We start from the raw sequence: 42,138 nt of genomic DNA, 5'->3' as shown, positions 1-42,138 counted from the left end.
TAGACTTGATTATGTCTTGTGTTTTATTTTTTTTCCTGCTATAATATTCTTTGCAGTTTGCCCGGGGGTTCTGGTATAGGGAATTTTATTGATTATATAAAATAGAGTATTATCCTCATTTGAAGAGAGGTGAGAAAGATGAAGGCAGGCATTCATCCTGAATACTATCGTACAGTTATCAGATGTGCATGTGGTAATGAAGTTGAAGTAGGTTCAACTAAAAAAGATATCCGGGTAGAACTTTGTTCCAAGTGTCATCCTTTCTATACCGGCAATAAGGCCAGAGTAGTTGATACTACAGGAAGGGTAGACAAATTCCGCAAAAAGTATGGGTTATAAATTATAGCAGAGAAGTTTCTCTGCTATTTTTCTTAAATAGGCTTTTATAAAGGAGCTTAGATAAGGCTTCTTAATTTTTTATTATAATTGGCAACTGGTGATAATTTATGAAAAAAGATGTAAAATACGGCGGTATGGCGGTAATTGAAGGGGTTATGATGCGCAGTGAGCATGAGGTAGCCATAGCTGTGCGCCGTCCAGATGGATTAATAGAACTGGAAAAAGAAAAGCTTAAGGAACTGCCGCGGGGTCTTTTCTGGCTTAAGTGGCCTTTTATAAGAGGGACCTATATGCTGGTAGATGCTATGGTTTTAGGTGTAAAAATGCTTAATAAATCAGCAAATATGAGCATGGAAGAAGAGGAAGAAGCTTTAAGCAGTCTGGAGATCTTCTGGACTACTTTTACCGCTTTTATTTTAGCTATCCTTTTGTTTATAGTCTTGCCGGCCGGGCTGGTACATTTTTTGAGCCCTTTTATAGGAGGAGTTTGGAAGCAAAATATAGTTGAAGGAGTAATAAGAATTATTTTCTTTTTGCTTTATGTGTATTTTATTTCTAAAATAGATGATATTAAGCGGGTTTTTATGTATCATGGAGCTGAACATAAATCGATTGCGGCCTGGGAAGCAGGAGAAGAACTTACCGTAGAGAATGCGCGCAAATACAGCACTCTACATCCTCGCTGTGGCACGAGCTTTCTTTTGCTGGTGATGGTGGTTTCGATATTAGTTTTTGCCCTGCTGGGAGAAGGAAATTTATTTTACCGGGTAGGGACCAGACTGGCTGTGTTGCCGGTAGTAGCCGGATTGAGCTATGAATTTATGCGTTTTTCGGCCCGGTATTATGAAAAAAGATGGGCCCGTTTTTTAATAGTTCCTGGTTTGTGGCTGCAGAAGCTTACTACCCGGGAACCGGATGATGAACAACTGGAAGTGGCCTTAACTGCTCTGAAGGCCGTGATCCCGGAATATAATAATAAGGTCTTAGCTGCAGAATAAAACAAGGCTTTATTTCAGTATTACCATGAGGGAGGAAGTTTATAATGTTTGATAAGCTGGCCAAGCTGGAAGATAAATACGAAGAGCTGACACATCTTTTAAGCCAGCCGGAAGTTATAGCTGATCAGAGCAAATTTCAAAAGTATGCCAAGGCGCATGCGGAATTGGAAGAGATAGTGACTAAATTCCGGGAGTATAAAGAGGTTTTAAAAGGCTTAGAAGATACCAGAGCAATGCTGGAAGAAGAAAAAGACCCGGAATTCAGGGAAATGCTGCTGGAGGAAAGAAGTGTTCTTAGCGAACGTCAGAAGAAGCTGGAACATGAACTTAAGGTGCTCCTACTGCCTAAAGATCCTAATGATGAAAAGAATGTTATCATGGAAATCAGGGCAGGAACGGGAGGAGAAGAGGCAGCCCTTTTTGCCCATGACCTTTTCCGTATGTACAGCCGTTATGCTGAAGATCAGGGCTGGAAAATTGAGATAATGGATGCTCACTATACAGATATAGGTGGTATAAAGGAAATAATATTTGTCGTGGAAGGGGAAGGAGCTTACAGTAAGCTGAAATACGAATCCGGAGTACATCGGGTGCAGAGGGTGCCGACTACGGAATCAGGAGGAAGGATACACACTTCAGCAGCGACGGTAGCTGTTTTGCCCGAGGCGGAAGAAGTAGAGGTAGAAATTGATCCTAATGATTTACGCATTGATGTATACTGTTCCAGCGGTCCGGGAGGACAGTCGGTTAACACTACCCAGTCAGCGGTGAGAATTACCCATATTCCCACCGGTTTGGTAGTAACCTGTCAAGATGAAAAATCCCAGCATAAAAACAAGGCTAAAGCTATGCGCGTTCTCCGGGCCCGGCTTAAAGAGATATTGGAAGAGCAGAAAAATGCGGAACTGGCAGGGGAAAGGAGAAGTCAGGTGGGAACAGGGGATAGAAGTGAGCGTATTCGTACCTACAACTTCCCCCAGGGAAGAGTAACCGACCACCGTATAAATCTTACCTTGCACAAGCTGGATACTATTCTGGAAGGACAGCTGGATGAGATAATTGAGGCTTTAATTACCCATGACCAGACAGAAAGATTGAAACAGGTGGAATAAGTGCAGAATACATGGAGAATAAAAGATTTGCTTAGCTGGACAACCCGGTTTTTTACGGAAAAGGGGCTTGAAGAGCCGCGACTGGAAGCAGAGGTTCTTTTAGCTTCTGCATTAGGTAAAGACCGGGTATATTTGTATACTAATTATGATTTACCGGTTAACCAAAAAGAGCGTGAGCTGTACCGCGAGTGGATTAAAAGAAGAGTAAAAGGGGAGCCGACGGCTTATATAACAGGGAGTAAAGAATTCATGTCTCTTGAGTTCAAGGTTACCCCCCATGTTTTAATACCCCGTCCCGATACGGAAATACTGGTAGAGGAAGCTTTGCATCTTGCTAACAGGTGGCAGGAAAAAGTGAGGATTTGCGATGTGGGGACCGGGTCAGGAGCTATTGCCGTAAGCCTGGCTTATTATCTTAAAAGAGCCCATGTCTATGCTACCGATATATCAGAAGAAGCCTTAAAGGTTGCAGAATACAATGCGCAAAAACATGGCGTAAAAGTGGTATTTAAGGCCGGAGATCTTATGCAGCCCCTGGCGGGAGAAGAGAAATTCCATATCATTACGGCCAACCTGCCTTATATAAGCGAGGAAGAATATATAAAACTTTCCCCTTCGGTACGGGATTATGAGCCGAAATCTGCCCTGCTGGCTCCTGGAGATGGGCTTGATTTATACCGCAGCCTTCTTCCCCAGGCCTGGGAATTGCTCTATGCGGGAGGCTATCTGCTTATGGAAATCGGGTTTAACCAGGGAGAAAAGGCTTTAGCTATGGCCGAAAAATGGGGGAAGGCAGAGATTATAAAAGATCTAGCGGGAAGAGACCGGGTAGTTAAGCTGTTAAAGGAGGAGTAAAATATTGGAAACTATATATTATAAAATAGATGCCTGCCATCCCGAACCGGAAATTATTTTTCGGGCAGCGGAAGCTTTAAAAAAGGGCGAAATTGTAGTTTTTCCTACAGAGACGGTTTATGGAGTAGGTGCGGTATATGATAATCCGGAAGCGGTGAAAAAAGTTTTTGCTGCGAAAAAGAGGCCTGCGGATAGTCCTCTTCTGGTGCATGTAAGCTCTAGGGAGCAGGCTTTTTTAGTTGCTGACCAGGTACCTCCCCTGGCTTTAAAGCTTATGGAAGCTTTTTGGCCGGGACCTTTATCCTTGATACTGCCGGTCAAAAAAGGGGTTCCTTTAGAGGTTACCGGGGGCAAAGACAGTGTGGGCTTAAGGATGCCTGATCATCCGGTAGCCAGAGCATTAATTGATGCCGCAGGGCCTCTGGCTGCCACCAGTGCCAACCTCTCAGGTCGGCCAAGTCCGGTGCGGGCTGAACATGTAAGGCAGGATCTGGATGGCAGGGTTGCGCTAGTGCTGGATGCAGGAGAAACAGGGGTAGGAATCGAATCTACCATTATTGACATGACCGGAGGAAAGATAAAAGTCTTGAGGCTGGGAGGGGTGGCTTTAGAAGATATTGCCAGAGTGGCTGGTTATGAAATAGAAGGATTTTTGGGGGATAAAAAACAGCATTATGCGCTCAAAACTAAAGTTTTATTAGCTCAGGATGAAGATGATTTTAAATCTCTCATTAACAGGGAAGACATAAAGCTGGCACCTAAGGGAATTGTTTTTTATGATGAAGAAGAGCATGAAATCGAAGGGATATACGAAAAATATAGATTAGATTTAAAAAAGAGCAGCACGGCCTTTTTTGCGCTTTTGCGGGAAGCAGAGAGTAAAGGGATAGAATTTTTAATATTTTATCCTCTGCCTTCTGCTGCGGAAGGGCTAAACCTTTCGCTTATTGATCGCATTTATAAAGCGGCAGGAAATAAATAAAAGATATTGGAGAGATAAAAATGGGAGCACAGCTTGCAACCGTTGTTTTAATTGCGGTAGTTTTAGGGATGGATGCTTTCTCCCTGGCTATGGGCATGGGATTAAATGGGGTAAGCAAAAGATATGAGATTAAATTTGCCTTTGCGGTAGGGGTAATGCATATAGTTATGCCTCTTATAGGTTTAAGCTTAGGTTTAGCAGTAGGCAAAATACTAGGCGTTTGGGCAGGCTGGTTAGGAGCCCTTATCTTAACCTATATAGGAGTAAATTTCTTACGTCATGGCTGGCGGGATATAAAAGGAGAAACCTTATCCTGGGCGGAAGCCAGAAAAAGAAGGGAAAAAAGAGAACAGCTGCTGAAAGATAATTTTAAGACGATTCTGGTACTGGCTTTTTCTGTTAGTGTAGATGCCTTAACGGTGGGCTTTAGTCTCGGAACTCTTAATATGCCTTTGCTAGCGACGGTTATTATCATGGGAGTTGTAGCCGGGACCATGACTTTTATGGGTTTTGTGGGAGGCAGGTTTTTCAGCAAACTGGTAGGAAGTTATGCCCAGATGGCAGGAGGAGCTGTTCTTTTGGCTTTAGCAGTAAAACTGGTAGTTTAAGGGGGGAATAGTCGGATGGTGAGAAATATATTGTTTGTCTGTACCGGCAATACTTGCCGCAGTCCAATGGCAGCAGCTCTTTTTTTAAAGCTTTTAGAAGAAAGAGAAAAAGGATTAAGCCAAAAATTTCAGGTCTTGTCAGCCGGCATTTTCGCACAGGATGGATTAAAAGCGAGTTTAGAAGCTATAGAAGCTATGAAAGGGGAAAGTATTGATTTGAGTAGCCATGTTTCCCAGATGGTTTATCCTGACCTGGTAAGGGATGCTGATTTAATACTTACTATGACCGGAAAGCAAAAAGAGATTTTAGTGGACAGATTTCCGGAAGCCGAGGCGAAAACGTTTACCCTTATGGAATATGCAGGAATGGAAGGCGAAGTTGGTGATCCCTTTGGTTTAGGGCAGGAAGAATACCTTAAGACTGTTGCTCAGCTAAAGCGAGTTTTGCCGGCGGTTATAGATTGTTTATTAGCCAGCGAAGAAAAGGAAAGGGAAGGAGATCAGGATGAAGGTAGCCATAGGCAATGATCATGCCGGAGTAATGCTCAAAGAGGAAATAACCCATTTTCTTAAGGGACAGGGGTATGAAGTTATCAATTGTGGTACCGACACCCTGGAATCGGTAGATTATCCGGATATTGCGGAAAAAGTAGCCCGGGAGGTTCTGACAAAGGGAATACCCGGCATATTAATATGTGGTACCGGTATAGGCATTTCTATTGCTGCCAATAAAATACCAGGTATAAGGGCGGCTCTCTGCAATGATCTTTTTACCGCCCGTATGACCAGAAAACATAATGATGCCAATATTTTAGCCCTGGGAGCCAGGGTAATAGGGCCCGGGCTGGCCATAGAAATTGTGCGCGAATTTTTGAATACGGAGTTTGAAGGAGGAAGACATAAGGCGCGTGTCGAAAAAATAACTCTTATTGAGAAAAAATACCGGGAGCAGGTTTAGTATATGAGACCGGGATGGGATGAGTATTTTTTGCAGCTGGCCCGTCTGGTAGCCAGCCGTTCTACCTGCCTGAGGAGACAGGTAGGAGCGGTGCTGGTAAAAAAGGAGCGCATAATTGCCACCGGCTATAATGGGGCCCCTCGCGGAATCAGACACTGTTTGGAAGTGGGATGTTTGCGGGACAGTATGGGCATACCTTCCGGACACCGGTATGAATTATGCCGGGGGGTCCATGCCGAACAGAATGCGATTATAAATGCTGCTTATTATGGGGTGGCAACAGAAGGGGCTGTTTTATACTGTACCAACCAGCCCTGTATTATATGTGCGCGTATGATTGTAAATGCAGGAATTGTAAAGGTAGTGTATGGCGAGGAATTCGAGGATGAACTGGCCCGAGAATTTTTGCGCGAAGCAGGGATAGAGCTGGTGCTGTACAAAGCGGGAGGGGAAAAAATTTAAAGGGAAAGCTGCCTAACAGGTATTAAAAAGCTGAAAAAGAGAATTTAAACCTCATAAACTTATTTTATGAACCATAAAAAAATTAGCAATAACCCGTTTGGGGATGTAACATTATAAATGGAGAGGTTTTATGAATACGAAGACACTTTCTTTGCCCAAACTTAATAAGCTTGATCCTACTTTAGAATCAACGGCTTTGAAACTTATGGAGGAGGCTGGGGAGTTAGCCCAGGCGATTGGCAAGTTCAGAGGGTTAAGCGGTGAAAAGGTCTGCATGTCGGAAGAAGAAGCATTAAGGAGGATTGCCCGGGAGTTACTTGATGTGGCTCAGACGGCAGTAACTATGATGTTTGTTATGGAAGACCATTATGGGATTAATATTGAGGAATTATTAAAAGAACATGTGGATAAGTTAAAAAGAAAAGGGTATCTGGTATAGAATAGATTAACTGATTTAACAAAATTTTGCGAAAATTTAGATTAAATTGTCGGGAAAAATAAAAAATTTTTGTAGAAGACAGCAGGGATTTTTAAAATTTTATTGAATAAATAAAAAGGATTAATATCCTTAAAGATGAGGAGAATATGAATGGGGGAAAACAAAAAAAATTGGCCTAAAGCCTTAGCCAATGCGATAAATTTAGCTACTTCTGTTGCCGCGGTAATTGCTTTAGGCATCCTGGGCGGGGGATGGCTCGATAAAAGGTTTGACACCGGCATAGTGTTTACAGCAATTGGTACTTTGTTGGGGGTAGCTACGGCTGGTAAAATAATGTGGGAAAGATTCAACGAAATATCAAAAACAGGTAAAAAAGACAAAAAATAAGCAATCCATTAAATCGGAGTCTGCCTACTTTTAAGGTAGGTAAAAATACGTAATAAGCAAAGTATTTGAGGAAGGGGGGAAAAGGGAGATGTTTACCTTTGGTATGCTAGATGGAGTTCTCTTTCATTTAGGTCCGATACCAGTTGACCATATTGTGGTCACTCAGTGGGCAATAATAGCTTTGATAGGTATAGTTGCTTTTATGGCTACCCGCAACATGCAGATGGTTCCACGGGGATTGCAAAATGCCTTTGAGGCTTTGATTGTGTGGACCTATGACTTCTTTACCCAGCTTATGGACAAGGAACATATTGCTAAGAAGTATGCTCCTTTATTGTCCACGTTTTTCCTTTTCATAATTGTATCGAACTATAGCGGATTGATACCAGGAGCTGGGCAGATACCAGGCTATCAGCCGCCTACTGCCAACTGGAACACTACTTTGGCTCTGGCTCTTATTACTGCTTTTACCGTGCAGGTTGCAGGATTTGCAGAACATGGTCTGCACTATCTTGGGCATTTTGTAAGCCCAAGCCCACTTATGTTGCCACTCAATTTACTGGAAGAGATTGCCCATCCGTTATCACTCTTTTTACGTCTATTTGGAAACATATTTGGTGAAGAGATGATTTTAGCTTTTATGTTATTCCTGGCGCCGTTCTTTGTTCCTAGTTTGCTTATGGGATTAAGCGTCCTTTTAGCTGCGATCCAGGCTGTAGTTTTCACAATATTATCAGCTAACTATATTGCCACAGCTACAGGAGAAGGCCACTAATCCTTCACCTGGATTAAGTTAAGCCTTTTTGAAAGGGGGGAAAAAAATGGGCATTGCTATAGGAGCAGGTATAGCTGTATCTATTGCAGGTCTTGGCGGTGGCGTTGGTATGGGTATTGCTGGTGGTAAAGCTTTTGAAGCTATTGCAAGACAGCCAGAAATAGGTGGCGATGTAAGAACTCTTCTCTTTATTACCTTTGCATTTATTGAAACCTTAACTATTTATGGTTTGCTGATTGCATTTATGCTGGTTGGCAAAATATAACCCTAAAACCATATACCACCAAAATGTTTGCACCGTCAATTCATCCAGGCAGGGCGATAGAGCAATATTTGCTAGAGTAAGCTTTATATTAGCTCTATCGCCTGCATACTATTTGCTCTTAAGATTGGAGGTAGCGCATCCGTGACAAAGAATAGAAGATATTTTATGATCCTCCTTTTAACTTTGCTTATGACTTTAGGAATGGCTAGTTTAGCTTATGCAGCAGGAGGAGTCGTACCTGCGCCTGAAGGACATACCCCTCATTTTCCTAACTGGTATGCCATAGGTTGGACAGCAGTAAACTTTTTCATCCTGCTGGCACTTTTGTATAAGTTTGCCTTTAACCCTATTAACAAGATGTTAGAAGAACGTACCAATACTATTGAAAGCTCTCTTAAGCATGCTGAACAGGTTAAAGTAGAAGTCGAAGAGATGAGAAAAGAGGCTCAGGCCAATTTGGCGGAGTCGCGTAAACAAGCCCAGGAAATAGTAGCCCGGGCAACCAAAGCTGCTGAAGATGCCAAGAATGAAATAATAACCAAAGCCCAGGAAGAAGCAGAAAATATAAGACAGAAAGCTTATGCCGAAATTCAGGCAGCTACGGAAAAAGCCAAAATTGAACTTAAAGATGCTGCTGCTATGCTGGCATTGATGGCAGCGGAAAAAGTTTTGGAACGGGCTATTACGGATGAAGACCATAAGAATATGGTAACCAAATTTATTAATGAGGCAGGCGATTTGATGTGCTAAACAAGAGCGTCGCTAGACGCTATGCCGAAGCCTTTTTCAGCATTGCTCAAGAGAAGGGGAATATTGACCAGTATCAGCAAGAATTGGAATATGTAATTGAAGCCATAAACGGAGTGGAATACTTGAAAGAGTATTTGTGGCATCTTTTAATACCGACTAAAGATAAAAAAGAAACTATACGTAAAATTTTAGACGGTAAAGTATCGGAAACTACTCTCAATTTCGTATGCTTGATTATTGACAAAAGACGGGAAAGATATCTGGAACTCATTGTGGAAGAGTATAAGAATATGGCCGATGATTTCCGCAACATAATTAAGGCAGAACTTGTTTCGGCTAAAGAAATACCGGAAGAACAGGTACAAGCTTTAGCCGAAAGATTATCCCAGACTACGGGAAAAATAGTTAAGTTTACGCAAAAGGTTGATCCCTCACTTTTAGGGGGGGTAAAGATCAGAGTTGGAGACCAGGTCATTGATGGTACGGTAGCGAAGAAGTTAGAAACACTTCGTGAAGCTTTGAAACAGGCAAAGATAAGTTAATTGATAGGGGTGAGCACATAAATGAGTATAAGACCTGAAGAGATTAGCGCTATATTAAAACAGCAGATTGAGCGCTACCAGTCAGAGGTCGAAGTTAGCAATGTGGGCTCTGTAATATATGTTGGAGACGGTATTGCTCGTATATATGGATTACAGGGTGCCATGGCTTCTGAACTTCTTGAGTTCCCAGGTGGAACTTATGGTATGGTTCTGAACCTGGAAGAGGACAATGTAGGTGCGGTTCTCTTGGGAGATTATTCCCACATCAAAGAAGGAGATATTGTTAAGGCTACCGGAAGAATAATGGAAGTTCCGGTGGGAAAAGAAATGCTGGGACGTGTAGTTAATGCCCTGGGTCAGCCTATTGACGGGAAAGGACCTATAAATGCTACCAGTTATAGGCCTATTGAACGCATAGCTCCAGGGGTTGTTACCCGTTCGCCAGTTAATACGCCTATGCAAACAGGGCTTAAAGCTATTGACTCCATGGTTCCTATTGGAAGAGGACAGCGTGAGCTTATAATCGGTGACCGCCAGACAGGTAAAACGGCTATCGCTATAGATGCTATCATCAATCAACGGGAAAAGAGAGACATGATATGCATCTATGTTGCCATCGGGCAGAAGCAGTCAACGGTAGCCGGAATTGCTGCTAAACTGGAAGAAATGGGGGCTATGGATTATACGATCATAGTTGCTGCTACTGCTTCGGAACCGGCTCCACTGCTCTATATTGCACCATATGCCGGAGTTGCTATGGCCGAAGAATTTATGGAAAAGGATAAAGCTGATGTACTTATTATCTATGATGACCTTTCCAAACATGCGGTAGCTTATCGCGAAATGTCACTACTATTAAGGCGCCCGCCTGGACGCGAAGCTTATCCGGGAGATGTTTTCTATCTGCATTCTCGTTTATTAGAAAGAGCATGTAAACTCAATGAAGCTCATGGCGGTGGGTCAATTACGGCACTGCCGATAATCGAAACCCAGGCTGGTGACGTTGCGGCTTATATACCGACCAATGTTATATCTATAACTGACGGTCAGATATACCTGGAAACCGACCTTTTCTATGCTGGTCAGCGTCCAGCTATAAACGTAGGTCTTTCCGTAAGCCGCGTAGGTGGTGCTGCTCAGACCAAAGCTATGAAGGCGGTTGCCGGACAGCTCAGACTTGACCTGGCTCAATACCGTGAGTTGGCTGCCTTTGCTCAATTCGGATCTGACCTGGATAAGGCTACATTAGCCCGCCTTACCCGTGGGGAAAAAGTAAGTGAGATACTTAAGCAAAAACAGTATTGTCCGATGCCTATGGAAGAACAGGTTGTAGTAATATATGCTGGTGTAAATGGATTTTTGGATGACATCCCCACCGAAAAAATTGCTGAATTTGAACAGGATTATCTGAAGTTCTTGCACAGCGCTCATCCTGATATATTAGCCACCATAAGAGATACTGGAAAGCTGGAGGATGACACCAAGGAAAAACTGAACAAGGCCATTGTAGAATTTAAGTCCACTTTTGCAGTTTAGGTGGTGAATAAATAAATGGCAAAAGCAGGTGTAAGAGAATATAAGCGCAGGATACGAAGCGTAAAAAATACCCAGCAGATTACTAAAGCCATGAAAATGGTGGCAGCTGCTAAATTGCGCCGTGCTCAGGAAAAAGCTGAAGCATCGAGGCCTTATACCGAGACTTTGCGCGACACTTTGGCCCGGTTGGTAGCAGTGACAGCAGATATTAATCATCCTCTTTTAACCAAGAGAGAAGAGGTTAAAAAGGTAGGCTATGTTGTAGTAGCAGCTGATCGCGGGCTTTGTGGGGCATATAATACCAATATAATAAAAGCGGCTAATGCGGCGATGGCTGAAGATGAAAGGGATGTAGAAGCTAAAATAATAGCTGTAGGCCGTAAGGTACGCGATTTCTACCGCAAACGCGGAGGATTGATAGCTGAGTATGTTAACCTGGGTGACAATATAAATTATGCTGATGCCAGGGAAATAGCGCAGTATGTCATGAAAGCATATGAAGATGGGGAATTAGATGAGGTTTATGTGGTATATGGACATTTCGTAAATGCCCTACGCCAAGTACCGACTGTGGAAAAAATATTGCCAATTGAACCACCAGCTGCGGAAGGGGAAACGGAAGAAGCATTTGTTGACTATATTTATGAGCCTGATGCGGTAAGTATTATATATAATATTTTGCCTCGTTATGTTGGGACCCAGATATATCATGCCATGCTGGAGAGCAAGGCAAGTGAACATGGTGCTCGCATGACGGCGATGAGCAATGCGACTGACAATGCCGCAGAAATTATAGAGAATTTGACCCTGGAAATGAATAAGGCTCGCCAGGCAGCAATTACGAAGGAAATTCTCGATATAGTTGGTGGGGCTGAAGCTCTCAAAAAAGGAGGAAAGTAGAGGATGGGTAATGTAACTTATGGTGAGGTAACCCAGGTTATAGGTGCAGTTGTCGACATAAAATTCAAACCTGGTGAATTGCCAGATCTGATGAATGCAATTGTTATAAAAGCTGAAGACCAGGGACCGGAGTATAGAGGACCCAAGGATATAAATATTACTCTGGAAGCTATGCAGCTTTTGGGAAATGATACGGTCAGATGTGTTGCTCTTCAGTCTACCGACGGACTTATGCGGGGCATGAAAGCTGTTAATACCGGTGCACCTATTAAGGTTCCGGTAGGAGAAGGGTGCCTGGGAAGAATACTCAATGTTCTGGGTGAGCCCGTAGATGAAAAGGGACCGGTAGAAGCTACAGAATACTGGACTATTCACCGTAAACCTCCAGCTCTGGTAGACCAGACCCCGGCTACCCAGATACTGGAAACAGGTATCAAAGTTACTGACCTTATCTGTCCTTATGCTAAGGGTGGTAAGATAGGATTATTCGGCGGTGCGGGAGTTGGTAAGACAGTTATTATAATGGAGCTTATAAGAAACATAGCTTATGAGCATGGTGGCTACTCTGTTTTTACCGGTGTTGGTGAACGCACCCGTGAAGGAAATGACCTGTGGCTGGAAATGACCGAATCGGGCGTTATCGAAAAATGTGCTCTGGTTTATGGCCAGATGAATGAACCGCCCGGAGCCCGTTTAAGAGTAGGATTAACTGGTCTTACTATTGCTGAGTATTTCCGCGATGTAAAAGGCCAAGACGTTTTGATATTCATTGACAACATATTCCGTTTTGCCCAGGCTGGTAACGAGGTTTCAGCTCTCTTAGGGCGTATGCCATCTGCGGTTGGTTATCAGCCGACTCTGGCTACTGATATGGGTACTTTGCAGGAGCGTATCACCAGTACTAAATATGGATCTATAACCTCCGCCCAGGCCGTTTATGTTCCGGCTGACGACTTGACCGACCCGGCACCGGCGACTACCTTTGCTCACTTAGATGCAACAACCGTTTTGGCCCGGTCGATAGCAGAAAAAGGAATATATCCGGCTGTTGACCCCCTGGATTCGACTTCGCGAATCCTAGACCCCTTGATTTTAGGGGAAAAACATTATTATACTGCTCGCGGTGTGCAGAAGATATTGCAGAGATATAAGGAATTGCAGGATATTATAGCTATCCTGGGTATGGATGAATTAACTGATGAAGACAAGCTGGTAGTAGCAAGGGCTAGAAAGATTGAAAGGTTCTTGTCGCAGCCCTTCCATGTTGCCGAACAGTTTACCGGTAACCCTGGTATATATGTGCCAGTTGCAGAAACGGTTGAATCGTTTGCGCAAGTTTTGGAAGGCAAACACGACAACTTACCTGAGGCAGCATTCTACATGGTAGGAAATATTGATACGGTACTGGCTAAAGCTAAGAGTCTGGAGGCGTAGCCTATGGCAGAAAACACCTTTATCCTGGAAGTAATAACCCCGGAAGAGATACTCCTCAGGGAGGAAGTGCAGTTTGTAGTAGTTCCCGAAACCCAGGGGGAACTTGGGGTTTTGAAAAACCACGCCCCTATGATAGCTGCCTTGAATATAGGAGTATTGCGATATACTGATGCCGCTGGAGAAGTAAAGAAAGTGGCCATCAGCGGTGGGTTTATGGAAGTAATATATAATGAAGCAAGGGTTTTGGCGGAAACGGCAGAAAAAGGATCAGAAATTGATGTTCTGAGGGCGCAGGAAGCCTTAAAGAGGGCTAAAAGAAGACTTGAGCAAAGAGATGAAAGTATTGATTTTGCTCGCGCTCAAAAAGCTTTGCAGCGTGCTATTGCCAGGCTTAAGGCTGCTGATGCCTATAATGAATAGTAGATTTTGGGGGCCGGAAGCTTTAGCTTCCGGCTTTGTACTAAAAACAATTTTGTAAAGAGGGTAGAATGTGGACAAACAAAGTATAGTAAAGGTTTTTGTAATTGCTATCCTCATCGTTTATCTTATTAAAGTATCATTAGCTATCCTGCTCAGAGAGATTTTAATACGCATGGAGGAAAAGGGAAGAAAAAGAGAGGAAAAAAGAAGGCAGTATTTTGCCGAAAAGCGCCGCCAAAGAGAAGAGAGATGGTATAAAAAACCACCTAACAGCCATGATGTGTAACCATAAAATATGAGTTTGGGGTAGATAGCATGCAGCAAAAATTTATGTATCTTATCATATTTGTTTTTGTTTTTACTATATTTTTTGGATTTTTGATATGGTGGCAGCTGGGAAGAATTGCTAAAAAGGCTTTGGCTGCTAAACAAAAAAAAGAAGCTTATATGGCTGAATTTATGAAAAATAAAGAGGCAGAAGCGGAAAAATTAGCCTGTATTGAGGATAAAGAAGCAAAAGAGACAGGAGAAAGTAAGGAAGACTAAAACCTAAAACCTGATAAACAATAAGTAGCCTGCAATAAGCGGGTTTTTTGTTTTTTCTCCCCTAGAATGGCGCATAGATTTTTTTATTCCTGGCAACAATTGTTAACAGGAATATGTGGGGGAGGTTTTTTTATGCCAAAAATTTTATTATATATAACTATTTTTACTTTATTATGCTTTTGTGGAAATTACAGTATAGATTGTGCGATTAGTAAACAGCTTGCAAACCGTTCACCATATTCCCTAGCTTTTGCATCAATCGGTGCAAATTCTCTCACATCAAATTTAGATGCCTGGGTAAAAATAAAGACAGAATCTTCAAAAGCAGAATTAGAAGCTTATCTGACGGAAATTGTAACCAGCTTAGATTTTCCCCTGATAACGGAAAAAATAGTCTATAGCGAAGAAGATAGGGTAAAAGCAGTTTTTTATCAGTTAAAGCAGAACAATTGCCAGCTTAATGTGGTGTTAGAATCAGATGAGGCCAAAAGAGAAACTTATGTGGTGGTAAACATTACGGTAAAGGGAAATAAGACCGAGGTTTTAAAAAAATATGCCTGTCAGCTACCGCCCATAGCTAACCTGGAATGGACTTGTTATTTTACTTATCGTGCCTATATCGCCAATATAATAGCCGGTGATGCCCAAGGGGAAATTATAAAGGTAATGCTTAAAAATTTGCAAGCCCGGGAAATAAGCTGGTACCGGAATGGCAAGATAACCAGTTGTGCTGCTTATTCTCCTTCCTTAAAACCATTTACTTCTGCTGTCCAGGTAGCAGGAGAAAAATATAATCTACAGATAGCGGTCCAGCCAGATGAAAAAAGGAATAGAACTTATATAATAATCGGGTCACCACTTATATTGGGGGAATATTAATTCTTTTACATAAGCCCGACACTTAATAATCTGGTGTCGGGTATATTTTACCCCTAAAGGAGGTGATTTTATGAGCATAATGGTAAGAGGAGAGACCCGTTTAAAAGGAGAAGTAGAAATAAGTTCTTCTAAGAATGCTATACTCCCTATCTTAGCTGCTTCCCTTCTTACCGAGGGTAAGGTTATCCTGAAAAAAGTTCCGCTTATAGAAGATGTAAAAGTTATAAATTGCCTGCTAAAAGAATTGGGGGTTAATATCAAGGAAAATGGAAATATAATAACTATTGATGGAAACATAATTAATATACACCCTCCCTATGAGCTGGTAAAAAAGATTAGAGCTTCCTTTCTGCTCATGGCACCCATCCTGGCTACCCGCGGAGAAGTAAGAGTTTCCCTTCCTGGAGGTTGTGCTATTGGCAATAGGCCGATTGATCTTCATCTTAAAGGATTTAAGGCCTTAGGAGCAGAACTTACCTTAGCAGGAGGGGATATTATAGCTAAAGCCAAAAAACTTCGGGGGAATCATATTTATTTGGACTTTCCCAGTGTAGGTGCCACCGAAAATATAATGATGGCAGCCAGCCTAGCTAGTGGTACGACCTATATAGAAAATGCCGCCTTAGAACCAGAGATTGTTGATTTAGCTAATTTTATAAACGCCATGGGAGGAAAGATAAACGGAGCGGGAACGAATATAATACGCATTGAAGGGGTAAAAAAACTTAAGGGAACTGAATATACAAGCATTCCTGACCGCATAGAAGCTGGAACTTTTATGCTGGCAGCAGCTGCTACCAGGGGAGATGTGATAATAAATAATGTTATTCCCGAGCATGTCAAAGCGGTGACCGCCAAGCTTATGGAAAGCGGCGCACAGGTAGAAGAAGGGGAGAATAAAATTCGGGTGCAGGGAAAGGAGAAAATAAATCCGGTCTATATAAAAACTCTACCTTATCCAGGTTTTCCTACCGATATGCAAGCTCAATTCATGGCTTATCTCAGTTTGGCGCAAGGGAGCAGTATTGTGACGGAATCAGTTTTTGAAAATCGTTTTATGCATGTACCAGAACTGGTGCGCATGGGGGCGTCAATAAGGATAGAAGGACGTACCGCGGTAATAAAAGGGGTACAGGAATTAAATGGAACTGAAGTTACGGCTACTGATCTTAGAGCAGGAGCAGCTTTGCTGATAGCTGGTATGATGGCGAGAGGCATTACGAAAGTAAGCAACAGCTATCATATTGACCGGGGATATGAAAATATTGTGGATAAATTTGCCAGGCTGGGAGCGGATATAAAAAGGGAGTAAACTGACATAGAAGAGGAATTATTTTAATATAATTTTCATATGAGGAAAAGGATTTTTTTTATTTTTTGCTTATTGATGATTATTTTAGCTTTATACTATTTAACAAGGCCAAAATGGGAAATAGAAGAAGAACCTTATGTAAAACTTTATTTAAGTCAGAAAAATAAAGTAATAAGCCTGTCTCTAGAAGAATATGTTAAAGGAGCGGTAGCGGCGGAAATGCCAGCTTCTTTTGAATTAGAAGCCTTAAAAGCGCAGGCGGTATGTGCCAGAACCTATGCGGTAAGAAAGATTTTAAAAGGACAAAAATATAGGGAAGGGGCAGATCTTTCTGATAATGTAAATGAATGTCAGGCCTATATAAGTGAAGAAGAATTTAAAGACAGGCATCCTTATGATTATAAAAAACTTTATAAAAAAATTGACCAGGCAGTGCGTGATACCCGGGGAATTATAATAATCTATGATGATGAACCTATCGATGCCTTATATCACTCTACCTGTGGGGGGAGAACGGCCAGCGGGGAGGAGATATGGGGAAACAAGATACCTTACCTGGTTTCCTGCTCCTGCGAATATTGTAAATCATCGCCTTATTATAAAACTATAAAAGAAATTTGTGACCGAGAAATAAAAAAGGAGTTAGGCTTGACCCAAAATGTGAAAACCGTTGAAATAATCCAGAAAACCAAAAGTGGTCGCGTAAGGAAATTAAAAATAAATGACCAAATAATCGAAGCCAATTATTTTCGGCAAAAATTAGGACTGCCTTCCACCTGGTGGGAATTTACCCTGAAAAAAGATGTACTCCTAATAAAAAGCCGGGGATATGGGCACGGCGTAGGAATGTGCCAGTATGGAGCCCAGGGAATGGCACAAAAAGGATACCATTATGAGGATATATTAAAATATTACTATAAAGATATAAAATTTTGCCAAATAGACTATTAAGTTCTCCTTCCTTCTTATGGTGAATATATTTGGTAATAATCACCGTAAGAGGGGGAAGGGGATGCAAAATTATATAAGAAAAAGAGCGGTAAAAATTGCTAAACATATAATAAAAACTTCGGATACCGTAAGACAAACAGCAGAAGTTTTTGGCATCAGCAAAAGTACAGTTCACAAAGATGTGACTGAGCGTTTGCCTAGAATAAATAGTGAACTGGCGGAAGAAGTAAAAAAAATTCTGGAAAAGAATAAAGCCGAACGCCATATAAGAGGGGGAGAGGCTACCCGGCTTAAATATGCAGCTTTAAAAAATGTGAGTCATGAAATGTAAAAAGTGATAGCCATAATTTAATATTAAAGGTAAAATAATGTTGTAATTAAACGCCATGATTAAAAGGTTCGGGAGGGCACATGAACATGTTTTTTGCGGAAGATATAGGAATTGATCTGGGAACTGCCAGTGTACTTATTTTTAAAAAAGGTAAAGGTATAGTACTGCATGAACCTTCAGTGGTAGCTATTGATAAAAATACCGATAAAGTTATAGCCGTAGGAGAAGAAGCCAGACAGATGCTGGGGAGAACCCCGGGGCATATAGTAGCAGTTAGGCCTTTAAAGGATGGAGTTATTGCTGATTATGACATGACGGAAAAAATGCTTTCCCATTTTATACGCAAGGTTATAGGACAGAAGTTTTTTTTTAAACCGCGTGTCATTGTATGTATTCCGACCGGGGCTACGGATGTAGAAGAAAGGGCCGTACGGCAGGCCACCTTAGCTGCCGGAGCCAGGCAGGCTTATATAATAGAAGAACCGCTGGCGGCTGCTTTGGGAGCCGGTATTAATATTGCTGAGCCTACAGGCAATATGGTGGTAGATATAGGGGGAGGGACTTCGGATATAGCGGTACTATCTCTCGGCGGCATTGTGTGCAATGCTTCACTGCGCATAGGGGGGGACAAGTTTGATGAAGCGATTGTCCGCTATGTGCGCCGTGAGTATAACCTGATGATAGGAGATAGAACAGCAGAGGAAATAAAGATAAAAGTTGGTACTGCTTTTGTGCGGGAGGAAAACCGCAATAAATCCATAGAGGTAAAAGGAAGAGATTTAGTATCTGGTTTGCCCAAGACGATAACTATAACCGCCGAGCAAACCTGGGAAGCTTTGCAGGAACCGGTAGAGGCAGTTATCGAAGGGGTGAAAAAAGTATTGGAGATTACTCCTCCGGAATTAGCAGCAGATATTGTTAATAACGGTATAGTGATGACGGGAGGAGGAGCTTTGCTGGATGGATTAGATTTATTATTATCTAAACGCACTAACTTACCGGTACATATTGCTGAAGATGCTATTTCCTGTGTGGCCCGCGGGACCGGCAAGGCCCTGCAGGAAATGAATATATTGGAGAGGACAAGAAACAGATCGGCAAGAAGGGTTTTATAATATTAATTAAAGTTTTTCATAATTTTGGCGATAAAGAATAATAAATAACCAAGGTGGAGGTAAACGGCATTGATAAAAGGGTTGTATACCGCTGCAGCCGGTATGATGCTTAATATGGCCAAACAGGATGTTATAGCTAACAATATAGCCAATGTAAACTCACATGGCTATAAAAAAGATAGCACTGTAGCCCGGGCTTTTCCGGAAATGCTTATTAGCCGTCTCAAGGATAAAGATTCACCCCGCCTTATAGGTTCCCTGGGGACGGGAGCTTGTATAGGAGGTATCTATACGGATTATACGCAGGGTGTTTTTAAAAAGACAGATAACCCCTATGACCTGGCTATTGACGGGGAAGGCTTTTTTGTATGTCTTTTGCCGGGAGGAGAAGAAGTATTTACCCGTGATGGCAGTTTTAAAATTAATGCTGATAAGATGCTGGTAAATAATCAAGGTTATCCGGTTTTAGACCGGAATGACCAGGTTATCTATATTGAGGGCGAAGATTTTACGGTGGATGAAAGAGGGGTTATTTCCGTAGAAGGGGAGGAAATTGCCCAGCTTAAGATAGTATCTTTTCCCGACCCTAATGCATTGGAAAAAAGAGGAGACAATACCTATACAGGTGCCAACTATGATATAGACAGCAATTCACGCCTGCGGCAGGGATATGTTGAAGACTCCAATGTTAATGCTGTTAAGGAAATGGTAGATTTGATTACCGTCGTTAGGAGTTATGAATCTCTGCAGAAGATAATTCAGGCTGTAGATGAAACGGTTAAAACCGCTATCGATCAGGTAGGAAGTGTTTAAAAAGCGTTATAGCGGGGATAATAGGCAAAGCATTTATCCGGCTAGATACTGGATAGATGCTTTTTTTATGGTTTAAAAGCTAAAGAGAATAATTTTTGGTAAAATTAATAAAAGGACAAAACCAGAGGAGCCAGAATATGGAAAGAAACAGAGTTTATATATTAGGATGCGGGATCGATATAGTAGATAGCAGACTGGCTTTAAAAAAAGCCGAAGAACTGATTTTGCGGGGTATTCCTTCCCAGGTGATTACCCTGAATGCGGAGATAGCTTATGCTGCAAGCCTGGATGACCGTTTGCGCCAGGTTATTAACGAAGCTGATCTGGTTACTCCGGATGGTATAGGCATAGTATGGGCAGCCAGACATAAAGGATATGACATAAAAGAAAGGGTTACGGGTATAGATATGGTTTATAATTTGTGCCAGCTGGCAGCAAATAAGGGATATAGAGTTTTTTTGCTGGGGGCATCTCCCGGGGTGGCCGAGAAGGCAGCTTGTGAACTTAAGAAGATGTATCCCTATCTCATAATTTGCGGCACCCGCGACGGTTATTTTAGGGAGGAAGAAAAAGAAGAAGTGATAAAGAGCATAAGAGAGGCTAGGCCGCATATCCTTTTGGTGGCTTTGGGAGCTCCTAAGCAGGAATTTTTCATAAGCAGGCATAAAGAAGAATTAGGGGTTCCCCTGTGTTTGGGAGTAGGAGGGAGTTTCGATGTTATTGCCGGGGTTAAAAAGAGAGCTCCGGGGTTTATGATAAGGCTTAATCTGGAATGGCTGTACCGGCTTTTATCTGAGCCTTCGCGGTTCAAGCGGCAGATGGCTTTGCCGAAATTTGTCCTAAAGGTATTAAGGGAAAAATAATATGCCTTAGAAAGGGGATTTAAGGGTGGATAATAGAGTGTTTGCCCTGGATATAGGTACGCGCAAGATTGTAGGACTTATTATGGAAAAAAAAGGCAATGACCTCCATGTTTTAGATAGTGAAATGATAGAACATCAAACCCGGGCTATGCTGGATGGGCAGATCCATGATGTGGAAGCGGTAGCCGAGGTTATAAGGGAGATAAAAAAGCGCCTGGAAGAGAGAAACGGCATAGTTCTAGAAAAGGCAGCAGTAGCGGCTGCGGGAAGAGCCCTTAAGACCGAATGGGGAGAAACGAAGAAAAAAAGAGCTATGCTAGATGAAATTACTCAGGAAGAAGTAAGGGCTTTAGAAATTGAAGCGGTACAGGAAGCCCAGCTAAAACTGGTGCAGGATAACCTGCAGGGCCAGGACAAGGTGAGTTATTTTTGTGTAGGTTATAGTGTGGTTTATTATGAACTGGATGATCAGAAGATAGGCAGTCTGGTAGGGCAGAGAGGGTCGCTTATCAAGACAGCAGTTATTGCTACTTTTCTGCCCCGGGTGGTGGTAGACAGCCTGCTTTCTTCCCTGAAGCGGGCAGGGCTTGATATTTTAAGCCTGACCCTAGAGCCTATTGCTGCCTTATCGATAACTATTCCGCCTAACATGCGGCTTTTAAATCTGGCCCTGGTAGATATAGGAGCCGGGACTTCCGATATAGCTATCGTAAAAAATGGTGATATAGTAGCCTATGCCATGGTGCCCATAGGCGGAGATGAACTTACTGAGGTGCTGGCTGGCCAATATCTTCTGGATTTTGATACTGCGGAAACCTTAAAGAGGAACCTTGCGGAAAATGAGGAGGTAAAGATAGCCGATATTCTGGGGAATGAAATCTTAATCAGCCGGGAGGAAGCAGTAAAGGTAATGGAGCCGGTAATAATCGAGCTTTGCCAGCAGGTAGCCGGCTATATCCTTACTCTTAATGGTAAAGTCCCGGATGCAGTATTGCTGGTAGGAGGAGGGAGCCTTACCCCTACTTTGCTGCCCAGGCTGGCGGACGAGCTAAAACTCCCCGGACAGCGGGTAGGGATAAGAACTCCGGATAAGTTTGGCAAGTTTTCCCTTAAGGCTGATTACCTCAAAGGGCCGCAGGGGGCAACGCCGCTGGGGATTGCCTATTATTCCCTTACCCATCCTCCGGCTCCGTTTATAAAAGTGCAGATAAATGGCCGGGAGATTATGCTCTGGAATACGGGAGAGATCAATGTAGGCAAGGCCCTCCTTTCTTCCGGCATACCGCTTAATAATATTTATGGAAGGCCTGGTTTGGGCAAAACGATAGAGGTCAATGGAGTAGTAAAAGTGATAAAAGGGGAGATAGGAACTCCTCCGGTTATCAGGGTTAATGGTGAAGAAGCCGGGCTGGAAACCCTGGTGCAAGAAGGAGATATTATCGAATTTATACCTGGCAAGGAAGGAAAAGAAGCAAGGGTTCTGGTGCGGGATTTACTGAATATAGAGGATACCTATGTTCTGGTAAATGGAGAAAGGGTAGATTTAAAACCGAAAATCGAAATAAACGGGGTACCGGCAGGAATGGAGGATGAGGTTCCCGACCGGGCGAAAGTAACCTGGCAAAGAAAGGTGCTGGTTAGGGAGGTTTTGCTCCTAGCGGGGGTTGCTCCTGAATATATGGAAGAAAAGGTTTACCGTTATTATCTCAATGGGCAGGAGATGTTTTTACGCTGGTATCCTTTAAAGGTAAAGGTTGATGGTCGGGCAGCAGGATTAGAGGAAGAAGTTGCTCCTTTAGCCGAACTGCAGTATGAATATAATCGGCTAAGACCGAGGCTTAGGGATATAGTCAAAGATGGAGAGATAAATAAGATAAGGGTTATAGTGAATGACCGGGAAATAATCTTAAACAGCCGGCCCCGGGAGATAAAGGTAGATGGGCAAAAGGCTGATCTAGATAGCGAAATAACGGAAGGTATGAGAATAGAAATAGACAGGGAGAAAAATGGTGCTATATTAAGCGATATATTCCGCCTGATCCAGATTGAACCGGCAAGCTCAGGCAGACTGGTGATGGAGGTGGATGGAGAGCCAGCCGGCTTTACTACCCCGATATATGATAACAGCCGTATAAAGATAAGATGGGAAAAATGAGGCAGTAGGCAGTGTAAAGCTGCCTTTTTTATTTTATATAAAAAATATAAAGGGGAAATAATATTTTTAGAAAAAGGGTATTGATTTTTGACTTTTATTGACTATAATAAAAACAGAAAGGTCAAAAAAAGTCAAGAGAGGGATAAAGATGAAGAAAAGTTTGGCCGACAAAATCGAAGAATACCTTAAAGTACTTATTGAGCGCAGTGAAAACCGGCAGGTGGAAATACAACGTTCGGAACTGGCCGAAACCTTTGATTGTGTCCCTTCTCAGGTGACTTATGTTTTGAGTACCCGGTTTACCGAAGAAACCGGCTATCTGACTGAGAGCAGGAGGGGAGGCAAAGGGTATGTAAAGATTACCCGGCTGGACGATAGTGATTTAAAGTCAGATACTTTTCGCCGGGAGCTTATAAGCTTTATTGACGAGATGAGGGATAAGAAAAATATAAGCAGTAAAGAGGCAGAAATGCTTAAATTTTTGACTAACTATGCTTTTCAAGGCTTTGCAGTAGAGGAGAAAAACCGGATTTTTAAAGCGTTAAAAAAGGCTTTAGAAAATTATCTTTTATAAACCGAAGGGGGAATTGCGATGTATTGCGAGGAATGCAAGGTAAGACCTGCTACCGTACATTTGACCCAGATTATCAACGGGCAGACTATGCAGACTCATCTTTGTGAACAGTGTGCGGCTAAGAAAGGTGCCTCTATGTTTAACTTGAATATAGAACCAGGATTTTCTATACCCAATCTTTTAGGGACTTTATTTGGCAATGTTTACAATATGCAGGAAGTAAGCACTCCGGCGGTGCTGTCTACTACCTGCCCCAACTGCGGAATGAGTTTTGAGAGGATAAGGCAGACAGGAAAGCTGGGATGTTCGGAATGTTATTCCGCCTTTGCCCGGGAATTGGAGCCTACTTTGCGCCGTGTACATGGCAACAGTCAGCATATCGGCAAAATTCCCAAACGAGGCGGAGGCAAGGTTATGTTGAAAAAGAAGATAGAAGAGCTTAAAAGCCGGCTGCAGAAAGCCGTAGCCCGGGAAGAGTATGAAAAGGCAGCCGAAATAAGAGACGAGATTAAGAGGTTGGAAAAGGAAATGGAGTAAAAGGAGGGGAAAAAGGTGAGTATTCATGATCTCTTAAATCAAAATTTTGTAGCCTGGATGGATGCCGAAAAAGGGCCGGCTTCAGATATAGTGATAAGCAGCCGGGTACGCTTGGCCCGAAATTTGCGCCTGGTTCCTTTTCCTCATCTGCTGGATGAGAAAAGGGGAAACCAGGTGGTGGAAGAAATAAGAAAAGCCTGGAAAAAGAGCGGATACCATGAGCTGCTGGCCATGGATCTGGTAACTTTTAATGAGTTGCCGCTTTTAGACCGCAAGATCCTCATGGAAAAACACCTCATAAGCCCGGAACACAGTGAAGCCAGTGCTTCTTTTAAAGGGATTATGGTAAATAAGGATGGTTCTCTGGCCTTTATGATAAATGAAGAAGATCACCTGCGTCTGCAGTGTTTTTTGCCGGGACTTCAGCTGATGGAATGTTATAACCGGCTGCAGGGGGTTGATGACGAACTGGAAAAGTATCTGGATTATGCTTTTGATGAAAAAAGAGGTTATCTTACTTCCTGCCCTACCAATGTAGGGACCGGGATGAGGGCATCAGTTATGCTTCATTTACCTGCTCTGGCTATAAGTGGACAGTTAAACCGGATTTTCCAGAATGTAAACCAGCTGGGAATGACGGTGCGGGGCTTATATGGAGAAAATACCGATGCGGTAGGTAATTTTTATCAGCTATCTAATCAGATAACCCTGGGACAGACGGAAGAAGATATTATAAATAATCTTACAGGTATAACCGAGCAGATTGTGGAACAGGAAAGGTTAACCCGCGAAAGGCTGTTAAAGGAAATGCCTTATCAGATAGAAGACAGGATCGGCAGGGCTTACGGGATACTTACCAATGCCCGGGTTATGACTTCCAATGAGGCTATGCTGCACCTGTCGGATGTAAGGCTAGGGGTTGACCTGGGGATTATAAAAGGCTTAAAGCCTTTTGCCCTGAATGAGCTTATTGTAGCCTTAAGGCCTGCCCATCTGCAGAAGAAGGCAGGAAAAGAGATGGAACCGTTTGAACGCGATGTTAAAAGGGCTGAAGTTATCAAGGAAAAACTGGCCCGCTATCAAAAATAGTAAGAAGGAGGTTGATATTATGTTTAGAAGGTTTACCCAGAGGGCTAAGAATGCAGTCATGTATGCTCAGGAAGAAGCTAGAAGCTTAGGACATCCTGCTATTGGTACTGAACATATACTTTTAGGACTGCTCAGGGAAGGAGAAGGGATAGGAGCCAAAGCCCTTACCAGTCTAGGTGTAGATTTGGAAAAAGTAAGACAGGAGATTATAAAGATTATTGGCCAGCGGGGCGGAGCCGAAACTCCGGATGGAGACCTGCCCATAACCCCCAGGGCCAAGAAAGTTTTTAACCTGGCTTTTGATGAAGCCAGACTCCAGGGAGTAAACTATGTAGGGACTGAACATCTGCTCCTGGCTTTGCTCAGGGAAGAAGAAGGGGTAGCCGGACAAGTTCTGGTGGCGATGGGAATAAGGCTGGATGAAGTAAGAGAACAGGTTATGCAGCTTTTAGGCGGAGAAGCCGGGCTTAATGTGGGCAATCCTCCAGTTTATCATGAACCGGTAGTTAACCAGATTAATCCGCAGTCTATAAAGCGCAAGGCGAAAAGCAAAACCCCTACTCTGGATACCTTTGGCCGCGATTTAACCCAGGATGCTCTGGAAGGACGCTTAGATCCCGTTATAGGGCGGGAAAAAGAAATAGAGCGGGTAATACAGATTTTATCCCGGCGCACCAAGAATAATCCTGTTTTAATAGGAGATCCGGGAGTAGGAAAAACGGCTATTGTGGAAGGATTGGCCCAGCGCATTGTGGAGAATAAAGTGCCGGAAATATTAAGCGATAAACGGGTAGTGGCTCTTGACCTGTCAGCTATGATTGCCGGCACCAAGTACCGGGGAGAATTTGAAGATAGGCTCACCAAAATCGTCAATGAAATTAAATCCGCAGGAGATGTGATAGTATTTATTGATGAACTGCATACCATAGTCGGAGCAGGAGCTGCTGAGGGGGCTATTGATGCTGCTAATATATTAAAACCTTCTCTGGCGCGGGGCGAATTCCAGTGTATAGGAGCTACTACTTTGAATGAGTACCGCAAACACATAGAAAAGGATGCTGCTTTAGAGCGCAGGTTCCAGCCGGTACTGGTTGATGAGCCTACGATTGAAGAAAGCATAGAAATACTGAAAGGTTTGCGCGACCGCTATGAAGCCCATCATGGAGTAAAAATAAGTGATGAGGCTATCGAAGCCGCTGTAAAGCTTTCCGCTCGGTACATTACCGACCGCTTTTTGCCGGATAAGGCTATAGACCTTATAGATGAAGGAGCCTCCAAATTGAGATTGGCCAACTATGTGCTGCCTGATGATTTGAAAGAAAAAGAGGCTAAGTTAGAAGAGATCATCAAGGAAAAGGAAGAAGCCATCAATGCCCAGGAATATGAAAAAGCAGCCCAGCTAAGGGATGAAGAGCAGAAACTGAGGGATGAAATTGAAAACCGGCGCAAGGAATGGGTAAATGAGCGTAATAAAGAGTTAAGAACCCTGACCGCTGAAGATGTGGCTAAAATAGTAGCTGACTGGACCGGCATTCCGGTAAATAAGCTGGCCGAAGAAGAAAGTGAAAGACTGGTTAAACTGGAAGAAGTCTTGCATAAGAGGGTTGTAGGCCAGGATGAAGCCGTAAAGGCAGTAGCTCGTGCGGTAAGAAGAGCCAGGGCCGGGCTTAAGAACCCCAAACGTCCCATCGGTTCCTTTATATTCCTGGGGCCTACGGGAGTAGGTAAAACCGAGCTGGCACGGGCTTTAGCCGAAGCTATGTTTGGCAGTGAAGATGCCCTTATTCGGCTTGATATGTCGGAATATATGGAAAAACATGCCGTATCGCGCATGATAGGAGCACCTCCGGGTTATGTGGGGTATGAAGAAGGTGGCCAGCTCACGGAAAAAGTAAGGAGAAAACCTTATTCCGTAGTTTTGCTGGATGAAATAGAAAAGGCCCATCCGGAAGTATTTAATATACTGCTGCAGATCCTGGAGGATGGCCGGCTTACCGACGGCCAGGGAAGAACTGTAGATTTCCGCAATACTATTATAATTATGACTTCTAATGTAGGTGCTGAATCGATACGCAATGCCAAAAAGGTAGGGTTCAGCAAAGACGGAGACGAAAAAGAAAACTACAACAAGATGAAAGAAAGGGTTATGGAACAGCTTAAACAGACCTTTAGGCCGGAATTTTTAAACCGGATTGATGAGATAATAGTATTCCAGAGCCTGTCTGAGGAACAGCTGAAAAATATAATCGATCTGCTCCTTAAAGAAGTTAAAGACCGTTTAGCTGAGAGCGGATATGAATTAGAAGTAACCGAAGGGGCTAAAGAAGTTATAATGAAGGCAGGTTATGATCCGCAGTATGGAGCAAGGCCTTTGAAGCGTGCTATCCAGAGAATGATAGAAGATACGGTAGCCGAAGAAATCCTTAAGAAAACAGTAGTGCCTGGAGATAAAATCCTGGTCGATGCTGAAGAAGGAGAAATAAAGGTAAAGAAAGGCTAACCATATGGAGAAAAAGGGCAGTGGTTAAAAGCTGCCCTTTTTATTGTACCCAGGGAGTGTCTCTTTTGTGTTCCTGTATTATGAAAAGATTAGCCATTGTCTTTTTTTTCTGGTTTTGTGTTTTTGGCCTGGTTTTTTTCTTGATGATAATACTGCACTATAAACTCATCTAGTTTTTGGCTTAACATAAGTATATTTTGTGCACTCATACCCTGACGGTATACTTCATAAAGCATGAGGCGAATTTTTTCTATTTCTTTATCGATACTCATTAAATTACCTCCTTTTTGCCGAGGGAAATAAGGGAATAGCAGTTTATATCCCCAGGATAAGAAATTATGGAATTATTATTTTAAGATTAATATTTACAGGCATATATGTATATTATTAGGAAATAATTTTGTGGTTATTTTAACACTTAACAAGCTAAAAGCAAATACCATAAATGCGCTTATAGAATATAAAAAATAAGTTTACTTTTGTTTTTCTGCATGTTTAATGCTTATGGCTAATAAAAAATATATACTTATGGCCAGTTTAGCCTTGTAGGGTATTTTAATAAGCTGAATGTAGCACTATTTGAGGGAGTGAATATATGCTTGATCTGGCAGGTATTGGGCAAAGGGTTCGGGAAAGCAGGGAAAAGGTAGGCCTTACCAGGCAGGAACTGGCAGAAAGGCTTGAGATTTCTACCTATTATGTTGGGCAGATTGAAAGAGGAGAACGCATGATGAGCCTGTCAGTTTTGGAAGCCCTAGCTTCCTGTCTTCATGTATCACTGGATTATTTAGTATGGGGTAAAGAAAGAATGGATAATTGTTTTTACCAGCTGGCTGAATCCAAGGGATATTATGAAACAGGATCGGATAAGGAACTTTTGGAATTGCTGGATCTTTGTTCTCCGCGTGAGAGAGAATTGATAAAAAAATTAATAAAGGTAGTTCTACCATATTTGCGATAAAACAGGAATTTAAATAGAGGTGGAAGCGAAGAAAGGATGAGAAAGTTTTTTCCTATCCTTCTTCGCAAATTTTTTGTCAAGAAGAGGAATTTTATGCTAAATTAATATTTAAAATTAATAGTTGAAAATGGTATATAGTTAAATATTATACATCGGTTTAAGGGAGAAAATTATGGGGAAAAATGTGATTAAATTTGTATGCGGGGAATGCGGGTATGAGAGCGGCAAATGGCTGGGGCGGTGCCCGGCGTGCAACAGCTGGAATACCCTGCAGGAAGAAAGAATAGATAACAAGCCCCGGATAACAGGGGAGTTAAAAGGCAGGGCGGTTGCTTTAAGCCATATCGAAAATGAAAGGGTAGAAAGGTTCAGCACCGGCATAGGAGAACTGGATCGCGTGCTGGGAGGGGGAATTGTTCCCGGGTCCCTGATCCTGCTGGGAGGAGATCCGGGGATAGGCAAATCGACATTGCTTTTGCAGGTAGCCGACCATATAGCCGGAAAAGGGGAGAAGGTCTTATATTTATCGGGAGAAGAATCTTTTAAGCAGATCAGATTGCGTTCCTTAAGGCTGGGCATTAATAATGAAAACATCTACCTTCTTAATGAGCAGAATATAGATTTTCTCGGTGATTTTGTACAAAAAATAAAACCCAGGCTGGTTATAATTGATTCGATTCAAACTGTCTATTCCGGAAATCTATCTTCCATTCCGGGAAGCGTATCCCAGCTGAAAGAGTGCACAGCCCGCATAACCGAACTGGCGAAAGCAAGTGATATAAGCGTTTTTCTGGTCGGACATGTTACTAAAGAAGGAGCTATAGCCGGGCCAAAAATACTGGAACATATGGTAGATGTTGTCGTCTATTTTGAGGGAGAAAAAAATTTTGCTTTTCGTTTGCTTAGAGGGATAAAAAACCGTTTCGGGGCTACAGATGAACTGGGAATACTGGAGATGACAGGACAGGGATTGCTGGAAGTAAAAGACCCTTCCCAGTATTTTTTAGATACCGAGGCGAAAAATGTGAGCGGAACAGCCGTAGCCGTAAGTTTTGAAGGCAGCCGGCCTTTCCTGATTGAAATGCAGGCTCTGGTAGCTTCTTCTCTGCCTCCTTATGTGCGGAGAATGGCTTTTGGCATTGAACAGAACCGCCTGGCGCTCTTGATAGCGGTTTTGGAAAAGAGGAGAGGGATTCTTTTGACCAACTGCGATGTCTATCTTAAGGTAACCGGCGGTTTGTTTCTGAAGGATCCTGCTGTAGACCTGGCCGTTATAGGGGCTGTATTTTCCAGCTATAAGGATAAGCCTTTGCCTTCAGACATGGTTTTTATAGGAGAAGTAGGGCTTTCCGGGAAGATAAGGCAGGTGCCTTTTATTGATGCCCGGCTTAAGGAAGCGGAGAAAATGGGATATAAAAAGGCGGTTATTCCCGCGGGATTAAGCTTTAAGCCAGGATTTGATCCCCGCATGGAGATAATCCAGGTGGGAATGCTGGATGAATTTATAGAGGTTTTAATGGAAGGATGGGGTTAGATGGAGGATATTTATCATGGAAGATTCAGACAATCACTGCGGCTGTTGGCTCCGGGAAGCCTGTTCCGAATAGGAGTGGAGAATATTCTGCAGGCTAATACCGGCGGGCTTATTGTAGTAGGCAATTCTCCGGAACTTATGAAACTGGTAAGTGGCGGTTTTAATATAGATTGTGAATATACTCCTGCTCGCCTGTATGAACTGGCCAAGATGGATGGAGCTATAATCATGAATAGTGATGCCAGCCGTATCCTGATTGCCAATGCTCAGCTTGATCCTGATCCCAGCCTGCCGTCCCAGGAAACGGGCATAAGGCACCGCACGGCAGAGAGGGTAGCCAAACAAACCGGAGAGCTGGTAGTTGCTATATCCCAAAGGCGTAAAGTAGTAACCCTTTATCAGGGAAATATAATATTCAGGCTGCGGGATATATCTACCCTCCTGGTCAAGGCGAATCAGGCTTTACAGACTTTGGAAAAGTACCGCAATGTTATGTATAAGGAGCTGCAAAGGCTGGGGGGACTGGAGTTTGAAGATGTGGTAACCGTATCAGAAGTATGTGAAGTGCTGCGCCGTATAATAAAAGTTTTACATATAGGAGAGGAAATAGAAAATTATATTGCCGAACTGGGAAGTGAAGGAAGGCTGGTAAAGATGCAGCTGGATGAGATGCTGACCAATATAAGGGAGGAAGCTTTGTATATAATCCAGGATTATAACCGCACACCGGATAAGAGCCCCCAGGAGCTTTTGAATACTATGCTTAGGGCTTTTGAGGAAGATATATCAGATTCCGTGTTTATTGCGCGGATTCTGTCCCTGGGAACTACGGCCAGCCATCTGGAACAGCAGGTATCTCCCCGCGGTTATCGGATGCTGCAAAAGCTTCCCCGCATACCGACAGCCGTTATCGATAATCTGGTGCAGCGTTTTGCCCTTTTAAGCAATATAATGCGTGCCAGCATAGAAGAACTGGATGAAGTAGAAGGAATAGGCGAGGTAAGAGCCCATTCGATAAAGAATGGTCTTAAAAGGATGCAGGAGCAGTTATTCCTGGAATACAAGTATATATAAAATGAAAACAGCCCCCAGAGGAACCCTTGAGGGCTGTTTTTTGCTGCCGTAAAAAATTCTAAGTCAGGTTGAAGATGCCTAAAGTGGTAGCTTTTTTATATTCTTTTATAAAGACATCATAAAGGCTTATATCCAGGGTATTGCATAAAGCGGCAGAGTAGAAGAGCATTTTTCCCATTTCGTTGATTATTATTTCTTCACAATGGGGGCATAGCTGCCCTCTTACATGGCTGTCCAGAAAGTTTTTTAATTCCTTGATCGAATCTATTTCCTGCGGTATTTGCATTTTGGAAGCCTCCACCTTTATGCAGCCGCATTCGGTTACCGCTTTGGCTACGGCCCGGTTTACCCGGCTTACCGATTCGGAAAGCTTACTGGTTATATCTAAGATGCTGCGGTGCCTGATTAAGAGATCACCTACAACATTCTGAAATTCATCACAAATCAAGTCCTTCATAAAAGACTTGCCTCCTTGCAGCTTTGAGTTTAGATAATTATAGCCTTTATTTTCAGGCTTTGTCAATTTAATATGTTGTCATCTTATGTCGGGGATCATTTTATTAAAGGGAAACCAGGTCTACAAATTAATGGAATAATTTACATAAAATCTGGTATAATTATTCGCCTCCCATAGAAAAATATTTATTGGAGGTGAATAATATGCCTGAAAAGTTAGTTTTCGCGAAACCGGCATTGATATTAGCTTTACTGGGGACTGGTTTAGCTATTTATTTAGGGAGGGTTTTTTTTCATCTGGAAGGGATAGCTTTAGCCGGGATAGGGGGGGTGGTTCTGGCGATATCTTTCTGGCTCTTAAACAGCTTTTTTATTTTTTTAGCCCAGGCTATTAAGGGTTTAAATAAGCTTTTGGATAATGCTTCTATTGAAGTGATCCTGGGTGGAGCTGCCGGGCTTATTTTGGGAGGAATAGTGGGGGTTTTAAGCAGTTTCCCCTTTTCGCTTTTTCAAGGGATAGGAAGTTATATTACCCTGTTTATATTTTTGACTAGTGGATATATAGGCTTTAAAGTAGGGAGCCGAAGAGCAGGTGAGGTATTAAAGCTTTTCAGCTATATAAATACCCGGGGAGAAAAGGAAGAAGAGAAGAAAAATTTTTTGAAGATTTTAGATACGAGTGCTATTATTGATGGCAGGATTTATGATGTATGTTTGGCTGGCTTTATTGATGGGATTTTGCTGGTGCCTACTTTTGTCATTGCTGAACTGCAATACATTGCGGACTCTTCGGATACGGTAAGGCGCAACAAAGGGAGAAGGGGGCTGGATCTGCTTGCGAAAATGCAGAAGCATGAGAAGATAAAAATTGATATAATAGAAGCAGAGTTAGATGAAGATAAAGATGTAGACACCAGATTAATAAGGCTTTGTAAAGAGCTTAATGCAGCCATAATAACTAATGATTACAATTTAAATAAGGTAGCTGAACTGCAGGGGATAAAGGTGCTTAATATAAATGAGCTGACTAATGCGGTAAAAGTGATGGTTTATCCAGGAGAAACCATGCACATAACTATTCTGAAAGAAGGCAAGGAAGAAGGACAGGGAGTAGGTTATTTAGAAGATGGGACTATGGTAGTAGTAGAAGATGCCTGGCAGGATATAGGGAATGAACTGGAAGTAGTAGTAACCAGCGTTTTTCAGACGGCAGCTGGCCGCATGATTTTTACCCGCAAGGTGAAAGAGGAAGCCTGCCCGGCAGGAAATGTTTCCTATGTAATAGAGCCTAAAGAGGTGAATGTATATGGCTAGCGGCCTTGAGGTGGTAGTAGCAGCTGCCGGCAGGGGGAGCCGGATGCAGGCGGATATAAATAAACAATATATAATGCTTAAAGGGAAGCCGGTATTATTCTATTCCCTTCATACCCTGGAACAGATGGAGCTGGTTAAGGAGGTAGTGGTAGTAGCCCATCCCGAGGAGATAGAATACTGTCTGGACAATGTAATCGGGAGATATGGCTTTAAAAAAGTAAAAAAGGTGATACCCGGGGGAAAGGAAAGGCAGGATTCAGTAGAACAGGGACTGAAAGCCTTAAGTGGAGATACGGAAATGGTAGCCGTGCACGATGGAGCACGGCCGCTTTTTGAACCGAAAATGCTGGAGGATTTATACCGGGAAGCTCTAATATGGGGAGGAGCTGTTCCCGGGGTAAAAGTTAAGGATACGGTTAAAAAGATAGATGAAAAAGGCCTGGTGCTTGCTACTCTGAAAAGGGAAGAACTGGTGGCGGTGCAGACTCCGCAGGTGTTCAGGTATAATGAACTCCTTTACGCCTATGCCCGTGCCCGGGAAGAAGGATTTTATGGGACCGATGATGCTTCCCTTTATGAACGTTATGTAGGCAGAGTAAAAGTGGTAGCTGGTGATGAGCGGAATATAAAGATAACGATCCCGGAGGATATGATAGTGGCGGAAAGACTTATGGAAGGCAATAACCATAATTTTTTTATGCCTGTGCGCGTGGGAACGGGGTATGATGTGCACCGTCTGGTAGAGGGAAGAAAGCTGATATTAGGCGGGGTAGAAATACCTCATACCCGGGGACTTTTGGGACATTCTGATGCTGATGTACTGATACATGCGGTTTGTGATGCCCTTTTGGGAGGGGCAGCCTTGGGAGATATAGGGAAACATTTTCCTGACCATGATGAAAGATATAAAGGGATAAGCAGTCTGGTATTGCTTAAAGAAGTGGCAAAAAAGATTGAAAAGGCAGGTTTTAAAGTTGTAAACATAGATAGTACGGTAGTTGCCGAGGAGCCCAGGCTTGCTCCTTATATAGACCTTATGCGCCGCAATATAGCCCAGGCTCTGGAGATTGATTGGTCAAGGATAAGTGTTAAAGCGACTACTACCGAAGGATTAGGTTTTGAAGGAGAGAAAAGAGGTATTTCGGCTCAGGCGGTAGCTTTATTAACAGGTGGTTTTTAATATAATTATTTTGCTCCTCGCGGGGAAAAATTAAAGAAAGCTGGCCATGATTAAAAAGTCTTTAGCTTTAAGTTAATTGTTTTAATGTTTAAAAGGGAGGGACTATAAGATGAAAAAGGTAAAAGTGAGATTTGCCCCGAGCCCGACCGGGCCTTTGCATATAGGAGGAGCCCGTTCAGCTCTTTTTAACTATCTGTTTGCTAAGCGTTACGATGGGGAAATGGTTTTACGCATAGAAGATACCGATTTGGAGCGTTCCCGTCCGGAATATGAGAAGGAAATTATAGATTCTCTGCGCTGGCTGGGCATAAGCTGGACCGAAGGGGTAGATATAGGTGGAGATAATGGTCCTTACCGGCAGACAGAAAGGATTTCGGTATACAGGGAATATGTGGAGAAGCTTTTGGCTTCGGGACAGGCTTATGAATGTTTCTGCAGTGAGGAAGAATTGGAAAAAGAACGGGAGGAGCTTCTGGCTAAAGGAGAGATGGTGAGGTATTCCGGCAAATGTCGCTATCTTACCCCGGAAGAAAGAGAGGAAAAGTTAAAACAGGGTATTAAGCCGGCTATAAGGTTTAAGGTGCCGGATAATAAGGTATATGTAGTTAATGATCTGGTAAGGGGAAAGGTAGCCTTTGAAACAGGCAATATAGGAGATTTTATAATTATGAAGTCAGACGGCATACCTACTTATAACTTTGCCGTGGTAGTTGATGATGCTTTAATGGGTATAACCCATGTCATAAGAGCAGAGGAACATTTATCTAACACTCCCAGGCAGCTTATGCTTTATGAAGCTTTGAACTTTAAAGTGCCGGAGTTTGCCCATATTTCTCTTATTCTGGGCAGTGATCGGCAAAAAATGAGCAAAAGGCATGGGGCTACTTCTCTTATCCAATACCGGGAAAAAGGTTATTTGCCGGAAGCTATGTATAATTTTCTGGCTCTTTTAGGATGGTCGCCGGAAGGGGAAGAGGAAATACTTACTCCGGAACAGATAAACAAGAGTTTTTCTCTGGACAGGGTATCTAAAAGCCCGGCAGTTTTTGATCTAGATAAACTTAATCATATAAACCAGCAGCATATAAAGATGTTAAGTTTAGATAGGCTTAAAGAGCTTTTGCGTCCTTATCTGGAAGCTTCGCCTTATGGAGAAAAGATTGCTTCCTTAGGTCCCGAAAAATATGAGCTTCTGGTTATGGCTCTGCGCGATTATCTGGTATGTTTAAGTGATATAGTCGAACATGCCCGGATTATACTGGAAGATATAGAATATGAAGATGAAGCTCTTCAGGTTTTAAAAGGGGAACACATAAAAGACCTTTTACTCCAGTTTATAGATGAATATCCCCCGGTAGATGGAGTAGAAGAAATAAAACAGTATATGAAAAGCCTGGTTAAAAAGACTAAACTGAAACCGAAAGATGTTTTTATGCCTATAAGATGTGCCCTGTCAGGGAAAACCCATGGACCAGATCTGCCTTATCTTATAAGCATATGGGGGAGAGAAGAGGTGCAAAGGAGAGTAAGGAAGACTTTGGAGATTATAGATAGAAAATAGGATTAATTTTTGATTGACATAAAACTATTCTCTTGCTTATAATCTAGATACAATAAATATTACGAAATGCAAAGAACGGGAAGAGTAGGCAGCGATCGCTGACAGAGAGGAAAGGTCACCGGCTGAGAGCCTTTCTAAGTAAGAAGCTGTCCGAAGTGCGCCCGGGAGCAGGTATGCCGAAACAGGAGTAGGTATACCCGGTTTAAACCGTTATATTTACCACGAGGGAGATGTCTTTCCTTAGGACATCTAACAAGAGTGGAACCGCGGAAAGCCGTATAAGGCCTTTCGTCTCTTGCGAGATGAAAGGCCTTTTTATTTAAGATACAAAGGGGTGATGGCTGATGGGGTGTAGCTGTTTAGGAGATGGTTGCTGCTGAAAAAAATTACCGGGAGTGAGGAATATGTTTAAAATATTTAAAATGCTGCAAGAAGAGATACAGGTAGTTTTTGATCGAGATCCCGCAGTTAAAAGCGTATGGGAGGTAATCTTCTGCTATCCTGGTTTTCATGCGATTATAAGCCATCGCATAGCCCATTTTTTCTACCAGAAAAAGCTTTACTTTATCGCCCGTTTAATATCACATATAAGCCGCTTCTTTACCGGTATTGAAATCCACCCCGGAGCTAAAATCGGCAAGAGGTTTTTCATCGATCATGGAAGCGGGGTAGTTATCGGGGAAACGGCGGAAATAGGCGATGATGTAACTATATATCAGGGAGTTACGCTGGGAGGGACCGGCAAAGAGAAAGGAAAAAGACATCCGACTATTGGCAATAATGTGGTTATAAGTGCTGGTGCCAAGGTTTTAGGTTCTTTTACGGTAGGGGATAATGTTAAAATAGGTGCAGGATCAGTAGTTTTAAAATCAGTACCTCCTAACTGCACGGTGGTAGGGGTACCGGGCAGGATAGTGATAAGGGATGGAGCTAAGGTAGAAAACAGCCGTATAGAGGTAGACCTTGAACATCATATGCTTCCTGACCCTCTCGAAGAAACCTTGATTGCCATGCAGGAGAGAATAGCAGAATTAGAGAGAAGATTAGCCAAGTATGAAGAGGAGGCTTTAGTAAATGCAGGTATACAACACGCAAAGCCGCAAAAAGGAAGAACTGATTCCGCTAGATCCGCCTAATATAAGGATGTATGTGTGCGGGCCCACTACTTATAATTTTATCCATCTGGGTAATGCCCGCCCTTTGGTTTTTTTTGATACGGTAAGGCGTTATCTGGAGTACAGGGGGTATAAAGTAAAATATGTCCAGAACTTTACGGATGTAGATGATAAGATAATCAACCGGGCCTTAAAAGAGGGAGAAGAACCGTTAAAGCTTGCTTCCCGCTATATCGAAGAATATTTTAAAGATGCTGATGCTCTAGGGGTAAGAAGGGCGGATGTACATCCCCGGGTAAGTGAACACATAGATGATATTATAAAAGCTATTACCGGGCTTATAGCCAAAGGATATGCTTATGTGGTGGATGGAGATGTCTATTACCGGGTAGAGGCTTTTCCCGGCTATGGGAAGCTTTCCGGCAGAACTCAGGAAGAAATGATGGCCGGGGCCCGGGTAGAAATAGATGAGAGAAAAGAAAATCCAGCTGATTTTGCGCTCTGGAAGAAGGCGAAACCAGGTGAGCCTTACTGGGAAAGCCCCTGGGGAAAGGGACGCCCGGGGTGGCATATTGAATGTTCGGTAATGGCAGTTAAATATTTAGGGGAAACCCTGGATATTCATGGGGGAGGCAATGACCTCATATTTCCCCACCATGAAAATGAACTAGCTCAGGCGGAGGCTTTAACAGGTAAACCTTTTGTGCGCTACTGGATGCATAATGGTTTTATTACGGTAAATAATGAAAAGATGTCTAAATCCCTGGGGAATTTTTTCCTTCTGCGGGATATACTTGCCAAATTTCCGCCTGATGTAGTGCGTTTTTATCTTTTAAGCGTTCACTACCGCAGTCCCCTGGATTTTGATGATGGTAAGCTGACAGAAGCGGGCAAGGCTCTGGGGCGTCTTAAAAACACGCGCCTTTTAGCCTGCGAGTTTATAGAGGGAGGAAGGGAACTAGAGAAGGGCCTGGCTCAAGATGCTTTTATAGAAGAAGTAAAAAGAGAAAAGGCTGAATTTATTGCCGCTATGGATGATGATTTTAATACTGCCCAGGCGTTAGGACACCTTTTTAATATATCCCGTTTGCTGAACAGTTATATGGCAGAAGCGGATAAACATGATGAGCTGGCTAGAGCCCGGGTAAGGGAAGCTCTGCACATCTTTGAAGAACTGGGCAATATATTAGGTATTTTTATGGAATATAAGGAAGAAAAAGAAGATTTATGGCTGGATTTAGCCGGGATAATGCTGGATGTGCGCCAAATGCTCAGGGAAGAGAAAAATTTTGTGCTGGCTGACCAGATAAGAAACTGCCTTTATGAATTAGGAATAGTAATCGAAGATACTCCGGAAAAGAGCAGGATAAAGGCGGAAAATGCGCCTCCTGTGGAAAAGGTTATGGAAAAGGTCATTTTTATACGCTCTGAGCTCAGGAAGAATAAAGATTATGCCAGGGCAGATTATATAAGAGACCGGTTAAAAGAGAAGAATATTCTTATAGAAGATACCAGGGAAGGGGCAAGGTGGCGGTTTGCACAAATATAAAAATATTGACGAAAACCTTTTGCGGGAATATTCTCCGGTAGTTCTCGCTTATATAGGGGATGCGGTTTTTGAGCTTATGGTAAGGACGCATGTGGTGGCAGAAGGTAACCGCCGGGTAAAAGACATCCATCATGCTACGGTAGAGAGGGTAAAAGCAGAAAGTCAGGCCCGGGTTATAAGAAAGATTTGGCCTGAGCTTACTGAAGAGGAAAAAGATATAGTTATGCGGGGGAGAAATGCCAAAACTACTCCCCCGAAAAATGCTGATCCCGGAGATTATAAGATGAGTACAGGCTTTGAGGCTCTTTTGGGCTATCTCTATCTTAAAGGTGCTGAGGAAAGGCTTTATTACCTGGTGCAAAGAGCTCTGGATGAAGATTAGTTTGGGCTTATTTAAAGGGAGGATATTTATATGATAAAAATAAAGCCACAGGTTTTAGTTCCAGGTGAGGAACTTAGAAAGGGGAAAATGCTTTTTATCGAAAGGTGTGCTCGTATATGTTATAAATCAGAAGACAGCATAAAAGAAGAAATTAATGTGGATTTCCTTAAAAACTTGCTTAGCCGGGGGCATGAATCGGTTATCGAACATGAAAAGGTTAGTGTTATGTTTATAGTAGATAGAGGCATAAGCCATGAAATAGTAAGACACCGCATAGGAAGTTACAGCCAGGAATCTACCCGCTACTGCAATTATGCTAAAGATAAATTCGGCCGGGAAATAACTGTTATCGAACCTTATTTTTTAAGCGGGGAAGCCTATGCGGAATGGGAAAAAGCCTGCCTGCAGGCGGAAAAGAGCTATTTTAATCTGCTTTCTAAAGGCTGCTCTCCTCAGGAGGCGAGGAGTGTTTTGCCTACCTGTTTGAAGACAGAAATAGCAGTAACTTATAACCTCAGGGAATGGCGACATTTTTTCCGCCTGCGCTGTGATAAAGCAGCCCATCCCCAGATGCGGCAGGTAGCTATTCCTCTGTTGCTCCTTTTTCGGGAAAAAATTCCGGTATTGTTTGATGATATAGAGTATGATAGACAGTTTCCGGAAGAACATTATGCTCAGGTAGTGATTACCGATTACTTTTTCCGGCCGTATCAAGGGTAGGAGGATAGGATGAAAGAAACGGTTGCCGGCATAAATGGGGTTACCGAAATGCTTAAGGCTAAAAGGCGCAAGATATACCGGATTTTTATCCAGGAGGGGAAAAAGGGGAGCAAAGTCGATGAGTTGGTAAAACTGGCGACGGGATGTCAGATTCCTGTGCAGAGAATGGATAAAAAGGATATGGACAGGATGTATCCGGCCAAAAACCATCAGGGAGTAGTGGCGGAAGTTGAACCTTATAAATACAGCAGCCTGGAAGAGGTATTAGAGTATGCAAGGGGGAAAGGGGAAGAGCCTTTTTTAGTTCTGCTAGATGGGATTGAAGATCCCCAGAATATGGGGGCTATAGTGAGAACTGCTTTATGTGCAGGGGTACATGGAGTGGTGATACCTAAACATCATGCGGTTGAAGTTACAGATGCCGTAGTCAGGGCTTCAGCTGGAGCTGTGGAATATATGCATATAATAAAAACTACCAACCTAGTAGGATTTATCAAGGAATTGAAAGCATGCGGCTTTTGGATAATAGGGGCTGATGCGGAAGGAAAAGAGGATTACTTTGCCTTGAGCTTTCCTTCGCCGGTGGCGGTGGTAGTAGGAAGTGAAGGAGACGGGATGAGAAGGCTGGTAAAGGAAAATTGCGACTTTTTGGTAAAAATTCCTATGCAAGGAGAGATAAATTCGCTTAATGCCTCGGTGGCGGCAGCGCTTATTATTTATGAGGTAGTAAGGCAGAGATGGACGAAAAAGGATGAATTAGTTAATGGCGAAAAATAGCCTTATATGCCCAGGCAGATGAAAAAACTTAGGATAAATGGAAAAAATGCGACGTAAAGATGTATTAATATACATGTAAAATAAGCTTTATCAGGCTGGAAATATTGATTATGGGTATAGGCGGAGGAAAAAGGTTCTTTGGTAGAGGATATTTTGTCGAAAAAGGAGGTTAAGGCCTAACATTTGTTTTCTTGACGGAGGCTGATAGTAATAGATATAATTACAATATGCTAAAAGGGGGAAAGACACTTTTTTAATAAATACATAGCTATTGGGGGCGATTGAATGTCCAGTTCTATCGCTGAACAGGAAGCTTATCTGGCATATTTAGAGCTAGAGGATGAAGAAATAGTAGAATTGGCACAACAGGGGGATCAGGGGGCCGTAAATTTTTTGGTAGACAAGTATAAAAATTTTGTAAGGGCTAAAGCCAAGTCGTATTTCCTGATAGGTGCAGACAAGGAAGACATTATCCAAGAAGGAATGATAGGCCTTTTTAAGGCGATAAGGGATTATAAGCAGGACAAGCTTACATCGTTTAGAGCATTTGCTGAGCTGTGTATTACCAGGCAGATAATAACTGCTATAAAAACAGCTACCCGGCAGAAGCATATTCCCCTCAATTCTTATGTCTCCTTAAATAAGCCTATTTATGATGAGGAGTCAGACCGTACGCTTCTGGATGTAATCTCCACTGCGGCAGTAGCCAATCCCGAAGAGATTGTGATAAGCCAGGAAGAGTTTATATTCATAGAGAAAAAGATGGGAGAGATTTTAAGCTCTCTGGAATGGAAGGTTTTGATGGCTTATCTGGAAGGGAAGTCTTATCAGGAAATTGCCGAAGAGCTGCAGCGGCATGTCAAATCTATAGATAATGCTTTGCAGAGGGTAAAGCGTAAGCTGGAAAAGTACCTGGAAGAAAGGCGCAATGAATAGGATAGATTTTCCGCAAAAATATCCCTTGACATTATGATACATAGGGTATACAATATTACTTGCTGAGCCGAGCTAGCTCAATGGTAGAGCAGCTGACTTGTAATCAGCAGGTTGCGGGTTCGAGTCCTGTGCTCGGCTCCATTTTAGAGTGAAAAATTTTATGTGGAGGGATACCCAAGCGGCCAAAGGGGGCAGACTGTAAATCTGTTGGCTCAGCCTTCGAAGGTTCGAATCCTTCTCCCTCCACCATTTGCGACGCGGGATGGAGCAGTTGGTAGCTCGTCGGGCTCATAACCCGAAGGTTGCAGGTTCAAATCCTGCTCCCGCAACCATGAATATTAAGCCCATATAGCTCAGTCGGCAGAGCGCATCCTTGGTAAGGATGAGGTCACCGGTTCAAGTCCGGTTATGGGCTCCATTATATAAAGGGCGGCGTAGCTCAGCTGGCTAGAGCATACGGTTCATACCCGTAGGGTCAGGGGTTCGAATCCCTTCGCCGCTACCATAGATGATAACAAGGAGTGGGATTTTTTCTCACTTCTTTTATTTTATAAACAAATTGGTTAAAATATAAAATGGCAGTAAAAAATAACCGATAAAAGCAATGTGAAAGGGGAAAGGTGAGAACGAGATGGCAAAGGCAAAATTTGAGAGGACCAAGCCGCATGTTAACATTGGTACCATAGGGCACGTAGACCATGGCAAGACTACTTTAACTGCAGCCATAACCTATGTATTGTCCAAAGCTGGGAAGGCTCAGGCTACATCTTATGATGAAATCGACAAGGCGCCAGAAGAAAGAGAAAGAGGAATAACCATCAATACGGCACACGTAGAATATGAGACAGACAACCGGCACTATGCACACGTAGACTGTCCGGGACATGCTGACTATGTAAAGAACATGATAACTGGAGCTGCGCAGATGGACGGAGCCATACTGGTAGTAAGTGCCGCTGATGGTCCGATGCCGCAGACGAGAGAGCACATACTCCTGTCCCGTCAGGTAGGAGTACCGTATATAGTAGTATTTTTGAACAAGATAGACATGGTAGATGACGAAGAGCTTTTAGAGCTGGTAGAGATGGAAGTAAGAGAGCTGCTTAACGAATATGAATTTCCGGGAGACGATGTACCTGTAATCAGGGGATC

48 protein-coding genes, 5 tRNA genes and 1 other annotated feature are annotated in these 42,138 nt (G+C 42.8%); of the genes, 51 read left to right on the top strand and 2 right to left on the bottom strand.

From position 1 onward, the window contains the following. The first annotated feature begins 138 nt into the window (after positions 1 to 138). From rpmE to BUB92_RS06370, 33 genes are all read left to right on the top strand, one after another. Positions 139 to 339 carry a 50S ribosomal protein L31 gene (gene rpmE, locus BUB92_RS06530; RefSeq protein WP_073091823.1) on the top strand — a complete coding sequence of 67 codons (201 nt, stop codon included), beginning with the start codon at positions 139 to 141 and terminating at the stop codon, positions 337 to 339. 107 nt (positions 340 to 446) lie between these two features. After that, complete coding sequence (locus tag BUB92_RS06525; protein WP_073091820.1) at positions 447 to 1,337, top strand: DUF1385 domain-containing protein; 891 nt, start codon at positions 447 to 449, stop codon at positions 1,335 to 1,337. 44 nt (positions 1,338 to 1,381) lie between these two features. Next, positions 1,382 to 2,449, top strand: a complete 1,068-nt coding sequence (prfA, locus tag BUB92_RS06520) for a peptide chain release factor 1 (RefSeq protein ID WP_073091817.1) — start codon at positions 1,382 to 1,384, stop codon at positions 2,447 to 2,449. Then, a complete protein-coding gene (gene prmC / locus BUB92_RS06515) occupies positions 2,450 to 3,304 on the top strand; it encodes a peptide chain release factor N(5)-glutamine methyltransferase (RefSeq protein WP_073091814.1) in 855 nt (284 codons plus the stop codon). 4 nt (positions 3,305 to 3,308) lie between these two features. After that, positions 3,309 to 4,286, top strand: a complete 978-nt coding sequence (locus tag BUB92_RS06510) for an L-threonylcarbamoyladenylate synthase (protein ID WP_073091812.1) — start codon at positions 3,309 to 3,311, stop codon at positions 4,284 to 4,286. Between the two features lie 20 nt (positions 4,287 to 4,306). Then, positions 4,307 to 4,894 carry a manganese efflux pump MntP gene (locus BUB92_RS06505; protein ID WP_073091809.1) on the top strand — a complete coding sequence of 196 codons (588 nt, stop codon included), beginning with the start codon at positions 4,307 to 4,309 and terminating at the stop codon, positions 4,892 to 4,894. Positions 4,895 to 4,909: 15 nt separating this feature from the next. Continuing rightward, on the top strand, positions 4,910 to 5,422 hold the full coding sequence (locus BUB92_RS06500) for a low molecular weight protein arginine phosphatase (RefSeq protein WP_073091807.1): 513 nt from the start codon (positions 4,910 to 4,912) through the stop codon (positions 5,420 to 5,422). Then, positions 5,400 to 5,852, top strand: a complete 453-nt coding sequence (gene rpiB, locus BUB92_RS06495; protein ID WP_073091804.1) for a ribose 5-phosphate isomerase B — start codon at positions 5,400 to 5,402, stop codon at positions 5,850 to 5,852. The genes BUB92_RS06500 and rpiB overlap by 23 nt, the downstream gene beginning before the upstream one ends. 3 nt (positions 5,853 to 5,855) lie before the next feature. Continuing rightward, positions 5,856 to 6,314 (top strand): deoxycytidylate deaminase, encoded by a 459-nt coding sequence (locus BUB92_RS06490; protein WP_073091801.1) that lies wholly within the window; start codon positions 5,856 to 5,858, stop codon positions 6,312 to 6,314. Between the two features lie 130 nt (positions 6,315 to 6,444). Next, positions 6,445 to 6,753, top strand: coding sequence for a MazG-like family protein (locus tag BUB92_RS06485; protein ID WP_073091798.1), 309 nt, complete (start codon positions 6,445 to 6,447; stop codon positions 6,751 to 6,753). Positions 6,754 to 6,903: 150 nt separating this feature from the next. After that, positions 6,904 to 7,140 carry an AtpZ/AtpI family protein gene (locus BUB92_RS06480; RefSeq protein WP_073091795.1) on the top strand — a complete coding sequence of 79 codons (237 nt, stop codon included), beginning with the start codon at positions 6,904 to 6,906 and terminating at the stop codon, positions 7,138 to 7,140. Positions 7,141 to 7,228: 88 nt separating this feature from the next. Beyond that, positions 7,229 to 7,915, top strand: a complete 687-nt coding sequence (gene atpB, locus BUB92_RS06475; RefSeq protein ID WP_084728375.1) for a F0F1 ATP synthase subunit A — start codon at positions 7,229 to 7,231, stop codon at positions 7,913 to 7,915. Between the two features lie 46 nt (positions 7,916 to 7,961). Then, positions 7,962 to 8,180: an ATP synthase F0 subunit C gene (atpE, locus tag BUB92_RS06470; protein ID WP_073091792.1), complete on the top strand. Its 219-nt coding sequence runs from the start codon at positions 7,962 to 7,964 to the stop codon at positions 8,178 to 8,180. A 141-nt stretch (positions 8,181 to 8,321) separates the two neighbouring features. Then, positions 8,322 to 8,930, top strand: a complete 609-nt coding sequence (atpF, locus tag BUB92_RS06465; protein ID WP_242939012.1) for a F0F1 ATP synthase subunit B — start codon at positions 8,322 to 8,324, stop codon at positions 8,928 to 8,930. Then, positions 8,924 to 9,472 carry a F0F1 ATP synthase subunit delta gene (locus BUB92_RS06460; protein WP_073091789.1) on the top strand — a complete coding sequence of 183 codons (549 nt, stop codon included), beginning with the start codon at positions 8,924 to 8,926 and terminating at the stop codon, positions 9,470 to 9,472. Before atpF ends, BUB92_RS06460 begins: the two co-directional genes overlap by 7 nt. Positions 9,473 to 9,493: 21 nt before the next feature. Continuing rightward, positions 9,494 to 11,008 (top strand): F0F1 ATP synthase subunit alpha, encoded by a 1,515-nt coding sequence (atpA, locus tag BUB92_RS06455; RefSeq protein WP_073091786.1) that lies wholly within the window; start codon positions 9,494 to 9,496, stop codon positions 11,006 to 11,008. A 15-nt stretch (positions 11,009 to 11,023) separates the two neighbouring features. Beyond that, positions 11,024 to 11,908 (top strand): ATP synthase F1 subunit gamma, encoded by an 885-nt coding sequence (gene atpG, locus BUB92_RS06450; protein WP_073091783.1) that lies wholly within the window; start codon positions 11,024 to 11,026, stop codon positions 11,906 to 11,908. Between the two features lie 3 nt (positions 11,909 to 11,911). Then, positions 11,912 to 13,342: a F0F1 ATP synthase subunit beta gene (gene atpD, locus BUB92_RS06445; protein WP_073091781.1), complete on the top strand. Its 1,431-nt coding sequence runs from the start codon at positions 11,912 to 11,914 to the stop codon at positions 13,340 to 13,342. A gap of 3 nt (positions 13,343 to 13,345) precedes the next feature. Further along, the gene (locus tag BUB92_RS06440) at positions 13,346 to 13,762 is read left to right on the top strand and encodes a F0F1 ATP synthase subunit epsilon (protein ID WP_073091779.1); all 417 of its coding nucleotides are present in this window, start codon (positions 13,346 to 13,348) and stop codon (positions 13,760 to 13,762) included. 70 nt (positions 13,763 to 13,832) lie between these two features. After that, the gene (locus tag BUB92_RS06435) at positions 13,833 to 14,048 is read left to right on the top strand and encodes a hypothetical protein (RefSeq protein WP_073091776.1); all 216 of its coding nucleotides are present in this window, start codon (positions 13,833 to 13,835) and stop codon (positions 14,046 to 14,048) included. A 29-nt stretch (positions 14,049 to 14,077) separates the two neighbouring features. Beyond that, positions 14,078 to 14,308, top strand: a complete 231-nt coding sequence (locus tag BUB92_RS06430) for a hypothetical protein (protein ID WP_073091773.1) — start codon at positions 14,078 to 14,080, stop codon at positions 14,306 to 14,308. A gap of 132 nt (positions 14,309 to 14,440) precedes the next feature. Continuing rightward, a complete protein-coding gene (locus tag BUB92_RS06425) occupies positions 14,441 to 15,187 on the top strand; it encodes a YwmB family TATA-box binding protein (protein ID WP_073091770.1) in 747 nt (248 codons plus the stop codon). A 70-nt stretch (positions 15,188 to 15,257) separates the two neighbouring features. After that, the gene (gene murA, locus BUB92_RS06420; protein ID WP_073091767.1) at positions 15,258 to 16,499 is read left to right on the top strand and encodes a UDP-N-acetylglucosamine 1-carboxyvinyltransferase; all 1,242 of its coding nucleotides are present in this window, start codon (positions 15,258 to 15,260) and stop codon (positions 16,497 to 16,499) included. Positions 16,500 to 16,574: 75 nt separating this feature from the next. Then, positions 16,575 to 17,450, top strand: coding sequence for a stage II sporulation protein D (gene spoIID, locus BUB92_RS06415; protein WP_242939013.1), 876 nt, complete (start codon positions 16,575 to 16,577; stop codon positions 17,448 to 17,450). 61 nt (positions 17,451 to 17,511) lie between these two features. Beyond that, positions 17,512 to 17,781: a sporulation transcriptional regulator SpoIIID gene (gene spoIIID, locus BUB92_RS06410; RefSeq protein WP_073091761.1), complete on the top strand. Its 270-nt coding sequence runs from the start codon at positions 17,512 to 17,514 to the stop codon at positions 17,779 to 17,781. Positions 17,782 to 17,867: 86 nt separating this feature from the next. Then, the gene (gene mreB / locus BUB92_RS06405; RefSeq protein ID WP_073091758.1) at positions 17,868 to 18,896 is read left to right on the top strand and encodes a rod shape-determining protein MreB; all 1,029 of its coding nucleotides are present in this window, start codon (positions 17,868 to 17,870) and stop codon (positions 18,894 to 18,896) included. Between the two features lie 69 nt (positions 18,897 to 18,965). Continuing rightward, a complete protein-coding gene (flgF, locus tag BUB92_RS06400; RefSeq protein ID WP_073091755.1) occupies positions 18,966 to 19,709 on the top strand; it encodes a flagellar basal-body rod protein FlgF in 744 nt (247 codons plus the stop codon). Between the two features lie 137 nt (positions 19,710 to 19,846). Further along, the gene (locus BUB92_RS06395) at positions 19,847 to 20,572 is read left to right on the top strand and encodes a WecB/TagA/CpsF family glycosyltransferase (RefSeq protein WP_073091825.1); all 726 of its coding nucleotides are present in this window, start codon (positions 19,847 to 19,849) and stop codon (positions 20,570 to 20,572) included. A 25-nt stretch (positions 20,573 to 20,597) separates the two neighbouring features. After that, positions 20,598 to 22,727: a pilus assembly protein PilM gene (pilM, locus tag BUB92_RS06390; RefSeq protein WP_073091752.1), complete on the top strand. Its 2,130-nt coding sequence runs from the start codon at positions 20,598 to 20,600 to the stop codon at positions 22,725 to 22,727. Positions 22,728 to 22,875: 148 nt separating this feature from the next. Then, the gene (locus BUB92_RS06385) at positions 22,876 to 23,301 is read left to right on the top strand and encodes a CtsR family transcriptional regulator (protein ID WP_073091749.1); all 426 of its coding nucleotides are present in this window, start codon (positions 22,876 to 22,878) and stop codon (positions 23,299 to 23,301) included. Positions 23,302 to 23,319: 18 nt separating this feature from the next. Further along, positions 23,320 to 23,838: a UvrB/UvrC motif-containing protein gene (locus BUB92_RS06380; RefSeq protein WP_073091746.1), complete on the top strand. Its 519-nt coding sequence runs from the start codon at positions 23,320 to 23,322 to the stop codon at positions 23,836 to 23,838. A 15-nt stretch (positions 23,839 to 23,853) separates the two neighbouring features. Further along, positions 23,854 to 24,927: a protein arginine kinase gene (locus BUB92_RS06375; protein ID WP_073091743.1), complete on the top strand. Its 1,074-nt coding sequence runs from the start codon at positions 23,854 to 23,856 to the stop codon at positions 24,925 to 24,927. Positions 24,928 to 24,946: 19 nt separating this feature from the next. Further along, positions 24,947 to 27,427: an ATP-dependent Clp protease ATP-binding subunit gene (locus BUB92_RS06370; RefSeq protein ID WP_073091739.1), complete on the top strand. Its 2,481-nt coding sequence runs from the start codon at positions 24,947 to 24,949 to the stop codon at positions 27,425 to 27,427. An 89-nt stretch (positions 27,428 to 27,516) separates the two neighbouring features. Here the strand turns inward: BUB92_RS06370 and BUB92_RS06365 are convergent, their stop codons facing one another. Further along, on the bottom strand, positions 27,517 to 27,699 hold the full coding sequence (locus BUB92_RS06365; protein ID WP_073091736.1) for an aspartyl-phosphate phosphatase Spo0E family protein: 183 nt from the start codon (positions 27,697 to 27,699) through the stop codon (positions 27,517 to 27,519). Between the two features lie 323 nt (positions 27,700 to 28,022). Here BUB92_RS06365 and BUB92_RS06360 point away from each other — a divergent pair, with 323 nt between their 5' ends. The 3 genes from BUB92_RS06360 to disA all read left to right on the top strand — a co-directional run bounded on the left by BUB92_RS06360 (position 28,023) and on the right by disA (position 30,996). Continuing rightward, positions 28,023 to 28,388: a helix-turn-helix domain-containing protein gene (locus BUB92_RS06360; RefSeq protein ID WP_073091732.1), complete on the top strand. Its 366-nt coding sequence runs from the start codon at positions 28,023 to 28,025 to the stop codon at positions 28,386 to 28,388. A 172-nt stretch (positions 28,389 to 28,560) separates the two neighbouring features. Then, a complete protein-coding gene (gene radA / locus BUB92_RS06355) occupies positions 28,561 to 29,922 on the top strand; it encodes a DNA repair protein RadA (protein WP_073091729.1) in 1,362 nt (453 codons plus the stop codon). Next, positions 29,923 to 30,996 carry a DNA integrity scanning diadenylate cyclase DisA gene (gene disA / locus BUB92_RS06350; RefSeq protein WP_073091726.1) on the top strand — a complete coding sequence of 358 codons (1,074 nt, stop codon included), beginning with the start codon at positions 29,923 to 29,925 and terminating at the stop codon, positions 30,994 to 30,996. 58 nt (positions 30,997 to 31,054) lie between these two features. Here disA and BUB92_RS06345 read toward each other — a convergent pair whose 3' ends face one another. After that, positions 31,055 to 31,453: a nucleoside triphosphate pyrophosphohydrolase family protein gene (locus tag BUB92_RS06345; RefSeq protein ID WP_073091723.1), complete on the bottom strand. Its 399-nt coding sequence runs from the start codon at positions 31,451 to 31,453 to the stop codon at positions 31,055 to 31,057. Positions 31,454 to 31,656: 203 nt separating this feature from the next. On the opposite strand from BUB92_RS06345, the gene BUB92_RS06340 reads away from it, so the two are divergent. The 15 genes from BUB92_RS06340 to BUB92_RS06270 all read left to right on the top strand — a co-directional run. Further along, on the top strand, positions 31,657 to 32,766 hold the full coding sequence (locus BUB92_RS06340; RefSeq protein WP_073091721.1) for a PIN/TRAM domain-containing protein: 1,110 nt from the start codon (positions 31,657 to 31,659) through the stop codon (positions 32,764 to 32,766). Then, complete coding sequence (locus BUB92_RS06335) at positions 32,759 to 33,946, top strand: bifunctional 2-C-methyl-D-erythritol 4-phosphate cytidylyltransferase/2-C-methyl-D-erythritol 2,4-cyclodiphosphate synthase (protein WP_073091719.1); 1,188 nt, start codon at positions 32,759 to 32,761, stop codon at positions 33,944 to 33,946. Before BUB92_RS06340 ends, BUB92_RS06335 begins: the two co-directional genes overlap by 8 nt. A gap of 109 nt (positions 33,947 to 34,055) precedes the next feature. Next, positions 34,056 to 35,507, top strand: a complete 1,452-nt coding sequence (gene gltX / locus BUB92_RS06330; protein WP_073091716.1) for a glutamate--tRNA ligase — start codon at positions 34,056 to 34,058, stop codon at positions 35,505 to 35,507. A gap of 62 nt (positions 35,508 to 35,569) precedes the next feature. Then, positions 35,570 to 35,806 (top strand) — a binding site (T-box leader). A gap of 114 nt (positions 35,807 to 35,920) precedes the next feature. Continuing rightward, positions 35,921 to 36,643, top strand: coding sequence for a serine O-acetyltransferase (gene cysE, locus BUB92_RS06325; protein WP_143156883.1), 723 nt, complete (start codon positions 35,921 to 35,923; stop codon positions 36,641 to 36,643). Beyond that, positions 36,582 to 38,171: a cysteine--tRNA ligase gene (gene cysS, locus BUB92_RS06320; protein WP_073091711.1), complete on the top strand. Its 1,590-nt coding sequence runs from the start codon at positions 36,582 to 36,584 to the stop codon at positions 38,169 to 38,171. Before cysE ends, cysS begins: the two co-directional genes overlap by 62 nt. Then, positions 38,158 to 38,553, top strand: a complete 396-nt coding sequence (locus BUB92_RS06315) for a Mini-ribonuclease 3 (RefSeq protein WP_073091709.1) — start codon at positions 38,158 to 38,160, stop codon at positions 38,551 to 38,553. Before cysS ends, BUB92_RS06315 begins: the two co-directional genes overlap by 14 nt. A 30-nt stretch (positions 38,554 to 38,583) precedes the next feature. After that, the gene (gene thyX, locus BUB92_RS06310; protein WP_073091707.1) at positions 38,584 to 39,273 is read left to right on the top strand and encodes an FAD-dependent thymidylate synthase; all 690 of its coding nucleotides are present in this window, start codon (positions 38,584 to 38,586) and stop codon (positions 39,271 to 39,273) included. Between the two features lie 9 nt (positions 39,274 to 39,282). Then, positions 39,283 to 40,050: a 23S rRNA (guanosine(2251)-2'-O)-methyltransferase RlmB gene (rlmB, locus tag BUB92_RS06305; protein WP_073091704.1), complete on the top strand. Its 768-nt coding sequence runs from the start codon at positions 39,283 to 39,285 to the stop codon at positions 40,048 to 40,050. Between the two features lie 285 nt (positions 40,051 to 40,335). Continuing rightward, on the top strand, positions 40,336 to 40,986 hold the full coding sequence (sigH, locus tag BUB92_RS06300) for an RNA polymerase sporulation sigma factor SigH (protein WP_073091702.1): 651 nt from the start codon (positions 40,336 to 40,338) through the stop codon (positions 40,984 to 40,986). A 66-nt stretch (positions 40,987 to 41,052) separates the two neighbouring features. Then, positions 41,053 to 41,127, top strand: a tRNA-Thr gene (locus BUB92_RS06295). A gap of 23 nt (positions 41,128 to 41,150) precedes the next feature. Further along, a tRNA-Tyr gene (locus tag BUB92_RS06290) sits at positions 41,151 to 41,235 on the top strand. A 7-nt stretch (positions 41,236 to 41,242) separates the two neighbouring features. Further along, positions 41,243 to 41,318: transfer RNA gene (locus BUB92_RS06285), tRNA-Met, on the top strand. 10 nt (positions 41,319 to 41,328) lie between these two features. Continuing rightward, positions 41,329 to 41,404: transfer RNA gene (locus BUB92_RS06280), tRNA-Thr, on the top strand. A gap of 10 nt (positions 41,405 to 41,414) precedes the next feature. Further along, positions 41,415 to 41,491: transfer RNA gene (locus BUB92_RS06275), tRNA-Met, on the top strand. Positions 41,492 to 41,617: 126 nt separating this feature from the next. Further along, the coding region (locus BUB92_RS06270) for a GTP-binding protein (RefSeq protein ID WP_143156881.1) at positions 41,618 to 42,138 on the top strand (521 nt) is incomplete at its 3' end.

This window comes from Thermosyntropha lipolytica DSM 11003, assembly GCF_900129805.1.
Taxonomy (GTDB): domain Bacteria; phylum Bacillota; class Syntrophomonadia; order Syntrophomonadales; family Syntrophomonadaceae; genus Thermosyntropha; species Thermosyntropha lipolytica.
The sequence above is the reverse complement of the archived record's forward strand: the minus strand, read 5'-3'. Positions and strand labels throughout refer to the sequence as shown.

What these genes read in the sequence shown, in the direction of transcription:
- BUB92_RS06505 (WP_073091809.1), top strand. Translation starts at nt 4,307, where the DNA reads ATGGGAGCACAGCTTGCAACCGTTGTTTTAATTGCGGTAGTTTTAGGG.
- rlmB (WP_073091704.1), top strand. Translation starts at nt 39,283, where the DNA reads ATGAAAGAAACGGTTGCCGGCATAAATGGGGTTACCGAAATGCTTAAG.
- gltX (WP_073091716.1), top strand. Translation starts at nt 34,056, where the DNA reads ATGAAAAAGGTAAAAGTGAGATTTGCCCCGAGCCCGACCGGGCCTTTG.
- BUB92_RS06335 (WP_073091719.1), top strand. Translation starts at nt 32,759, where the DNA reads ATGGCTAGCGGCCTTGAGGTGGTAGTAGCAGCTGCCGGCAGGGGGAGC.
- BUB92_RS06345 (WP_073091723.1), bottom strand. Translation starts at nt 31,453, where the DNA reads ATGAAGGACTTGATTTGTGATGAATTTCAGAATGTTGTAGGTGATCTC.
- atpG (WP_073091783.1), top strand. Translation starts at nt 11,024, where the DNA reads ATGGCAAAAGCAGGTGTAAGAGAATATAAGCGCAGGATACGAAGCGTA.
- atpE (WP_073091792.1), top strand. Translation starts at nt 7,962, where the DNA reads ATGGGCATTGCTATAGGAGCAGGTATAGCTGTATCTATTGCAGGTCTT.
- BUB92_RS06385 (WP_073091749.1), top strand. Translation starts at nt 22,876, where the DNA reads ATGAAGAAAAGTTTGGCCGACAAAATCGAAGAATACCTTAAAGTACTT.
- sigH (WP_073091702.1), top strand. Translation starts at nt 40,336, where the DNA reads ATGTCCAGTTCTATCGCTGAACAGGAAGCTTATCTGGCATATTTAGAG.
- BUB92_RS06425 (WP_073091770.1), top strand. Translation starts at nt 14,441, where the DNA reads ATGCCAAAAATTTTATTATATATAACTATTTTTACTTTATTATGCTTT.
- BUB92_RS06395 (WP_073091825.1), top strand. Translation starts at nt 19,847, where the DNA reads ATGGAAAGAAACAGAGTTTATATATTAGGATGCGGGATCGATATAGTA.
- rpiB (WP_073091804.1), top strand. Translation starts at nt 5,400, where the DNA reads ATGAAGGTAGCCATAGGCAATGATCATGCCGGAGTAATGCTCAAAGAG.
- murA (WP_073091767.1), top strand. Translation starts at nt 15,258, where the DNA reads ATGAGCATAATGGTAAGAGGAGAGACCCGTTTAAAAGGAGAAGTAGAA.
- BUB92_RS06360 (WP_073091732.1), top strand. Translation starts at nt 28,023, where the DNA reads ATGCTTGATCTGGCAGGTATTGGGCAAAGGGTTCGGGAAAGCAGGGAA.
- BUB92_RS06440 (WP_073091779.1), top strand. Translation starts at nt 13,346, where the DNA reads ATGGCAGAAAACACCTTTATCCTGGAAGTAATAACCCCGGAAGAGATA.
- BUB92_RS06490 (WP_073091801.1), top strand. Translation starts at nt 5,856, where the DNA reads ATGAGACCGGGATGGGATGAGTATTTTTTGCAGCTGGCCCGTCTGGTA.
- BUB92_RS06480 (WP_073091795.1), top strand. Translation starts at nt 6,904, where the DNA reads ATGGGGGAAAACAAAAAAAATTGGCCTAAAGCCTTAGCCAATGCGATA.
- rpmE (WP_073091823.1), top strand. Translation starts at nt 139, where the DNA reads ATGAAGGCAGGCATTCATCCTGAATACTATCGTACAGTTATCAGATGT.
- spoIIID (WP_073091761.1), top strand. Translation starts at nt 17,512, where the DNA reads ATGCAAAATTATATAAGAAAAAGAGCGGTAAAAATTGCTAAACATATA.
- BUB92_RS06525 (WP_073091820.1), top strand. Translation starts at nt 447, where the DNA reads ATGAAAAAAGATGTAAAATACGGCGGTATGGCGGTAATTGAAGGGGTT.
- disA (WP_073091726.1), top strand. Translation starts at nt 29,923, where the DNA reads ATGGAGGATATTTATCATGGAAGATTCAGACAATCACTGCGGCTGTTG.
- mreB (WP_073091758.1), top strand. Translation starts at nt 17,868, where the DNA reads ATGTTTTTTGCGGAAGATATAGGAATTGATCTGGGAACTGCCAGTGTA.
- BUB92_RS06500 (WP_073091807.1), top strand. Translation starts at nt 4,910, where the DNA reads ATGGTGAGAAATATATTGTTTGTCTGTACCGGCAATACTTGCCGCAGT.
- prfA (WP_073091817.1), top strand. Translation starts at nt 1,382, where the DNA reads ATGTTTGATAAGCTGGCCAAGCTGGAAGATAAATACGAAGAGCTGACA.
- BUB92_RS06340 (WP_073091721.1), top strand. Translation starts at nt 31,657, where the DNA reads ATGCCTGAAAAGTTAGTTTTCGCGAAACCGGCATTGATATTAGCTTTA.
- BUB92_RS06485 (WP_073091798.1), top strand. Translation starts at nt 6,445, where the DNA reads ATGAATACGAAGACACTTTCTTTGCCCAAACTTAATAAGCTTGATCCT.
- BUB92_RS06365 (WP_073091736.1), bottom strand. Translation starts at nt 27,699, where the DNA reads ATGAGTATCGATAAAGAAATAGAAAAAATTCGCCTCATGCTTTATGAA.
- radA (WP_073091729.1), top strand. Translation starts at nt 28,561, where the DNA reads ATGGGGAAAAATGTGATTAAATTTGTATGCGGGGAATGCGGGTATGAG.
- thyX (WP_073091707.1), top strand. Translation starts at nt 38,584, where the DNA reads ATGATAAAAATAAAGCCACAGGTTTTAGTTCCAGGTGAGGAACTTAGA.
- BUB92_RS06430 (WP_073091773.1), top strand. Translation starts at nt 14,078, where the DNA reads ATGCAGCAAAAATTTATGTATCTTATCATATTTGTTTTTGTTTTTACT.
- BUB92_RS06380 (WP_073091746.1), top strand. Translation starts at nt 23,320, where the DNA reads ATGTATTGCGAGGAATGCAAGGTAAGACCTGCTACCGTACATTTGACC.
- atpB (WP_084728375.1), top strand. Translation starts at nt 7,229, where the DNA reads ATGTTTACCTTTGGTATGCTAGATGGAGTTCTCTTTCATTTAGGTCCG.
- BUB92_RS06370 (WP_073091739.1), top strand. Translation starts at nt 24,947, where the DNA reads ATGTTTAGAAGGTTTACCCAGAGGGCTAAGAATGCAGTCATGTATGCT.
- atpA (WP_073091786.1), top strand. Translation starts at nt 9,494, where the DNA reads ATGAGTATAAGACCTGAAGAGATTAGCGCTATATTAAAACAGCAGATT.
- spoIID (WP_242939013.1), top strand. Translation starts at nt 16,575, where the DNA reads ATGATTATTTTAGCTTTATACTATTTAACAAGGCCAAAATGGGAAATA.
- cysS (WP_073091711.1), top strand. Translation starts at nt 36,582, where the DNA reads ATGCAGGTATACAACACGCAAAGCCGCAAAAAGGAAGAACTGATTCCG.
- atpD (WP_073091781.1), top strand. Translation starts at nt 11,912, where the DNA reads ATGGGTAATGTAACTTATGGTGAGGTAACCCAGGTTATAGGTGCAGTT.